Origin of the sequence: Porphyrobacter sp. AAP82, assembly GCF_000331285.1 — a bacterium.
Taxonomy (GTDB): domain Bacteria; phylum Pseudomonadota; class Alphaproteobacteria; order Sphingomonadales; family Sphingomonadaceae; genus Erythrobacter.
Genome location: NZ_ANFX01000022.1, coordinates 1 through 56,109, shown reverse-complemented (window position 1 = coordinate 56,109; position 56,109 = coordinate 1). Strand labels below are relative to the sequence as shown.

General features: G+C 68.8%; 52 protein-coding genes, 2 tRNA genes and 1 pseudogene (1 of these 55 only partly in view). 32 read left to right on the top strand and 23 right to left on the bottom strand.

The window, feature by feature from the left end:
- Both D620_RS0107140 and D620_RS0107135 read left to right on the top strand, forming a co-directional pair.
- Positions 1–871: the 3' portion of an FAD-dependent oxidoreductase gene (locus D620_RS0107140; RefSeq protein ID WP_017665113.1), read on the top strand. 752 nt of this gene lie to the left of the window's left edge; 871 of the gene's 1,623 nt are visible here — the last part of the coding sequence; the start codon falls outside the window, past its left edge; its stop codon occupies positions 869–871.
- A gap of 101 nt (positions 872–972) precedes the next feature.
- Positions 973–2,541 carry a hypothetical protein gene (locus D620_RS0107135; protein WP_017665112.1) on the top strand — a complete coding sequence of 523 codons (1,569 nt, stop codon included), beginning with the start codon at positions 973–975 and terminating at the stop codon, positions 2,539–2,541.
- Between the two features lie 131 nt (positions 2,542–2,672).
- Here the strand turns inward: D620_RS0107135 and D620_RS0107130 are convergent, their stop codons facing one another.
- On the bottom strand, positions 2,673–3,002 hold the full coding sequence (locus D620_RS0107130) for a hypothetical protein (protein WP_017665111.1): 330 nt from the start codon (positions 3,000–3,002) through the stop codon (positions 2,673–2,675).
- A gap of 123 nt (positions 3,003–3,125) precedes the next feature.
- Positions 3,126–4,745 carry a phosphoenolpyruvate carboxykinase gene (locus D620_RS0107125; RefSeq protein ID WP_017665110.1) on the bottom strand — a complete coding sequence of 540 codons (1,620 nt, stop codon included), beginning with the start codon at positions 4,743–4,745 and terminating at the stop codon, positions 3,126–3,128.
- 288 nt (positions 4,746–5,033) lie between these two features.
- Here D620_RS0107125 and D620_RS0107120 point away from each other — a divergent pair, with 288 nt between their 5' ends.
- The 7 genes from D620_RS0107120 (at position 5,034) to D620_RS0107090 (ending at position 10,463) form a co-directional block, all read left to right on the top strand.
- Positions 5,034–5,843 carry a response regulator transcription factor gene (locus D620_RS0107120; RefSeq protein WP_233992016.1) on the top strand — a complete coding sequence of 270 codons (810 nt, stop codon included), beginning with the start codon at positions 5,034–5,036 and terminating at the stop codon, positions 5,841–5,843.
- Complete coding sequence (locus D620_RS0107115; RefSeq protein ID WP_017665108.1) at positions 5,836–7,407, top strand: sensor histidine kinase; 1,572 nt, start codon at positions 5,836–5,838, stop codon at positions 7,405–7,407. The genes D620_RS0107120 and D620_RS0107115 overlap by 8 nt, the downstream gene beginning before the upstream one ends.
- Positions 7,404–7,892 carry a serine kinase gene (locus D620_RS15760; protein ID WP_324603062.1) on the top strand — a complete coding sequence of 163 codons (489 nt, stop codon included), beginning with the start codon at positions 7,404–7,406 and terminating at the stop codon, positions 7,890–7,892. The genes D620_RS0107115 and D620_RS15760 overlap by 4 nt, the downstream gene beginning before the upstream one ends.
- The gene (gene rapZ / locus D620_RS0107105; protein WP_017665106.1) at positions 7,889–8,818 is read left to right on the top strand and encodes an RNase adapter RapZ; all 930 of its coding nucleotides are present in this window, start codon (positions 7,889–7,891) and stop codon (positions 8,816–8,818) included. Before D620_RS15760 ends, rapZ begins: the two co-directional genes overlap by 4 nt.
- Positions 8,819–8,924: 106 nt before the next feature.
- Positions 8,925–9,353, top strand: coding sequence for a PTS sugar transporter subunit IIA (locus D620_RS0107100; RefSeq protein ID WP_017665105.1), 429 nt, complete (start codon positions 8,925–8,927; stop codon positions 9,351–9,353).
- 12 nt (positions 9,354–9,365) lie between these two features.
- Positions 9,366–9,644: an HPr family phosphocarrier protein gene (locus D620_RS0107095; RefSeq protein WP_017665104.1), complete on the top strand. Its 279-nt coding sequence runs from the start codon at positions 9,366–9,368 to the stop codon at positions 9,642–9,644.
- 21 nt (positions 9,645–9,665) lie between these two features.
- The gene (locus tag D620_RS0107090) at positions 9,666–10,463 is read left to right on the top strand and encodes a TrmH family RNA methyltransferase (protein ID WP_017665103.1); all 798 of its coding nucleotides are present in this window, start codon (positions 9,666–9,668) and stop codon (positions 10,461–10,463) included.
- On the opposite strand, the gene rmuC is transcribed toward D620_RS0107090, so the two are convergent.
- The 4 genes from rmuC to recR form a co-directional block, all read right to left on the bottom strand.
- Positions 10,464–11,891 carry a DNA recombination protein RmuC gene (rmuC, locus tag D620_RS0107085; RefSeq protein ID WP_017665102.1) on the bottom strand — a complete coding sequence of 476 codons (1,428 nt, stop codon included), beginning with the start codon at positions 11,889–11,891 and terminating at the stop codon, positions 10,464–10,466. It abuts the gene before it with no gap.
- Positions 11,892–12,116: 225 nt separating this feature from the next.
- Positions 12,117–12,689 carry a peptide deformylase gene (locus D620_RS0107080; protein WP_017665101.1) on the bottom strand — a complete coding sequence of 191 codons (573 nt, stop codon included), beginning with the start codon at positions 12,687–12,689 and terminating at the stop codon, positions 12,117–12,119.
- Between the two features lie 53 nt (positions 12,690–12,742).
- A complete protein-coding gene (locus tag D620_RS0107075; protein ID WP_017665100.1) occupies positions 12,743–12,958 on the bottom strand; it encodes a hypothetical protein in 216 nt (71 codons plus the stop codon).
- Positions 12,959–12,986: 28 nt separating this feature from the next.
- A complete protein-coding gene (gene recR / locus D620_RS0107070) occupies positions 12,987–13,583 on the bottom strand; it encodes a recombination mediator RecR (protein ID WP_017665099.1) in 597 nt (198 codons plus the stop codon).
- 53 nt (positions 13,584–13,636) lie between these two features.
- Here recR and fmt point away from each other — a divergent pair, with 53 nt between their 5' ends.
- The 3 genes from fmt to D620_RS0107055 all read left to right on the top strand — a co-directional run bounded on the left by fmt (position 13,637) and on the right by D620_RS0107055 (position 16,547).
- Positions 13,637–14,542 carry a methionyl-tRNA formyltransferase gene (gene fmt, locus D620_RS0107065; RefSeq protein ID WP_017665098.1) on the top strand — a complete coding sequence of 302 codons (906 nt, stop codon included), beginning with the start codon at positions 13,637–13,639 and terminating at the stop codon, positions 14,540–14,542.
- Positions 14,539–15,279, top strand: a complete 741-nt coding sequence (gene truA, locus D620_RS0107060; protein ID WP_017665097.1) for a tRNA pseudouridine(38-40) synthase TruA — start codon at positions 14,539–14,541, stop codon at positions 15,277–15,279. The genes fmt and truA overlap by 4 nt, the downstream gene beginning before the upstream one ends.
- A gap of 155 nt (positions 15,280–15,434) precedes the next feature.
- Positions 15,435–16,547, top strand: coding sequence for a zinc-binding dehydrogenase (locus tag D620_RS0107055; RefSeq protein ID WP_017665096.1), 1,113 nt, complete (start codon positions 15,435–15,437; stop codon positions 16,545–16,547).
- Between the two features lie 201 nt (positions 16,548–16,748).
- Here D620_RS0107055 and D620_RS0107050 read toward each other — a convergent pair whose 3' ends face one another.
- Both D620_RS0107050 and D620_RS14890 read right to left on the bottom strand, forming a co-directional pair.
- Complete coding sequence (locus tag D620_RS0107050; protein WP_017665095.1) at positions 16,749–17,738, bottom strand: asparaginase; 990 nt, start codon at positions 17,736–17,738, stop codon at positions 16,749–16,751.
- A gap of 83 nt (positions 17,739–17,821) precedes the next feature.
- Positions 17,822–18,412, bottom strand: a complete 591-nt coding sequence (locus tag D620_RS14890) for a GNAT family N-acetyltransferase (protein WP_081596546.1) — start codon at positions 18,410–18,412, stop codon at positions 17,822–17,824.
- Between the two features lie 97 nt (positions 18,413–18,509).
- Between D620_RS14890 and D620_RS0107040 the strand changes: the two genes are divergently transcribed.
- From D620_RS0107040 to asd, 3 genes are all read left to right on the top strand, one after another.
- Positions 18,510–18,582 (top strand) — tRNA-Val (locus tag D620_RS0107040).
- 44 nt (positions 18,583–18,626) lie between these two features.
- Entirely contained in the window at positions 18,627–19,379 is a 753-nt protein-coding gene (locus D620_RS0107035; RefSeq protein WP_017665093.1) for an SDR family oxidoreductase, read from the top strand.
- Between the two features lie 45 nt (positions 19,380–19,424).
- A complete protein-coding gene (gene asd / locus D620_RS0107030; protein ID WP_017665092.1) occupies positions 19,425–20,270 on the top strand; it encodes an archaetidylserine decarboxylase in 846 nt (281 codons plus the stop codon).
- A 2-nt stretch (positions 20,271–20,272) separates the two neighbouring features.
- Here the strand turns inward: asd and D620_RS0107025 are convergent, their stop codons facing one another.
- Entirely contained in the window at positions 20,273–20,842 is a 570-nt protein-coding gene (locus D620_RS0107025) for a TlpA family protein disulfide reductase (RefSeq protein ID WP_026092017.1), read from the bottom strand.
- Positions 20,843–20,876: 34 nt separating this feature from the next.
- On the opposite strand from D620_RS0107025, the gene argH reads away from it, so the two are divergent.
- The 4 genes from argH to D620_RS0107005 are packed head-to-tail and all read left to right on the top strand — an operon-like array spanning position 20,877 to position 24,614.
- Positions 20,877–22,253 (top strand): argininosuccinate lyase, encoded by a 1,377-nt coding sequence (gene argH / locus D620_RS0107020; RefSeq protein WP_051020562.1) that lies wholly within the window; start codon positions 20,877–20,879, stop codon positions 22,251–22,253.
- Positions 22,250–22,501: a hypothetical protein gene (locus D620_RS0107015; RefSeq protein ID WP_017665089.1), complete on the top strand. Its 252-nt coding sequence runs from the start codon at positions 22,250–22,252 to the stop codon at positions 22,499–22,501. Before argH ends, D620_RS0107015 begins: the two co-directional genes overlap by 4 nt.
- A gap of 7 nt (positions 22,502–22,508) precedes the next feature.
- Positions 22,509–23,768, top strand: coding sequence for a diaminopimelate decarboxylase (gene lysA / locus D620_RS0107010; RefSeq protein WP_017665088.1), 1,260 nt, complete (start codon positions 22,509–22,511; stop codon positions 23,766–23,768).
- Positions 23,769–23,798: 30 nt separating this feature from the next.
- Positions 23,799–24,614, top strand: a complete 816-nt coding sequence (locus D620_RS0107005) for a precorrin-2 dehydrogenase/sirohydrochlorin ferrochelatase family protein (protein WP_017665087.1) — start codon at positions 23,799–23,801, stop codon at positions 24,612–24,614.
- Positions 24,615–24,685: 71 nt separating this feature from the next.
- Here D620_RS0107005 and D620_RS0107000 read toward each other — a convergent pair whose 3' ends face one another.
- From D620_RS0107000 to D620_RS0106990, 3 genes are all read right to left on the bottom strand, one after another.
- Positions 24,686–25,708, bottom strand: a complete 1,023-nt coding sequence (locus D620_RS0107000) for a MarR family transcriptional regulator (protein ID WP_017665086.1) — start codon at positions 25,706–25,708, stop codon at positions 24,686–24,688.
- A gap of 136 nt (positions 25,709–25,844) precedes the next feature.
- Positions 25,845–26,399 carry a L,D-transpeptidase family protein gene (locus D620_RS0106995; protein ID WP_017665085.1) on the bottom strand — a complete coding sequence of 185 codons (555 nt, stop codon included), beginning with the start codon at positions 26,397–26,399 and terminating at the stop codon, positions 25,845–25,847.
- A gap of 65 nt (positions 26,400–26,464) precedes the next feature.
- Positions 26,465–27,754, bottom strand: a complete 1,290-nt coding sequence (locus D620_RS0106990) for an adenylosuccinate synthase (RefSeq protein ID WP_017665084.1) — start codon at positions 27,752–27,754, stop codon at positions 26,465–26,467.
- Between the two features lie 349 nt (positions 27,755–28,103).
- On the opposite strand from D620_RS0106990, the gene D620_RS14885 reads away from it, so the two are divergent.
- Positions 28,104–29,174, top strand: coding sequence for an alpha/beta hydrolase (locus tag D620_RS14885; protein ID WP_017665083.1), 1,071 nt, complete (start codon positions 28,104–28,106; stop codon positions 29,172–29,174).
- Between the two features lie 34 nt (positions 29,175–29,208).
- Here D620_RS14885 and D620_RS0106980 read toward each other — a convergent pair whose 3' ends face one another.
- The 4 genes from D620_RS0106980 to D620_RS0106965 all read right to left on the bottom strand — a co-directional run bounded on the left by D620_RS0106980 (position 29,209) and on the right by D620_RS0106965 (position 33,792).
- The gene (locus D620_RS0106980; RefSeq protein WP_017665082.1) at positions 29,209–29,598 is read right to left on the bottom strand and encodes a RidA family protein; all 390 of its coding nucleotides are present in this window, start codon (positions 29,596–29,598) and stop codon (positions 29,209–29,211) included.
- Positions 29,595–30,734, bottom strand: a complete 1,140-nt coding sequence (locus tag D620_RS0106975; RefSeq protein ID WP_033376395.1) for an ATP phosphoribosyltransferase regulatory subunit — start codon at positions 30,732–30,734, stop codon at positions 29,595–29,597. Before D620_RS0106975 ends, D620_RS0106980 begins: the two co-directional genes overlap by 4 nt.
- 175 nt (positions 30,735–30,909) lie before the next feature.
- Complete coding sequence (gene serA / locus D620_RS0106970; RefSeq protein WP_017665080.1) at positions 30,910–32,496, bottom strand: phosphoglycerate dehydrogenase; 1,587 nt, start codon at positions 32,494–32,496, stop codon at positions 30,910–30,912.
- 117 nt (positions 32,497–32,613) lie between these two features.
- Entirely contained in the window at positions 32,614–33,792 is a 1,179-nt protein-coding gene (locus tag D620_RS0106965) for a phosphoserine transaminase (protein ID WP_017665079.1), read from the bottom strand.
- Positions 33,793–33,991: 199 nt separating this feature from the next.
- Here D620_RS0106965 and D620_RS0106960 point away from each other — a divergent pair, with 199 nt between their 5' ends.
- Complete coding sequence (locus tag D620_RS0106960; RefSeq protein WP_017665078.1) at positions 33,992–35,164, top strand: glycosyltransferase family 4 protein; 1,173 nt, start codon at positions 33,992–33,994, stop codon at positions 35,162–35,164.
- A 150-nt stretch (positions 35,165–35,314) separates the two neighbouring features.
- Here the strand turns inward: D620_RS0106960 and D620_RS0106955 are convergent, their stop codons facing one another.
- Positions 35,315–35,749 (bottom strand): hypothetical protein, encoded by a 435-nt coding sequence (locus D620_RS0106955; protein WP_026092014.1) that lies wholly within the window; start codon positions 35,747–35,749, stop codon positions 35,315–35,317.
- 87 nt (positions 35,750–35,836) lie between these two features.
- Positions 35,837–36,511 carry a PadR family transcriptional regulator gene (locus D620_RS0106950; protein WP_017665076.1) on the bottom strand — a complete coding sequence of 225 codons (675 nt, stop codon included), beginning with the start codon at positions 36,509–36,511 and terminating at the stop codon, positions 35,837–35,839.
- A 118-nt stretch (positions 36,512–36,629) separates the two neighbouring features.
- Here D620_RS0106950 and D620_RS0106945 point away from each other — a divergent pair, with 118 nt between their 5' ends.
- The 8 genes from D620_RS0106945 to D620_RS0106910 all read left to right on the top strand — a co-directional run bounded on the left by D620_RS0106945 (position 36,630) and on the right by D620_RS0106910 (position 42,672).
- Complete coding sequence (locus D620_RS0106945) at positions 36,630–37,937, top strand: replication-associated recombination protein A (protein ID WP_017665075.1); 1,308 nt, start codon at positions 36,630–36,632, stop codon at positions 37,935–37,937.
- Positions 37,934–38,248 carry a hypothetical protein gene (locus D620_RS0106940; protein ID WP_017665074.1) on the top strand — a complete coding sequence of 105 codons (315 nt, stop codon included), beginning with the start codon at positions 37,934–37,936 and terminating at the stop codon, positions 38,246–38,248. Before D620_RS0106945 ends, D620_RS0106940 begins: the two co-directional genes overlap by 4 nt.
- Positions 38,248–39,018, top strand: coding sequence for a hypothetical protein (locus D620_RS0106935; RefSeq protein WP_017665073.1), 771 nt, complete (start codon positions 38,248–38,250; stop codon positions 39,016–39,018). The genes D620_RS0106940 and D620_RS0106935 overlap by 1 nt, the downstream gene beginning before the upstream one ends.
- Positions 39,015–39,902 carry a hypothetical protein gene (locus D620_RS0106930; RefSeq protein ID WP_017665072.1) on the top strand — a complete coding sequence of 296 codons (888 nt, stop codon included), beginning with the start codon at positions 39,015–39,017 and terminating at the stop codon, positions 39,900–39,902. Before D620_RS0106935 ends, D620_RS0106930 begins: the two co-directional genes overlap by 4 nt.
- 28 nt (positions 39,903–39,930) lie before the next feature.
- A tRNA-Thr gene (locus tag D620_RS0106925) sits at positions 39,931–40,006 on the top strand.
- A 161-nt stretch (positions 40,007–40,167) separates the two neighbouring features.
- Entirely contained in the window at positions 40,168–40,716 is a 549-nt protein-coding gene (locus D620_RS0106920) for a pseudouridine synthase (protein WP_017665071.1), read from the top strand.
- Positions 40,713–41,582: a 23S rRNA (adenine(2030)-N(6))-methyltransferase RlmJ gene (locus D620_RS0106915; RefSeq protein ID WP_017665070.1), complete on the top strand. Its 870-nt coding sequence runs from the start codon at positions 40,713–40,715 to the stop codon at positions 41,580–41,582. Before D620_RS0106920 ends, D620_RS0106915 begins: the two co-directional genes overlap by 4 nt.
- Positions 41,583–41,586: 4 nt before the next feature.
- Positions 41,587–42,672, top strand: coding sequence for an MBL fold metallo-hydrolase (locus D620_RS0106910; RefSeq protein WP_017665069.1), 1,086 nt, complete (start codon positions 41,587–41,589; stop codon positions 42,670–42,672).
- A 3-nt stretch (positions 42,673–42,675) separates the two neighbouring features.
- Here the strand turns inward: D620_RS0106910 and D620_RS0106905 are convergent, their stop codons facing one another.
- The 4 genes from D620_RS0106905 to D620_RS16365 all read right to left on the bottom strand — a co-directional run bounded on the left by D620_RS0106905 (position 42,676) and on the right by D620_RS16365 (position 53,622).
- Entirely contained in the window at positions 42,676–43,602 is a 927-nt protein-coding gene (locus D620_RS0106905; protein ID WP_017665068.1) for an acetyl-CoA carboxylase carboxyltransferase subunit alpha, read from the bottom strand.
- Between the two features lie 16 nt (positions 43,603–43,618).
- Positions 43,619–47,317 carry an SDR family NAD(P)-dependent oxidoreductase gene (locus D620_RS0106900; protein ID WP_017665067.1) on the bottom strand — a complete coding sequence of 1,233 codons (3,699 nt, stop codon included), beginning with the start codon at positions 47,315–47,317 and terminating at the stop codon, positions 43,619–43,621.
- A gap of 105 nt (positions 47,318–47,422) precedes the next feature.
- The gene (locus tag D620_RS0106895; RefSeq protein ID WP_324603061.1) at positions 47,423–52,987 is read right to left on the bottom strand and encodes an AMP-binding protein; all 5,565 of its coding nucleotides are present in this window, start codon (positions 52,985–52,987) and stop codon (positions 47,423–47,425) included.
- 233 nt (positions 52,988–53,220) lie between these two features.
- A complete protein-coding gene (locus tag D620_RS16365) occupies positions 53,221–53,622 on the bottom strand; it encodes a hypothetical protein (RefSeq protein WP_017665065.1) in 402 nt (133 codons plus the stop codon).
- On the opposite strand from D620_RS16365, the gene D620_RS16360 reads away from it, so the two are divergent.
- Positions 53,603–54,499 (top strand): putative bifunctional diguanylate cyclase/phosphodiesterase, encoded by an 897-nt coding sequence (locus tag D620_RS16360; protein ID WP_155800063.1) that lies wholly within the window; start codon positions 53,603–53,605, stop codon positions 54,497–54,499. The two genes, D620_RS16365 and D620_RS16360, sit on opposite strands and share 20 nt — an antisense overlap.
- Positions 54,500–54,540: 41 nt before the next feature.
- Positions 54,541–55,200, top strand: a complete 660-nt coding sequence (locus tag D620_RS16355; RefSeq protein WP_026092009.1) for an EAL domain-containing protein — start codon at positions 54,541–54,543, stop codon at positions 55,198–55,200.
- Positions 55,201–55,209: 9 nt separating this feature from the next.
- On the opposite strand, the gene queF is transcribed toward D620_RS16355, so the two are convergent.
- Positions 55,210–55,677: a preQ(1) synthase gene (gene queF, locus D620_RS0106875; RefSeq protein WP_017665064.1), complete on the bottom strand. Its 468-nt coding sequence runs from the start codon at positions 55,675–55,677 to the stop codon at positions 55,210–55,212.
- A 163-nt stretch (positions 55,678–55,840) separates the two neighbouring features.
- Here queF and D620_RS0106870 point away from each other — a divergent pair.
- Positions 55,841–56,109, top strand: a pseudogene (locus D620_RS0106870) (hypothetical protein); the annotation flags it as partial.

The window sequence follows — 56,109 nt, the reverse complement described above, 5'->3', positions numbered from 1 at the left end:
GGTCGTGGAGGACACCGCCGTTGGCGGACAGGCGGGCACGTCGAGCCGGATCGAGAACTACATGGGTTTCCCGACCGGCATCAGCGGCACCGACCTTACCTGGCGCGGTCAGGTGCAGGCGATGAAATTCGGCACCCGTTTCGTCATGCCGCGCCGCATCGAAGCGATGAGCCGGCGCGCGGACGGGGCCTATTGCCTCACCCTCGACGATGAGGATGAACTGTGCGCCCGCGCGGTGCTGGTGGCCACCGGCGTGCAATACCGCCGCCTGCCGCTCGCCAAGCTCGAGGCGCTGGAGGGCGCAGGGGTGTTCTATTCGGCGACCGAGATGGAAGCGCGCTTCTGTGCGAACACCGAGGCGGTGGTGATCGGCGGGGGCAATTCGGCAGGGCAGGCCGCGATGTTCCTCTCCCGCGCGGCGAGCCACGTGCATCTGGTGGTCCGGTCGGACAGCCTTGCCGCCTCGATGTCGAGCTATCTTACGCAGCGGCTGGAGGCCGATCCGCGCGTCACCATCCACTACCATTCCGAAGTCACCGCCTTGCACGGCGAGACCTGGCTCGAAGGCCTTGCCCTCAAGACCGGCGAGGCCGAGCGCCGGATCGATACCCGCGCGCTCTTCATCATGATCGGCGCCGCGCCCAACACCGGCTGGCTTTCGGGCCTTGCCAGCACCGACGCCAAGGGCTTTGTCCTGACCGGCGCGGCGGCGGGACAGAGCGATGACTACGCGACCACCGCGCCCGGCATCTTCGCGGTCGGCGATGTGCGCGCCGGATCGGTCAAGCGCGTGGCGAGCGCGGTCGGCGAAGGCTCGGTGGTGGTCAGCCGCATCTGGCAATATCTCGAGGATACGCGGCCTGCGGGCTGACCGAAAAGCCCGAACAACCCTCTGGCATCGCGCCAAAATGCCGATATGCTGCGGCCTGGCCCGCTGCCATCGCAAGGCCGCTGCCGGGGGATGCCTGACCGATGATTTCCGTGCTGTTCCGTCATGTCCTGGCCGCTCTGGCCCTGACCGCTCTCGCCGCGCCTGCCGCGGCCGCATGGTACGAGGCCTCGTCCGAGCACTTCGTCATCTACGCCGAGGACAAGCCCGCCGACATCCGCACCTTTGCCCAGAACCTCGAGCGCTACCACAGCGCGATGGTGTTCGTGACCGGCCGCAAGTCCGAAGTCCCCAGCCCTTCCAACCGCGTGGTCATCTATGTCGTGGGCGGCGAGCGGGCGATGCGCTCGCTTTCGGGCAGCAAGACCATCGCCGGCTTCTACGTGCCGCGCGCCGGCGGCAGCCGCGCCTTCGTGCAGGACATCCGCAACCAGGCGAGCGGCTATCCCGATTTCACCACCATCGTGCTGCTCCACGAATATGCCCACCACTTCCTCCTGTCCTCCTCGCGCTTTGCCAAGCCGCGCTGGTTCGACGAGGGGTCGGCCGAGTTCTTCGCGGCGGCCAGTTTCGAGCGCGACGGGAGCATGTGGATCGGCCGTCCCGCGCAGCACCGCGCGGGCGACCTCGCCTTTGCCGATCCGGTGCATGTGCGCGAACTGCTCGACCCGGCGCTCTACGAGCAGAAGAAGGTCAAGGGTTTCGACGCGTTCTACGCCAAGAGCTGGCTGCTCTATCACTACCTGTTCTTCAGCGAGACGCGCCGCGGGCAATCCAACGCCTATCTCGCCAACCTTGCCAAGGGCATGGACCAGAAGGCCGCGGGCGAGGCGGCGTTCGGCGATCTCGACAAGCTGGAACGCGAGCTGAAATCCTATGTGCGCCAGTCGAGCGCGCCGGCATTGAAGCTGCCGCCCGACAAGCTGGCGATCGGCCCCGTCACCCTGCGCCAGCTGACCGCAGGCGAGGCGGCGATGATGCCGCTCCAGATCCGCTCGCAGTGCGGCGTGACCTCGCAGGAGGCCGCGACACTGCTCGCCGAGGCGCGGCTGGTGGCGGCGAAATATCCCGAAGACCCGGGCGTGCTGACCGCGCTGGCCGAGGCCGAGTTCGATGCCGGGCATGATGCCGAGGCGATCACCGCGGCCGATGCCGCGATCGCCCGCGATCCCGCGCGCGCCAATGCCTATGTGCAGAAAGGCTACGCGCTGTTCCGCCAGGCGGAGAATGCCGAGGGGGACAGGCGCAAGGCCGCCTATGGTGCGGCGATCAGGCCGTTCGCCGCGCTCAACGCGCTGGAGAACGATCACCCCCTGCCGCTGATCTATTTCTACCGTGCGCAGATCGGACAGGGCAAGGCGCCCAACGAGAACGCGCGCGCCGCGCTGGAGCGGGCGGCGATCCTCGCGCCCTTCGACCACGGCTTGCAAATCAATGCCGGGATCATGCTGGTCGGCGAAGGCAAGATCGCCTTTGCCCGCACGCTGCTTGCGCCGGTCGCGGCCAATCCCCACGGCGGCTGGGCTGCCGAGCGCGCGAGGCAACTGCTCGCCGTGATCGCTGAAGCCCCGGAAGGCACCCTGCTTGAACTCGGCAATCTTCCCGAGCCGGTCGAGGTGCCCGAGGTCGAGGTGCCCGGCCGCGACGGTTGAAGCCCGGCTTCGGGCCCACCCCCAACCCCGATACCCGCCCCGGGCTTGACCCCGGGGGCAAGCGGGAGGGGAGTATCAGCGCCAACCAGTCCCCCTCCCGCTTGCGGGAGGGGTTAGGGGTGGGAAACGGCTCAGCTCTTGCCGCCGCCCAGCAGGCCCGAGGCCATGCCCATGATGTCGTCGAGCGGGTTGCCGTCCTTGTCCATGTCGAGCATCGAGGCAAAATGGGTGAGCGAGCCCTCGCCGCCGATCGCGGCGACGACCTGACCCAGGATCTCGGGCGAAAGGCCGGTCTTCTCGGCCGCCAGCGCGACCGTGTCGCCATCGAGCTGGTGGGTCTTGCCGAGCGCGGCAATCGCGGTCTCGACCATCGCCGGATCGATCCCGATCTGCTTGGCGAGGTTCACCACATCATCCGGCGCGCCGCCGATGTTCTTCAGAATGCCGTCGAGAATGCTCATGGGATCCCTCCTTCGATTCGAACGAGCGGGAATGTGGAGCAGGCTTGCGGCAATTCAAAGTAAAAGGCCCCGCTACCGGTCTAGCGCCGGGCGGGGCCCCCCTCTCCAACTTGTGAGCGCGCCTCAGGCGGCGACGCTGGCCGGCGCGGGCGCGGCGTTCTTGACGCCTTCATCGACGTGCGCCTCGAACTGGGCGAAGTTGTCGATGAACAGCTGCACCAGCTTCTTGGCGGTGGCGTCATACTCGGCACTGTCGGCCCAGGTGCTGCGCGGATCGAGGATCGTCTGGTCGATCCCCGCCTCGGCCAGCACCGGCACGAAGACCGGCACGTCAAAGCCGAAATTGGGGTCCTTGCGGAACTCGACCGTGTCCATCTTGCCATCGAGCACCGCATTGAGCAGCGCGCGGGTCGCCTTGATCGGCATGCGGTGGCCGGTGCCATACTTGCCGCCGGTCCAGCCGGTGTTGACCAGCCAGCATTCCGCCCCGCCCTTGGCGATGCGCTCCTTCAGAAGGTTGCCGTAGACGCTGGGGTGGCGCGGCATGAAGGCGGCGCCGAAGCAGGTGCTGAAGGTCGCCTCGGGCTCGGTCACGCCGATTTCGGTGCCCGCGACCTTGGCGGTGTAGCCGCTGAGGAAATAGTACATCGCCTGATCGGCGGTCAGCCGCGCGATCGGGGGCAGCACGCCGAAAGCGTCGGCGGTGAGCATGATGACGTTCGACGGCGCGGGGCCGAGGTTCTTTTCCGAGGTGTTGGGGATGAATTCGATCGGATAGGCGCCGCGGGTGTTTTCCGTCTTGCTGCCATCGGTGAAATCGAGCTCGCGGCTCGCCTCGTCCATGGTGACATTCTCGAGGATCGTCCCGAACATCTGCGTGGTCGCGTAGATCTCGGGCTCGCCCTCGGCCGAAAGGTTGATCATCTTGGCATAGCAGCCGCCTTCGAAGTTGAAGACCGCGGTGTCCGACCAGCCGTGCTCGTCATCGCCGATGAGGGTGCGGCTGGCGTCGGCGCTGAGCGTGGTCTTGCCGGTGCCCGACAGGCCGAAGAAGATCGCCGACTTGCCGTCCGCGCCGATATTTGCCGAACAGTGCATCGGCATCACGCCCTGCGCAGGCAGGAGGTAATTGAGCAGGCCGAACACGCCCTTCTTCATCTCGCCCGAATATTCGGTGTTGCCGATCAGGATCAGCTTTTCGGTGAAGCTCACCGCGATCACCGTGTCGCTGCGGCAGCCGTGGCGTTCCGGATCGGCCTTGAAGCTGGGCAGGTTGATGATCGTGTATTCGGGGACGAAGCCGGCAAGCTCTTCCGCCGTCGGGCGCACCAGCAGGGTGCGGATGAACAGGTTGTGCCACGCCATCTGGTTGATGACGCGCACGTTCACACGGTATTCGGGCTGCGATCCGCCGAACAGGTCGGCGACGTAAAGTTCGCCCTGGCCTTCCAGTTCCTTGAGGAAATCGGCCTTGAGCGCAGCGAAATGCGCCTCGCTCATCGGCTGGTTGATCGTGCCCCAGTTGATCGTGCCCTCGGTCCCGGCATCGCGCACGATATACTTGTCCTTGACGCTGCGGCCGGTGAAACGGCCGGTATCGACCAGCAGCGCGCCATGCTTCGTCAGCCGGCCCTCGCCCTTACTGAGCGCATGTTCGACCAGCGCCGAGGTGCCGAGATTGGGGTGGATCACCGCAGTGGTGGCAAGGTTCTGGGCGGCCAGCGGGGTTGCAAGGGGGGTCAACTTACGTCTCCTGGGCGAAGGCAGATCGGGCTATTGTGCGAGAGGGCGGCCCGGCCGGTGCCAGCGAATCCCCCGCGCTCACGTCACATCCCGTAGCACTTGCGCATACGTATGCAACACCGGCCGAGGAACCGCTCCACCATCCTGTCCGATCCCTGGGCCCCGCCTTAAATCGCGCCCGCCCGCCCGTCAAAGGGGCTGCGGCATAGCAATTGTGACAAGCGGCCAAGCGCGGCTTGGGCACGCCCGGGCCCCGGGCGTTGCAGCAGGCCCGCGATGGCGCTACCCATGCGCCATGGACACGCGGGCGGAGCAATCCTGATGGCGAGCGAGGGCAGCACCGCCCCCACCGATATTCCCGCCGAAAGCGGCACGGGCAATGCGCGGGGGCTCCAGATCGCGCTGGTCGATGATGATCGCAACATCCTCACCACGGTCTCGATCGCGCTCCAGGCCGAAGGGTTTGCCACCCGCCTCTATTCCGATGGCGAGACCGCGCTGAAGGCGCTGCTCGACAACCCGCCCGACCTTGCCGTGTTCGACATCAAGATGCCCAAGATGGACGGGATGGAGCTGCTGCGCCGGCTGCGCGAGAATTCCGCGCTCCCCGTCATCTTCCTCACCAGCAAGGATGACGAGAGCGACGAGGAGGCGGGCCTTGAACTGGGCGCGGATGATTACATCGCCAAGCCCTTCTCCCTGCGCCTGCTGATCGCCCGCATCCGCGCGATCCTGCGCCGTGCCGAGCCGCCGGGCGCCGACACCGCGCCCGCCGCCTCGCCCGAGCCCGCGCCCGCCACCCTCACCCGCGGCCGCCTGTTCATGGACCCGGCGCGCCATCAGGTGACCTGGCAGGGCGAGGCGGTCAGCCTCACCGTCACCGAATTCCTGATCCTCGAAGCGCTCGCGATCCGCCCCGGCGTGATCAAGAGCCGCAACCAGCTGATGGACGCCGCCTACCCCGACGATGTGTTCGTCGATGATCGCACGGTGGACAGCCACATCAAGCGCATGCGCCGCAAGTTCAAGCTGGTCGATCAGGGTTTCGATGCCATCGATACGCTCTATGGCGCGGGCTACAGCTTCACTGATGGCTGATCCCAAACGCAGCGGCGCGGGCGCGGGCGAGCAGATGAGCGCAACCGGCCGCTTTGCGCTGACGGGGCGCATCCTGGCGGTCAACATCCTGCCGCTGCTGGTGCTTGGCGGGGGGCTGTTCTACCTCGACAGCTACCGCACGCAGCTGATCAACGAACGCTTCAAGCTCGCCCGCATCGAGGCCCAGATCACCGCCGAGGCGCTGGCCGGTGCCACCCGCGAGCGGCAGGAGGCGCTGCTCGTCCAGATCGGCAAGGAGCAGCGCATGCGGCTGCGCATGTTCGACGCCAAGGGCCAGCTCACCGCCGACAGCTTCGCGCTTGCCGAACCCGCGTTCCGCTTCAACGACGTCTCCGATGATGACTGGGAGCAACGCTTTTCGGTGTGGCTGGATCGCACGGTCGACACCATCGTTTCGGCAGAGCCGGTGCAGGACTATGTCGAGCCCGACGCGCAGGAGGCCAATGCCTGGCCCGAACTCGCCCGCGCGCGCGAATTGGGCCTCAGCCAAGTGCGGCTCTACGATTGGCAGGACGGCACCCCCGTCATCACCGCCGCCGTGCCCGTGGGCCTGCAAGGCGCGACCCTGCTGACCGTGCGCAACGCGGTCGACATCACCGAAAGCGTGCGCGCGGCGCGCACCACGCTGTTCCTCGCGATGCTGCTGGTGATGGCGGCTTCGGCGACGCTTTCGCTGTTCCTCGCGCGCACCATCGTCACGCCCCTGCGCTTGCTGGCGCGCGCCGCCGTGCGGGTGAAGCAGGGCCGCGACCGCGAGGTCGAAGTGCCGCGCCTGCCCCAGCGCAGCGACGAGATCGGTCTCCTCGCCCGCGCGGTCTCGGACATGACGGCGGCCCTGCGCGGCCGGATCGACGCGGTCGACAGCTTTGCGGCCGATGTCGCGCACGAGATCAAGAACCCGCTCGCCAGTTTGCGCAACGCCATCGACACGCTCCCGCGCGTAGAAGACCCGGCCTTGCGCGCCGAACTCGCCCAGATCGCCGCCCACGATGTGCGCCGCATCGACCGGCTGGTGACCGAAATCTCCGCCGCCAGCCGCGTCGATGCCGAGATCAGCCGCGCGACACTGGAGCGCGTGGACCTCGCCGAACTCTTCGCCAACCTCATCGCCAGCCGCGAGAACCGGGGGATGAACGGCGGGCGGCGGCTCGATCTGGACACGCGCGCGCCGCCGGGCGCGCGCCTGAGGGTCATGGGCGTGCCGACCCAGCTCGAACGCGTCGCCGAAAACCTGATCGACAACGCGGTCTCCTTCTCGCCCGAAGGCGGGACAGTGCGCGTGACCCTGCGCCCGGCGGGCCGCATGGTCGTTACCGAAGTCACCGACGAGGGCCCGGGCATCCCCGCCGAGGCGCGCGAGGCGGTGTTCCGGCGCTTCCATTCCGACCGGCCCGAGGGCGAAAGCTTCGGCAACCATTCCGGCCTCGGCCTCGCGATCGGCCGCGCCATCGCCGAGGCGCATGACGGCAGCCTGGTCGCCGATGCCCGCGCCGACGGGACCAGCGGCGCGTGCCTGCGCCTCACTCTCCCCGCCGCGCCGTGAGCGGGCCGGATACCGGCCTTGTGATGCAGGCGGGCGCGGTCGCGATCGGGGGCCGCGCGCTCTTGATCGAAGGCCCGCCGGGCAGCGGCAAATCGAGCCTCGCGCTCGCGCTGATCGCAGCGGGCGCGGGGCTGATCGGCGATGATGCGGTGCGCCTGACGGCGCGCGAAGGCCGCCTGATCGCCAGCCCCCCGCCCAACATCGCCGGCTTGCTGGAAGTGCACGGGGCGGGCCTCGCGCGCTTCCCCCTCGCCCCGCCGGCGCCTGCCGCGCTGCTGCTGACGCTGGGCGGCCCGCCGCCCCCGCGCCTGCCCGAAACCCCGCTGCCGCAGCGCATGATCGCCGGGGTGGCGGTGCCGGTCCTCGCCTTCGATCCGGGCACCATCGCCCCCGCACCCCGCGCGCAGCAGGCCCTCGCGCTGCACGGCCTCGTATTCGAACCATCTTCCCTTTGCGCGCGCACCGCGCCAGATGAAGCGCGATGACCGCCTCCGCCACCGCCTCGCCCCTGCCCTCGCCCGAAAAGCGCCAGCTGCTGCTCGTCACGGGCCTTGCGGGCGCGGGCAAATCGACCGCGCTCGACGTGCTCGAAGACCTCGGGTGGGAGACCATCGACAACTTCCCGGTGCGGATGCTCAAGCGCCTCGTCACCATGCCCGACGACGCGCGCGGGCCGCTCGCCATCGGCGTCGATTCGCGCACCCGCGGCTTCGTCCCGGCCGATATCATCGCGCTGGTCAAGGACCTCGCCGAGCGTCCCGACCTCGCGCTCACCTCGCTGTTCCTCGATTGCGCGGGCGGCGAGCTGGAACGCCGCTTCAACGAGACCCGCCGCCGCCACCCGATGGCCGATGGCCGCCCGGTGCAGGAAGGCATCGCCGCCGAACGCGAGCTGCTCGAACCCCTGCGCCGCTGGGCCGAGGTGCTGATCGACACCTCGGCAATGACCAGCAACGACCTGCAAGGCCGGATCCGCGAGCTGTTCGCCCCGCCCGAGTCCGGAGCCGCGCTGACGCTCACCATCTCGAGCTTCGGCTTCGCGCGCGGGATGCCGCCGCTCGCCGACCTCGTCTTCGACATGCGCTTTCTCGACAATCCGCACTGGGTGCCGGGGCTGAAGGAGCAGACCGGGCAGGACGCGGCCGTGGGGGCGCATATCGCGAGAGACCCCGCCTTTGCCGAGGCCTTCGCGCGGATCCGCGACCTCCTGCTGCTGCTGCTGCCGCGCTACGCCGCACAGGGCAAGCCCTATGTCCACGTCGCCTTCGGCTGCACCGGCGGGCGGCACCGTTCGGTCTACACCGCCGAGACCATGGCCGGGGCCTTGCGCGCCGCGGGATTTTCGCCCACTGTCCGGCATCGCAACCTGGGTTCGCGCGCGGCCGACGCCATCGAAGGCGACCGGCCTTAGAGGTTGCCCCGGAAATGCACGCCGCGATGTCTCGCACATTGCCGGTTAACGTAGAAACGCGTAAGGCCCTGCGACGAGCGGGCAGTTAACGGACCCATTTTCACACATGATCGGCTTGATCCTGGTAACCCACGGCCGCCTCGCGGACCAATTCGTCGAGGCGATGGAGCATGTCGTCGGCCCGCAGGACGCGATCGAGACGGTCTGCATCGGTCCCTCTGACGACATGGAACAGCGCCGCACCGACATCGCCGATGCGATTCTCGCGGTCGACAGCGGCAAGGGCGTGATCATCCTCACCGACCTGTTCGGCGGCACGCCGTCGAACCTTGCGATCTCGCTGCTGGATGCGGGCCATATCGAGGTGATCGCGGGCATCAACCTGCCGATGCTGATCCGCCTTGCAGGGGCGAGGAAGGCGATGGACGTGACCGCCGCGGTCCATGCCGCGCAGACCGCCGGGCGCAACTACATCACCATCGCCAGCGAATTGCTCGGGGCCGACACCGCCCCGCCGGCGCGGGCCAAGGCCTGAGGGCTCGGCGCCGTGGGGGAGGCAAGGCAGAGCGTCACCATCGTCAACCGCCGTGGCCTCCACGCCCGGGCGAGCGCGAAGTTCGTCGGCGCGGTCGCGGCCCTGCCCGACGGGGTGAAAGTGACCGTCAGCAAGGCCCCGCACAGCGCGGCGGGCGGCTCGATCCTCGGGCTGATGATGCTCGGCGCGGCCAAGGGCGACACGGTGGAGGTTGCGGTCGAGGGTGACGGGGCGCAAGGCGTGCTCGCCGATCTGGTCGCACTGATCGCCGACGGCTTCGGCGAGGACTAGGGGCGCACGGCCCTGACGCTCATGCGCAAGCACATCACCGGCTTTTCCAATCCCACGGTCAAATACCTGCGAAGCCTGCGCGACAAGAAGCACAGGAAGCGCGCCGGCCAGTTCCTCGTCGAGGGCCTGCGCCTGCTCGAGGACGCGCGCGCTTGCGGACGCATCCCGCAAACGCTGGTGATGGCCGAGGGACGCGAACACCCGCTGCTCGAACGGCTCGAGGCCGAGGTCATGGCAGCGGGCGGCGAAGTGATCGCGACCACGCCCGACATCCTCTCCAAGATCACCGGCAAGGAGAACGCCCAGGTGGTCGCCGGGGTGTTCGACGAGTGGGAGACGCGGCTGGCGGCGCTCGACCGGGGCGCCGCACCGATCTGGCTCGCAGCGCAGGCTTTGCGCGATCCGGGCAACCTCGGCACGATGCTGCGCACCTGCGACGCGGTGGGCGCAGGCGGCCTCATCCTGATCGACGACTGCGCCGACCCCTTCAGCGCCGAAGCCGTGCGCGCCAGCATGGGAGCGGTGTTCACCGTGGGCCTCGCGCAGGCGCGGTGGGACGAATTCCTGCCGTGGCTGCGGGCGGGAGAGGGCCAGCTGGTCGCGGCCTCGCTGCGCGATGCGGTGCCCTATCGCGGCGCGCCCTATCAGGCGCCGTGTTTCCTTCTGGTGGGCAACGAATCGCAAGGATTGCCCGATGACTACGAGCTGGTCTGCGACCTGCGCGTCACCATGCCGATGAAGGGCCGCGCGGATTCCTTGAACGCTGCCGTCGCGGGCGCGGTGCTGGCTTACGAGGTGCTGGCGGCGCTCGGCGGCTAGCTATTCGGCGGCGTCCTTGCGTTCTGCGAGCGCGGGATATTCAGCCTCAACCGCCTTGCCATCCTCGGCATTGTAGCGCGGGGCGCTCTCCACCAGCGGCACCTCGTCGATGGCGCGCTTGCCGATCTCGACGCCCTTTTCTGCCAGCCGCCGCCCGGAGGACAGCACGTTGCGCTCGAAGGAACCGACGAACTTGTTGTAATTGTTGACCGCGCTTTCGAGCCCGCCGCCGACGCGCTTCAAGTGCTCGGCGGCGGTGGCAAGGCGGTCATACAATTCGGCGCCCATCCGGCCGATTTCCTGCGCTTCCTTGGCCAGCCCGTCCTGCCGCCACACCTGCGCCACCGTGCGCGCGATCGCCACAAGATTGGTCGGCGTCGCCAGCAGCACGCGCTTGTCGAAGGCGAAGTTCCAGAGGTCGGGATCGGCTTCGAGCGCTGCGGCGACGAAGTGTTCGCCGGGGACGAACATCACCACGTAATCGGGCGCATCGGCGAACTGCGACTGGTAGGACTTGGCCCCCAGCGTCTGCACGTGACCCCGCATCGAGCGCACGTGATCGGCGAGCGCGCGGGCGCGGGCTTCGTCATCGGTTGCCTCGAAGGCCGCCTGATAGGCGTTCAAGGACACCTTGGAATCGATCACCAGCACCTTCCCGCCCGGAATGCGCACGATCGCGTCGGGGCGCAGGCGGCCGTCCTCGGTATCGACCGAATGTTCCATCACGAAATCGGTGTGCTGCGCGAGCCCGCATTGTTCGAGCAGGTTCTGGAGCGCCCGCTCCCCCCAGCGGCCGCGCGCCTTGGGGGCGTTGGTGAGCGAATTGCCGAGCCGCTGCGCCTCGCGCCGGACCTGTTCCTGGCCTTCCTTCATCGACTGGATCAGCCCCGCAAGCTGCCCAAAGGCATCGGTGCGCTTGGCTTCCAGATCGGCGACCTGCTTTTCGTAACTCGCCAGCTTTTCGCCCACCGGGGAAAGCAGCGCCTTCAGTTTCTCCTCGCTTGCCTTCTCGGAATGACCGAGGCGTTCCTCGGCGCGCTTGAGGAAGGCTTCCTGCGCGCGGTCCAGCACCGCCGCGCCGGTGTTTTCGAATTCCTTGAGGAGGTTCCTCCGGGATTCTTCGAGCAGGCGCTTCTGTTCTTCAAAGGCGGCGCGTTCGGCGCGGAAGCGGGCGTTCTCTTCGCGCGCGGCATCGAGTTGCTGTGCCAGAGCGTCAGCCCGTGCGGCGCGTTCACCCAGCGCTGCAACCTCGATGCGCGCCTCGCCCAGTTCGGCGATGGCGCGGGCGAATTTCGCCTCGCCCTCGGCCCCCGCAGCCTCGGCCGCCGCGAGCCGCGCGCGCAGATCGGCAGCCACGCGCGAGGCGATAAACCAGCCGAGCGCGGCGCCGGCCAAGAGGGCAATGATCGAGAGAATCGCAGGGTCCATGCGCCGGTCCTACACGGAACGAATGGAGAACGCTAGACCCGGGATGCGCTTTCCAACAGGAAAGCGGGGCCCCGGATCAAGTCCGGGGTAACGAGAGCGGCGATGTAAGCGCAAGCATCGGCGCGGCACGCGCCGCAAGGCCGAACGGCCGCCCGCAGCGGGTCCGTAGCGAAGCGGAGGACGTCAAGCGAGGACGCTCGTCCGGAGGGGCGAGCGAAAAACAAATTACGCCGCCCGCCGGATCTTCTCGAGCTTCTTCAGCACCATCGCGCGCTTCAGGCGCGAGAGGTGGTCGATGAACAGGATGCCTTCCAGGTGGTCCATCTCGTGCTGGAGGCAGGTGGCGAGCAGGCCTTCGAGCGCTTCCTCGTGGGTATTGCCTTCGAGGTCCTGATAGCGGACCGTGCAGGTCGCGGGGCGATCGACATCGGCGTAGATCTCGGGGACCGAGAGGCAGCCTTCCTGATAGGTCGACAGCTCCTTGGCCGGATCGAGGATCACGGGATTGATGAAGACGCGCGGTTCCTTTTTCGTGGCCGGGTGCGTGTGCCTGTGGCCGTCATGCGCGCATTCGACCGGCGGCGCGTCAGGGTCGTCGGGCTGGAGATCGATCACCAGCACGCGCTTGGGCACGCCGACCTGGATCGCGGCCAGACCGATGCCGGGGGCATCGTACATCGTCTCGAACATGTCTTCGACGAGTTGGTTCAGCTCAGGGCCGAACTCGTGGGGTTCGACCGGGGTCGAGACGGTCTTGAGCCGGGGGTCCGGCACTTCGAGGATTTCGCGGATAGCCATAATGCGCTGCAAGATAGGGGCCGCGCCGCTTTCCGGCAAGCGCGATGCTCCAATCAGGGTGATCGGCGCAGCCACCGCTTGCCGCTTTGGCCGCAGGCGGGGCAACGGCCGATGCGGGACGTCTCGCCGCTCGCCTTGTAGCGGATACCGCCCATGTCCCACACGCTTTCGCGGTGGTCGCAATGGCCGCACTGGTATTGCCACTCGCGCGATTCGCGTTCGACCCCGGGGCCGAGGAGCCATCGGAAGAAGCGTTGCGTGCGGTTCACCCCACCGGCCGCCGCGCGCGCAGGGACGTCATTGTACGGGCCGCCTTGCGCGCAAGGCTTGGGCCAGCGTGCCCTCGTCGAGATAGTCGAGTTCCCCGCCGACCGGCAGGCCGTGGGCGAGCTGGGTGACGCGCAGGGGGAAGGCCTCGAGCCGCTCGGCAAGGTAGTGCGCGGTGGTCTGGCCCTCCAGCGTCGCGTTCATGGCGAGCACCACCTCGTCGATGCCGCCGGCTTCCACGCGGGCAAGGAGGCTGGCGATGCCGAGGTCTTCGGGCCCCACGCCGTCCAAGGCCGAGAGCCTGCCGCCGAGCACATGGTAGCGCCCCGGGAACAGCCGCGCGCGGTCCAGCGCCCAGACGTCGGAGACCTCCTCGACCACGCACAGCGCGCGCGCGTCGCGGCGCGGATCGGCGCAGATGGCGCAAGGATCGCGGGTGTCGACATTGCCGCAAGCTGCGCATTCGACCAGCGTCTCGGCGACACCCGCGAGCGCTTCGAGCAGGGCGGGCAGCGCGGATTCGCGGTGCTTGACCAGCCACAGCACCGCGCGGCGCGCGCTGCGGGGGCCGAGCCCCGGCAGGCGGGCGAGCGCGGCGCTCAATGCCTCGATCTCTTGCGATGCCATGGAGGGGGAGATAGGGGCTGCGGCTCGCTTCACAAAGGCCGCCGAGCATCCTTATGCGCATCATCTTCATGGGAACGCCGGAATTCGCGGTTCCGGCCCTGCGCGCACTTCACGCGGCGGGGCATGAGGTGGCGTGCGTCTACACCCAGCCGCCGCGCCCGGCGGGGCGGGGGAAGAAGCTCAGCCCCTCGCCGGTGCAGGTCGAAGCCGAACGGCTGGGGGTGCCGGTGCGTGTCCCCGTATCGCTGCGGGGGGCGGAGGCGCAGGCCGAGTTTGCGGCTTTGGATGCCGATGTCGCGGTGGTCGCGGCCTACGGCCTGATCCTGCCGCAGCCGGTGCTCGATGCGCCGCGTCATGGCTGTCTCAACATCCACGCCTCGCTGCTGCCGCGCTGGCGTGGGGCCGCGCCGATCCACCGCGCGGTGATGGCAGGCGACGCCGAAACGGGCGTGACCATCATGCAGATGGAAGCGGGGCTCGATACCGGGCCGACGCTCCACAAGTTCGCCGTGCCGGTGGGGTGCAAGACGACGGGAGAGCTGTTCGCCGAGCTGGGCGAGCTGGGCGCGGCGGCGATGGTCGAGGTGCTGGCCGAGCTCGCCGCTTTCCCTGCGCAGGTGCAGGACGATGGCGCAGCGATCTATGCGCCCAAGATCGACAAGGGCGAAGCGAAGATCGACTGGACGCAGGGCGCCGGCGCGATCGAGCGGCTGGTGCGCGGCCTTGCCCCCTTCCCCGGCGCGTGGTTCGAGCTGGAGGGAGAGCGGGTGAAGCTGCTGCTTGCCGAGATGGCGGAGGGTAGCGGTGCGCCCGGAACGGTGCTGGACGATGATTTCACCATCGCCTGCGGGACGGGCGCGATCCGGCCCCTGAAGCTCCAGCGCGCGGGCAAGCCGGTGCTCGAACGCGCGGAATTCCTGCGCGGACGGGCGGTGGCGGTGGGGACGCGCCTCGCTTGACCCGCTTCGCGCTCACCCTCGAATTCGACGGCACGCCGTTCTTCGGGCTGCAACGCCAGAGCCACGGGCCGAGCGTGCAGCAATCGGTCGAGGATGCGCTTCACCGGATCACCGGCGAGACGGTGACGCTCCATTCCGCCGGGCGCACCGATGCGGGGGTGCATGCGCTGGCGATGCGCAGCCATGTCGACGTGGAAAAGCCCTTCGATCCCTTCCGCCTGATGGAAGCGCTGAATGCGCAGTTGCGGCCCGATCCGATTGCGGTGACGGCCTGCGACGTCGTGCCCGAAGACTGGCATGCGCGCTTTTCCTGCACCGGGCGGCGCTACCTGTATCGTATTGCCAACCGCCGCGCGCCGCTCACCCTGCTGAGGGACAAGGCGTGGCACGTGCCCCGGCCCCTGGATGCAGACGCGATGCAACGGGCGGCGCAAGGCTTGGTCGGGCGGCATGACTTCACCACCTTCCGTTCGGTCCATTGCCAGGCGGCCGATCCGGTGAAGACATTGGACGAGCTGCGGGTCGAGAAAGTGGGCGAGGAAATCCACATCCACGCCGCCGCGCGCAGCTTCCTCCACCATCAGGTGAGGAGCATGGTCGGCTGCCTCAAGCTGGTCGGCGCGGGGACCTGGCCCGAGAGCCGCATCGCCGCGGCGCTGGCGGCGCGGGACCGCGGGGCGCTGGGGCTGAATGCGCCGCCGCACGGGCTCTATTTCGTCGCAGCGACCTATCCCTGACAGGCCCACCCCCGCCCCTCCCGCAAGCGGGAGGGGAGCATCAGCGGCAACCCGTCACCCTCCCGCCTGAGGGAGAGCTTAGGGGTGGGCGCTCGCCAATGGTTGCGAAGCGCAACCAGAATGCCTAGGCCCGCCAGCAACAAAGGGAGACGATCATGACCACCGGAAAGCAGCTCTTCACCACCCTTACTGCCGATGGCAAGCTGACGCTGGAAGTCGCCGAGAGCCAGTTCCCCGCGCCGACCGGCAATCAGGTGCTGGTCAGGATGGAAGCCGCGCCCATCAACCCGAGCGATCTTGCGATCCTCACCAGCGCCGCCGATTTCGAGAGCGCCGAATACGCCCCCGGCAAGGTCGTCGCGACCATGCCCGAGCCCTTCCTCACCGGCAACAAGGCGCGTCACGGCCAGCGCCTGCCGGCGGGCAACGAGGGCGCGGGCACGGTGATCGCGGCGGGCGAGAGCGAGATGGCGCAGGCCCTTGTCGGCCAGCGCGTCGCCTGCGTGCCGGGCCATGCCTTCAGCCAATATGCCATCGCCGATGCCATGATGTGCCTGCCCCTCGGCGAACATTCGAGCGAGGTCGGCGCTTCGAGCTTCGTCAACCCGATGACCGCGCTGGGCTTTGTCGAGACCGCCAAGATGGAAGGCCATTCCGCCATCGTCCACCTCGCGGCGGCGTCCAACCTCGGCCAGATGCTCAACCGCATCTGCATCGAGGACGGGATGAAGCTGGTCAACATCGTGCGCAAGCCGGAACATGTCGCGATGCTCAAGGCACAGGGCGCGACTTACGTGGTGGACTCCTCGGCCCCCACCTACATGGCCGACCTGCGCGCCGCGATCGCCGAGACCGGCGCCTTCCTCGGCTTCGACCCGATCGGCGGCGGACAGGCCTCGGACGGCGTGCTCAAGGCGATGGAGCAGGTCGCGGTCAGCCAGATGACCGAGTTCTCGCGCTACGGCTCGAACCAGCAGAAGAAGATGTACATCTACGGGCGGCTCGATCTCCAGAACCCGACGATCCTGACGCCCTCCTACGGCCTCCAGTGGAGCATCGCCGGCTGGCTGCTGACGCCCTTCCTCGCCCGCGCGGGGATGGAGACCGTGGTGCGGATGCGCCAGCGGGTTCAGGCGGGCCTCACCACCACCTTCGCGAGCGCCTACAAGGCGAAGGTGACGCTGGAGGGGATGCTGGAGAAGCCCGCGATCACCGACTACCGCCAGATGAAGACCGGCGAGAAGTACCTGGTCACGCCCTGGGGGTGAGGGGCGCTTCGGGGGGTGAGGGCCTGCGGATTGCGAAGCGGCGAGGTGTTCGACACGCGCGGCGGCGGATCGGCCGCAAAAGCGCGGTCGGCCGCTTCGATGGCGGCTGTCTGTTGCGCCTCGGGATTGCTCATGTCGCTGATTTGGCTGCCATGGCGTAGTCTGCAATCCAATTGCCTTTGCTGAGGGACGCCGCCCCCCTCACCCGTCAAACGCCGCCTGCACCGCCTTAGCGTCCGTGACCCCGTTCGCGACCAGCACCATCAGCAGCACCCGCGCCTTGGCCGGGCCGAGCGCCCTTGCCGCCACCAGCCCGAGGGCATCGTCCTCCACCTCGACATTGCGGTCGACCAGCCCCTCGTCGACCCGCGAGGCACGCACCACCGGGACCCCCGAAGCCGCGCAAGCGGCGAGGGCCTCCAGCACCACGCGCGGCGCATTGCCCTGCCCCATCCCCGCGAGCACGATCCCCCGCGCGCCGATGCCGAGCAGCGCTTCGACCGGCTTTGCATCCATCCCCGCCCCCGCGGTGAGGATCGCCACGCGCGGCAACTCCGCCGGGAAGGGATAGCGCGCGGCCTCGCCGACGCGGTGCGCGGGGCCGAACCAGTCGAGGCTCGAGGGGGTCACGCGCGCCAGCGGCCCTCTCGGGAAGGTGCGGAACGCGTCGATGGCGCTGGTCGCGGATTTCCTCGCGTCGCGCACCGCGAGCACCGCGTCGCCCATCACCAGCATCACGCCGCGCCCCGCCGCTGCCGGATCGCTCGCCACCTTCACCGCATTGGCGAAGTTGCGCATCCCGTCCGCCCCTACCGCGTCCGCCGGGCGCATCGCGCCCACCAGGATCACGGGCTTGGCCGTGGGCAGCGTCAGGTCGAGCAGGAAGCCGGTCTCCTCCGCGGTATCGGTGCCGTGGGTGACGATCACCGCGTCCACCGAAGGATCGTCCATCGCCCCCATGCAGGCCGCATGGAGCGCCTGCCACTCGGCGAAACCGATGTCCTGCGAGCCGATCCGCGCGATTTCCTGCGGGTGCAGTTCCGCCGCCAGCCCAAGCGCCGCAAGGTGCCCGACGAGCACCTCCAACGACAAGCCGCCCGGGCGATAGCCCGCTCCCGTCCCGCCGCTCCCCGCGCCCGCGATCGTGCCGCCGGTGCCCAGGACGAGGATGCGGGGTGCGCGGGTGCTCATGCCTGCGCCCCTAACCCTGGCACGCGCCCTCGCCAAGTTGAGCCGTGATTTCCGAGCCGTGAAATGTTCCATTTCACTCGAAATCACTCCTGCGGTTCGTTGCCGAACTGCGCGAACACCGCCGCCAGCCCCGGCACGTCCGGCTCGCCGCGCAGGGCGGCGAGCGCGTCCTCGATGTCAATCGCCAGCTCGGTCACCCCGCCCTCGTGCCCCACGCCCTTCGCGCCCAGCAAGCGCGCCAGCGCCAGCGCCGGGCGGTTTTCGGGGAGCACATGGACGGTGAAATGCTCATACCCCTCGCGCGCGCAATCGAGCAGCAGCACCGCCGTCAGCAGCCGCGCAAGGCCCCGCCCGTGATAGGCATCGATCACCGCGACGGAGAACTCGGCGGCTTCCGGATCATCCTTGTCGCGGAAGGCATGGACCACGCCCAGGGCCGGCGTGTCGGCCAGGTCGCTCCGCAGCGCGCCCCAGGCGAGGTGGTTGTGCCCGTCGGCGCTCACCAGCGCGCGCAGCACCTGCGGCGGGGCCTCGCGCATGCCGGAGAAGAACCGCAGGTAGCGCGATTGCGGCGAGAGCTGCGCGATGCCCTCCTTCAGCCGCGCCTCGTCCGCGCGGGCGACCCGGCGGATGCACACCGGCGTTCCGTCATTGAGAGCCGTGTGAATGGTCATCGCCTGCCTCGCGCTCTGCTTGCCCGCGCCTGTATACCCTACCTGCTTGACCCCCGCACCAACACAGCTAAACCGCGCTCCGGCCCATGGCGCCGTGGGGCGGTTAGCTCAGTTGGTAGAGCATCTCGTTTACACCGAGAGGGTCGGCGGTTCGAGCCCGTCACCGCCCACGGCGCCCAAGTCTGTTTCAACCGGGCTTTCGGGAGGCGATGCGATGGATCTGGGACTCGACGGCAAGACCGCGCTGGTGCTCGGCGCAAGCAAGGGCCTTGGCCGCGCGATTGCCGAGGCGCTGGCGGCCGAGGGCGCGGGGGTGATCACCGTGGCGCGTTCAGGCGCGGGGCTGCCCGGGCGGCTCCACATCCACGCCGATCTCGACGAACCGCAAGCCCCGCAGGCGATCATCGAGCGGGTGCGCGCAGGCGGGGCCTCGCCCGATATTCTCGTGCTCAACGCGGGCGGCCCGCCGATGGGCGGGGCGGCCACCACCGGCCCGGCCGATTTCGCCGCGGTGCTGCCGCGGATGTTCAATGCCCAGCTTGCCATCGCGCAGGAGTTCCTGCCCGACATGCGTGCGCGCGGCTTCGGGCGCCTCCTCGCGGTCGCCTCGACCAGCATGGTGACGCCGATTGCCGGCCTGGTGCTGTCCAACGCGGTGCGCGCGATGCTTGCCTCGTGGTGCAAGACCCTGGCGAGCGAAGTCGCAGCGGACGGGGTGACGGTCAACCTGCTGCTCCCCGGCCAGATCGCGACCGACCGCCTTGCCAGCCTCCATGCCGGGATGGCCGCCGCGCAGGGGCTCGAGGCCGAGCAGGTCACCGCCCGCTCGGTCGCGGCGATCCCTGCCGGACGATTGGGGCAACCGCAAGAATTCGGCGACATCGCCGCCTTTCTCGCTTCCCCGCGCGCAGGGTTCATCACCGGCAGCGCGATCAAGGTCGACGGCGGCCAGACCCCGACACTCTAACCCCTGCGCTTGCGCGCGGCCCCGCGCGCCGGTAGCGCCGCGCCCATGTCCGATCTGTTCATCGCGCTCCAGCATCTCGTCCCGCAGCACGCGCTCTCGCGCCTTGCCGGAGGGCTGGCATCGAGCCAGACCCCGTGGCTGCGCGACCTGCTGATCCGGCGGTTCGTGGCGGCCTACGGCGTCGACATGGCGCAAGCCGCGCGCGGGATCGGCGAATTTGCGAGCTTCAACGACTTCTTCACGCGCGAATTGAAACCCGGCGCGCGGCCGCTGGCGGACGCACAGACATTCATCCTCTCGCCCGCAGACGGCGCGGTGAGCCAGCTTGGGTCCATCAGCGGCGGGCGGATCATCCAGGCCAAGGGGCGCGATTACTCGGTCGCAGAAATCCTCGGCTGCGCAGCCGGAGAGGCCGCGCGCTTCGAAGGCGGGCGCTTCATCACCATCTACCTCAGCCCCAGCGACTACCACCGCGTCCACATGCCTGCCGCCGGCACGCTGGCGAAGACCAGCTACATCCCGGGCGACCTCTTCTCGGTAAACACCGCCACCGCCGCCGGGGTCGACCGGCTGTTTGCGCGCAACGAGCGCCTGTCGTGCCGCTTCGACGGGCCCGACGGGCACTTTGCCAGCATCATGGTCGGCGCGATGATCGTTGCGGGGATCGACACCGTCTGGCCAAACCGCTTCCGCACCCATGCGCGCACGCCGGTGCACGAGGACTTCGCGGGCCAAAGCCGGACATTGGCGGCGGGCGACGAGATGGGCCGCTTCCACCTCGGCTCGACAGTGGTCCTGCTGTTCGAACCGGGCCGCGTGGCATGGCGCGATGATCTCACGCCCGGCGATCCCTTGCGCATGGGCGAGCCGATCGCCGCGCGGCTCGCCTAGGCCTATTTCGCCGCGAGGCTGTTCCTCACCAGCGCCGCCGCTTCGGGCGAGCCCCAGTCATACCCCCCCGTCACCCGCAGCACTTCCGTGCCGCTCGCGTCGAACAGGATCGTCAGCGGCAGCACGCCTTCGGGGGTGAACTGCGCGGCCAGCCGGGTGTCGGGATCGAGCCACGGCTCCAGCCGCTTGAGGCCGGTGCGCGCGAAGAACGGCGTCACCACCTCGGGCCCGCGCATATCCTGGCTGACGGTGATGACCCGCACCTCGCCCTCGAGCGTGCCTGCCAGAGCATCGAGCTGCGGCATTTCCTTGACGCAAGGGGCGCACCATGTCGCCCACAGGTTGAGCAGCACCGGCCCGTCCTGCGCGCCCAGATCGAGGCTCTTGCCGGCGGGATCTGCGAATTGCAGATCGGGGAGCGGCGTTCCGGCAAACTTGCGGTCCACCGCCCCCGCCGCAGCCGCCGCATCGGTCGCTGCCGCTTCAACCGGTTGCGCCGGGGCCTCGGCGGCCCTATCGCATCCCGCCAGCATGAGGAGCGATACGGCAAGGATGAGCGGCGAACGGGACATGACGGGCTCCGGTGAGGGGACGGCGACCAACGCCATGTGGGGCGGCCGCTTCGCTGACGGCCCTAGCGCGATCATGCGGGAAATCAACGCCTCGATCCCCTTCGACAAGGCGCTGTGGCGGCAGGACATCACCGCCAGCAAGGCGCATGTGGCAATGCTCGGCGCGTGCGGCATCATCGCGGCCGAGGATGCGGCCGCAATCAGCGCCGGCCTCGATCAGGTCGCCGCCGAATACGCGGCGAACGGCGTGCCCGAGGATTGGGACCGCGAGGATATTCACATGACCACCGAAGCCCGGCTCGCCGAGCTGATCGGGCCGGTCGCAGGTAGGCTCCACACCGCGCGCAGCCGCAACGATCAGGTCGCGACCGATTTCCGCCTGTGGGTGCGCGATGCCTTTGCCCAGATGGACGAGGGGCTCGCAGCCCTCCAGCGCGCGCTGGTGACCCGCGCGGGCGAGCACGCCGCCAGCATCATGCCCGGCTTCACCCACTTGCAGACCGCGCAGCCGGTGACGCTCGGCCACCACCTGATGGCCTATTACGAGATGTTCCGGCGTGACCGTGCGCGGATTGCCGATGCGAAGGCGCGCATGAACGAATGCCCGCTCGGCAGCGCGGCGCTGGCGGGCACCGGGTTTCCCATCGACCGCGATGCGACCGCCGCTGCATTGGGCTTCGACCGGCCGACCGCCAATTCATTGGACGCCGTCTCCGACCGCGATTTCGCGCTCGATTTCCTGTGGTCCTGCTCGGCCAGCGCGCTGCACCTGTCGCGCCTTGCCGAAGAGCTGATCCTGTGGGCGAGCCAGCCCTTCGGCTTCATCCGCCTGCCCGACAGCCTCTCGACCGGCTCCTCGATCATGCCGCAGAAGAAGAACCCCGACGCCGCCGAACTGGTGCGCGGCCATTCGGGGCGGGTGATCGGCGCGCTCACCAGCCTGATGATCACCATGAAGGGCCTCCCGCTCGCCTATTCCAAGGACATGCAGGACGACAAGCCGCCGGTGTTCGAGGCGGCTTCGCTGATCGCCCTTTCCATCGCGGCGATGACCGGGATGATCGCGGGCGCCACCTTCAACATGGACCGGATGCGCGCGGCGGCCGAACTCGGCTATGCCACCGCAACCGATCTGGCCGACTGGCTGGTGCGCAAGGCCGGCATCCCGTTCCGCGAGGCGCATCACATCACGGGGGCCGCGGTCAAGCTGGCGGAGAGCCGGGGGATCGCGCTCGACCAGCTGCCGCTCGCCGATTTGCAGGCGATCGATGCGCGGATCGACGAAACCGTCTATGCTGCGCTTTCGGTCGATGCCTCGGTCGCGGCGCGCGCCTCCTACGGGGGAACCGCGCCCGGGCAGGTCGCGCAGCAGGTCGCCGCCGCGCGGGCCGCCCTGGGAATGGAGGAATGATGCGCAAAACCATCGCCTTGGGCCTTGCCGCCGCGCCCGCCCTGGCGCTTGCCGCTTGCGGCACGGTCGCCCCGCTGACGCCGCCCGAAGGCGCCAAGGCCCCCGATGCGCCCTATGGCGCCGCGGCCACGCCTTCGGCCGAGGAACTTCTGCGCCGCGAGGCGCTCGCCGCCCCCGAACGCTCCGTCGAACTGCGCCGCCGCTCGGAAGAGCGTCAGGACGATCCCTTCGACCTGCCCCCCGAATAGAGACCCGATGGACCATTTTGCCTATCAGAACGGTGTGATGCACGCCGAAGACGTGCCGCTGCCGGTGATCGCCGAGGCCGTCGGCACGCCGGTCTATGTCTATTCGCGGGCCACGCTGGAACGCCATGCGCGGGTGTTCCGCGAGGCGCTGGCGGGGGTGCCCGACAAGCTGATCGCCTTTGCCGTCAAGTCCAACCCCAACCTTGCGGTCCTGCGCGTGTTGCAGCAGCAGGGCATGGGCGCGGACGTGGTTTCGGTGGGCGAGATGCGCCGCGCGCTGGCGGCCGGGATCGCGCCCGGGCTGATCCTCTTTTCGGGCGTGGGCAAGACCGCCGCGGAAATGGCCGCCGCGCTCGATGCCGGGATCGGCCAGTTCAACATCGAAAGCGAGGAAGAGGGGATCGAACTCGCCGCGATCGCCGCCGCCAAGGGGATGACCGCGCAGTGCACGTTGCGCATCAACCCCGATGTCGATGCGGGCACCCACGACAAGATCTCGACCGGCAAGGCGGACAACAAGTTCGGCGTGCCGATCAGCGAGGCGGGGCAGATTTTCGGAGCGCTGGCGCGGCTCCCGGGGATCAACCTCAGGGGCGTTGCCGTGCATATCGGCAGCCAGCTCGCTGACCTTGCGCCGCTCGAGGCCGCCTTCGTGAAGCTCGGCCAGCTGGTCGCCAGCCTGCGCAGCGCAGGCCACACCGTCACCCATGTCGACCTCGGCGGCGGGCTCGGCGTGCCCTACCGGATGGGCGAGGTGCTCCCCGCGCCTGCCGAATATGGCGCGATGGTCGCGCGCGTCACGAAGGACTGGGGCGTCAAGCTGATCTTCGAGCCCGGCCGCGTGATCGCCGGGAATGCCGGCGTGCTGCTGACCCGCGTGGTGCGGGTGAAGCGCGGGATCAAGGACCCCTTCGTGATCGTCGATGCGGCGATGAACGATCTGGCGCGCCCGGCGCTCTACGGCGCCTACCACCACTTCGAGGCGGTCGCGCCCCGCGGCGGGCGGATGACCGCGAACATCGTCGGCCCGATCTGCGAGACCGGCGATACCTTCGCGATGGGCCGCGAATGCGATGCGCTGGCGGCGGGCGATTTGGCCGTGTTCCGCACCGCCGGGGCTTACGGCGCGACCATGGCCTCCTCGTACAATTCGCGCGGCTTCGTTGCCGAGGTGCTGGTTGGCGGGGACAAGTTCGCCGTCGTCGCCGACCGGATCGAGGCGGGCGCGATCATGGCTGCCGAACGCGTGCCCGAATGGCTCGCCTGACGGCCCGGGGATCAGGGCGGTGAGCCGGCCATGAGCAACATCGCCAGCCTGCCGCTGTTCCACCAGATTGCCGGGCAAGCGGTGCTGGTGCTGGGCGATGGCCCGGCCGCCGAACCCAAGCGGCGGCTGGTCGAGCGCGCCGGCGGCGTGATCGTCGACGACCTGCCCCGCGCGATCGACGAAGGCGTGCGGCTCGCCTTCATCGCCTATGAAGACGCCAAGGCCTGCGAGGTTGCCGCGATCAATGCGCGCTGTGCGGGGATGCTGGTCAATGTCGTCGACCGGCCAGAACTGTGCGATTTCACCACGCCTTCGATCCTCGATCGCGATCCGCTGCTGGTGGCGATCGGCACGGGGGGCGCCTCGGCAGGGCTCGCCAAGCATGTGCGGCTGCGATTGGAGCGGGTGCTGCCCGGAACGCTGGGCGCCCTCGCCCGCGCGCTGGAGGCTGCGCGGCCGGTGCTGCGGGCGCGGCTTGCCGATGGCGCCGACCGGCGGCGGGCGGTCGATGCGGCGCTGCGCGAGGGCGGGGTGCTCGATCCGCTCGATCCGGCGGCGCATGAGCGCGTGGCCCGTTGGGCCGAGGGGGCCGAGGGGGCCGAGGCGCCGGGTGCAGGCGCGGTGGCCGAGATCGTGCTGCGCTCCGACGATCCCGAAGACCTGACCTTGCGCGAGGCGCGGCTGCTCGGGATCGCCGACACCTTGCTGGTGGCCGAGGGGGTTCCCGCCGCAATCCTCGCCCGCGCCCGCGCCGATGCGCGGCGGCTGCCGCTGGCGCGCTCTGGCGAGGCGAGCGGAATGACGCTTGCGATCCGGCGCGACGGGGCCGAGACTGCGGCGGACTGAGATCTTCGAAAGGGGCGCTGCGCCATGCTCGTGTCTTGCCTGCTGACCCGGCGGACGCAGCGGTGCGCCGCTCAGGCCGCCTGCAACACCGGCATCCTCAGGCTCGCGAAGTAGCCCGACATCGCGTGAAGCGCCGTGTCGCTCAGCGCGATGAAGGCGCGGCGGCGGTCGGCAGGATCGGGCACCCGCACGAAGATCCCGCTTTCGACCATCTGCGTCAGCCAGCGCAGCGCGGTGGTCGCCGGAACGCCCGCCGCGATGCACAGCGAGGTCACCGAGACGCGTGCACCTTCGCCATGCGCGGCGGTGAGATCGAGCAACATGTCCCACGCCGGATCGCCGAACAGTTCGGAATCGAAAAAGCGGCAGCGCGCCTGGCGGTTGGCGATCATCTGCCGCACCAGATGAGGATCGGGAAGCGGGGGGCCTGCGAGCGCGGCGACGGCCGAAGCGTCAGGAACAGCGCCGAAGCCGGCGAAGGCCGAGGCCTCGGGCGCGGCGTAACCGCGCTTCAATTCGCCCAGATTGCCCGCAGGCCCGCCTGTATAGCCGAGCCGGTCGAGCGAGTGGGCGATCGCTTCGACCTGCTGCGAGAGGCGCAGCAGCGCCACGCGGTCTTCCTCGCCCATTTCGCGCAGGCGCGCGGCCCCCGCCTCTCCCATCACGCGGCCGACCGCGATCACGCGTTCGGCGCGGCTGGGGCTTACGAGGATCTGCGGATTGGACTGGTCGAGCACCGCGAAGACATCGTCGAGACCTTCAAGGTTGGTCGCCACGATCAGCTTGGCACCCGAACGCGCCACCCGCATATCGAGCCGCGCGAGGCCGGCGAGCATCATCGCATCGCTGCCGCGCGCACCCGTGACCGCGCAATCGACCACCACCACATCGCCGAGCAGGGCAATCGGCCCTTCGAGCAGCGCCCGCAGCGATCCCCCGTCAATCGCGCGGAACCCGGCCCCGCCAAGATCGGCGGCGATCTGGCGGCGCAAGCCTTCCTCCGCCCCGAAGATCGCGACCCGCGCAGGCAAGCCCGCGCCGTCATCGGCAAGGTCATAGGCAAAATCGGCTTGGGCAGAGGTGTGGGTCAGCATCGACTCGACTCCGGCTGTGGTAGAACGATTATGGAACAAAACGCGATCAAGTCAAGTAGATGTACCGAGATCGCCTCCATAACGGAGCTTTCGGGATGACCTCCCTTGCCCTTCCTCCGGGCGCGACCGGAGAGGATTACGGCCTGATCTCGATTTGTGTCCCGTCGGGCACGATGCGCCACAATTCCTCGATTTCGGCGTTCGACAGGGCGATGCAGCCGTCGGTCCAGTCGCCCGGAACGCGGCCGAAGGGGAGCGAATTGGGCTGGCCGTGGAGGAAGATATCGCCCCCCGGCGAGCGGCCCTGCGCTGCGGCAAAGGCGCGGTCGGCGGCGTTGGGGTAGGAGACCTTGAGGCTGAGGTGATAGGCGCTCCCCGGATTGCGGCCCTCGATCACATAGCGTCCCTCGGGCGTGCGCTCGTCGCCCTCGAAGCGCTTGTGGCCCTGCGGCTGGTCGCCGAATTGCTGGCCCCGCCAGGCCTTGACCGGCTGGCCTTGCGCATAGGCGACCATCAGGCGTTCGGACTTGTCGACGATCAGATAGTCGACGCCGGCGACACGCCGTTCGGGAATGATCCGGGCGGCATCGCGCGAGAGCGGGGGCTGCGAGGAGGGGCCCTGCGCCTTGTCCGCCGGAGGCGCGGCGCAGGCGGCGACAAGCACCAGGGAAAGGAGTACCGCGCGCTTCATCCCCGCCATTCTAAGGCGCTGATTTGCGGCCGGCAATCATGGTGATGGCCTTGCGCTTTCGCCGCTCAATCCACGAAGGGATCGCGCATCAGGATCGTGTCGTCGCGTTCCGGCGAGGTCGAGACCAGCGCGACGGGGCATTCGATCAATTCCTGGATGCGCTGGATATACTTGATCGCATTGGCCGGAAGATCGGCATAGGAGCGCGCGCCCGCGGTGCTCTCGTGCCAGCCGGGCATGTCCTCGTAGATCGGCTCGCACCCTGCCTGGTCGGCGGCATGGCTGGGGAGGTAGTCATAGACCTTGCCGCGCAGGCGATAGCCGGTGCAGATGCTCACCCGGTCAAGCCCGTCGAGCACGTCGATCTTGGTGAGCGCGATGCCGGTGACGCCGGAAATCGCGCAGGACTGGCGCACCAGCACCGCATCGAACCAGCCGACCCGGCGCTTGCGCCCGGTGACGGTGCCGAATTCATGCCCCCGCTCGCCGAGCCTTTGGCCAATCTCGTCCTCCAGTTCGGTGGGGAACGGGCCGCTGCCGACACGGGTGGTATAGGCCTTGACGATGCCGAGCACAAAGCCGGTCGAATTGGGGCCGAGGCCGCTGCCCGAGGCGGCGGTGCCGCTCACCGTGTTGGACGAGGTGACAAAGGGATAGGTGCCGTGGTCGACATCGAGCAGCACGCCCTGCGCGCCTTCGAACAGGATTTTTGCCCCCGCACGCCGCACCTTCTTGAGGCGCTTCCACACCGGCTGGGCAAAGCGCAGCACGAAGGGGGCGATCTCGCGCAGTTCCGCGAGCAGCGCGGCGCGGTCCACCGGAGGCTGGCCGAAACCGGCGCGCAGCGCATCGTGGTGGGCGCACAGGCGATCAAGCTGCGGCTCCAATGTGTCGAGATGCGCAAGGTCGCACACCCGGATCGCCCGCCGGCCGACCTTGTCCTCGTAGGCCGGCCCGATCCCGCGCCCGGTGGTGCCGATCTTGCCCTTGCCCGCCGCCGTTTCGCGCAAGCCGTCAAGATCGCGGTGGAGCGGCAGGATCAGCGGGCAGTTGTCGGCAATGGCGAGGTTCTCGTCGGTGATCGACACCCCCTGCCCTTCGACCTTGGCGACCTCGTCGCGCAGCGCCCACGGATCGAGCACCACGCCGTTGCCGATCACCGACAGCGTGCCGGAAACGATGCCCGAAGGCAGCAGCGAGAGCTTGTAGGTCTTGCCGCCCACCACCAGCGTGTGGCCGGCATTGTGCCCGCCCTGGAAGCGCACGACCGCATCGGCGCGGCTCGCCAGCCAGTCGACGATCTTGCCCTTGCCCTCATCGCCCCACTGGGCGCCGATCACGGTGACGTTGGCCATTGCTATCCTTTGCGGGTGGCGGGAGAAATGCGCGGGCGGGGGCCTAGGCGCTTGGGCCTTGCGAGGCAAGCGCGGGCCTCGCGCGATTTGGCGCTTTCCTACAGATCGCAAGGCGTGGCAGGCTTGCTCCCATGCCCGCCGATCGCCTCCGCTCCCCCGCCTGCACCGGACCTTGCGGGCGGTGCGACGCAATGTGCGGGCCGCGGCCGGGATTTCGCTCCAGGACAGTGTCTCATGTGTCTCCTACACGCGCGCTGGCAGGCGGCAGGCTGGCCGCAGACCGTGCGCGAAGGGTTGGCGGGCATCGTGCGTTGAAGGGGGCGAATCGCCCTCTGCAAGGAACCGCCCGATGAACACCCCTGCCAAGCTCGTCCTCGCTGCCGGAGCCCTCGCCGCGCTCGCCACGCCGATCCTCGCCCAGCAGCGCGCCGGGGGAATGGGCGGCGGCGAGCGCCTGTCGAGGGAGTGCCGCGCCGAGATCGTCACGCTGTGCGGCACCGACCGCAGCCAGCTGCGCACCTGCCTGATCGAGAAGGCCAGCCAACTCTCCGAGACCTGCCGCAGCCAGCTGCGCGCACGGATCGAGCAGCGCGCCGGGCAGCGTGCGGGCCGCGGAGCGCGCGGCGATGCCGCGAAGGTGCCGCCGCCGCAGACGCTCTACTACGGCGATGACAGCCTCCAGGCGATCGACCTGTGGGTGCCCGGGGGCGCCGGCAAGGCCCCGCTGGTGCTGTTCGTCCATGGCGGCGGTTGGAAGCGCGGCAGCAAGAACAACGCGATGGGGCGCGCCATGCCCGCGCACATGCTTCGGCAGGGCTACGCCTTCGCCTCGATCGACTACCGGCTGGTGCCGCGCAACACCGTCGAGGAGCAGGCCGGCGATGTCGCCGCCGCGCTCGCCCACCTGCTGGAGCGCGCCGATGCGCTCGGGATCGACCGGTCGCGCGTGGTGCTGACCGGGCACTCGGCAGGCGCGCATCTGGTGGCACTGGTGGGGACCGACGAGCGCTATCTGAAGCAGGCCGGCCTCAGCTTTGCCGACATCGACGGGGTGATGCCCAATGACGGCGCGGCCTATGACGTGGCGAGCCAGTTCACCCTGGCCGGGCCGCGGATGACGGCGACCTACGAGCAGGCCTTCGGCACCGATCCCGCGCGCCAGCAGGCGCTCTCGCCGATGCGGCAGGCCGCGAGCCCCAATGCGCCGGCCTTCCTGCTGCTGCATGTCGAGCGGCGCGATGCGGTCGACCAGTCGAAGCGGCTGGCCGCAGCGCTCAAGGCGGGCGGCACCGCGGTCGAGATCGCGGGCTTCCCGGGCAGGGGCCTGCGCGGTCACATGGAGATCAACAGGAAGCTCGGCGAGGCCGACTACGCCGCGACCGTGGTGATGGACAACTGGCTGAGGAAGGTGCTGGGGTGAACCGGCGCAACCCTCCGGCTGCGGCCCAGCCCCCCTACACGGCGGCGATCACGTCGATCTCGACCATCAGGTCGGCCAGCGCGAGGCCCTTGACCTCGACCGTGGTGTCGGCGGGGTATGGCGGGGTGAACCAGCGCTGCCTCGCTTCGAGAATGGCGGGGAAGTGCGCCATGTCGGTGAGGTAGATGGTGACCTTGACCACCTTGCTGAGGTCGCTGCCGCCCGCCGCCAGCACGCGCTCGATATTGGCGAAGGTCTGGGCGAGCTGCGCGTCGAAATCGCCGATGCCGACGATGCTGCCGTCCGCGCCGATGCTCGCCTGGCCGGAGAGGAACAGCAGGTCGCCCACCCGCCAGGCGGGCGCGATCAGGTATGGGGCGAGCGGGTCGTCGGGGAGGGCGATCGGGGTCGGTACGGATGTCATCGGGCGTGCTCCAGGGCGATCGGCGCGGTGCCTTCAAGGATGTAGCCGCACCCGAGGCTGGCCGGGTCCTCGCCTTCGGCGAGCTGCGCGATGGTGCGCCAGCCTTCGAAGCGCAAGCGGGCCGCTGCCGCGCGGTCATGGCCCAGCGGCAGGTAGCAGGTGCGCACCGCCCCGGGCTGCGGGGCGATGTCGGCGAGGCGGTCAAGGTAGAGCGTGAAGCCGGTCGCGGCCTCCTCGCTCCCGGCGATGCGGTAGGTGCCGCCCCGCCCCGCCGCGCGGCGCAGGCCTTCTGCATAGAGGGTGAAGCCGAACCACGACTGGTACTCGAAGCCGTGGCGCTCGGTCGGGTCGAGGGTGATGGTGGCGGCATCGCCGATGGCGGCGGCGATCGCCGCGAGCCCGTCGAGCCGGGACTTGAGGGCGCCGCCGGCATCGACCGCGCGCAGCCCGGCCAGCGCGCTCTCGATGGGGCCGGTGGCGTAGAGCAGCGGCAGGTAGGCGCCGCCCCCTGCGGCCTTGAGCCCGCCTGCGTCCTTGGTGTCGAGCTCGCGGCGCACCGCCTCGTGGGCCTCGGGGGCAAGCGGGAATGGCCCGCGACCATCGGCTCCGGCGAGGGTGTCGACGAGATCGGGCAGCGTGAAATCGACCGAGATGCCGGTCAGGCCGGCGGCCTTCAATGCCTCGACCGCGAGCATCACCACCTCGCCCGCGGCCGCGACACTGTCGGCGCCGATCAGCTCGGCACCCAGTTGCAGGCGCTCGCGCGCGGGATCGAGCTGGCTCGCCTTGATGAGCACGGTGTCGCCGCAATAGGCGAGCCGCAGCGGGCGCGGGGCGGCGGCAAGGCTGGTCGCGGCGATGCGCCCGACCTGCGGGGTGATGTCCGAGCGCAGCGCGAGGGTGCGCAAACTGGCCGGATCGACGAAGCGGAACAGCGTGCTGCGCTCGCCCACCGTCACCCCCGCCATGCGCCCGGCGAGCGAGGCCTCGAACTCGAGCAGCGGCGGGCGCACCCGGTCATAGCCGTGCGCGTCCAGCACATCGAGACAGGCGCGCATCATGGCGGTGATCCGCGCGGCCTCGGGCGGCAGGCGGTCCTCGAGGCCTTCGGGCAGGAGATCGTTGGGCTTGGTCATGTGCAACCGCGCTTAGCGGGGTATGGGCGCGGGGTGAAGGGGCAAGCGCGGAAGGCTACCCTCCCGCAGAAGCGCTGATCCGGCCCGCTTGTACGGGCCGCAAGCGCAACCGCGTGCCGGCCGGCAGGCCGCCCCCTCGGCAGGGAGGCTGGCAGCGCCAGCCTCCCGCGAGAGATCAAAACGACAGCGCCTTGACCAGCTTCACGCCTTCGACCTTTTCGGCCTCGGCGATGACTTCGGGGGTCAGGGCTTCATCGAGGCTGAGGAGCAGCACCGCTTCCCCGCCCGCTTCGCGGCGGCCGAGGTTGAAGGTGCCGATGTTGATGCCGCGCGCGCCCAGCAGCGTCCCGATGCGGCCGATGAAGCCCGGCTTGTCGTCATTGACGATGTAGAGCATGTGACCCGACAGTTCCGCCTCGATGCCGATGCCGAAGATCTCGACCAGACGCGGCGCCTCGGTGCCGAACAGCGTGCCCGCCACCGAACGCGGCCCCTGCGCGGTCTCGACCGTCACGCGCACCAGCGTGTTGAACGCCCCGTCGCGGTCATGGCGCACTTCGCTCACCGCCAGCCCGCGCTCCTTGGCGAGGAACGGCGCGTTGACCATGTTCACCGTATCCGAATAGCGGCGCATGAAGCCGGCGAGCACGGCCGCGGTGATCGGCTTGCCGTTCAATTGCGCCGCCGCCCCTTCGCGCTCGATCCCGATTTGCGTCAGGTTGCCATGCGCGAGCTGGCCCACGAGGCTGCCGAGCTTTTCGGCCAACGCCATGTAGGGCTTCAATTTCGGGGCTTCCTCGGCGCTCAGCGAGGGCACGTTGAGTGCGTTGGTGACGCCGCCGTTGACGAGGTAGTCGGCCATCTGCTCGGCGACTTGCAGCGCGACGTTGACCTGCGCTTCAGTCGTGCTCGCGCCCAAGTGCGGGGTGCAGATGAAGTTCGGCGCGCCGAACAGCGGGTGATCGGCGGCCGGCGGCTCGGTCTCGAACACGTCGAGCGCGGCGCCTGCAACCTGCCCGCTTTCGAGGCACTCCTTCAGCGCCGCCTCGTCGATCAGGCCCCCGCGCGCGCAGTTGATGATGCGGATGCCCTTCTTGGCATTCTCGAGCCGCTCGCGGCTCAGGATGTTGCGGGTTTCCTCGGTCAGGGGCGTGTGGAGCGTGACGAAGTCGGCACGGCCCAGCAGCGTATCGAGATCGACCTTCTCGATCCCGAGCTCGATCGCGCGGTCTTCGGTGAGGAAGGGATCATAGGCGATCACCTTCATCTTGAGGCCGAGCGCGCGCGACGCGACGATCGAACCGATGTTGCCCGCACCGATCAGGCCGAGGGTCTTGCCGGTCACCTCGACCCCCATGAACCCGCTCTTGGGCCATTGGCCCGCCTGGGTCTGGGCGTTCGCCTCGGGCAGCTGGCGGGCAAGCGCGAACATCAGCGCGATGGCGTGTTCGGCAGTCGTGATCGAGTTGCCGAACGGCGTGTTCATCACCACCACGCCCTTGCCGCTGGCATAGGGAATGTCGACATTGTCGACGCCGATGCCGGCGCGGCCGATCACCTTGAGGTTGGTGGCGGCATCGAGGATCGCCTTGGTGACCTTGGTCGAGGAACGGATCGCGAGGCCATCATATTCGCCGATGCGGGCGATGAGCTGCTCGGGCGTTTCGCCGGTGATGACATCGACATCGCAGCCGCGCTCCTCGAAGATGCGCGCGGCGTTGGGATCCATCTTGTCGCTGATAAGAACTTTGGGCTTGGTCATGGGAAATACCTTCCACTCTTCATCCCGGAACCGGTCCGGGATCGCGCGCAAACCGCGCTGGGGCATTGGGGAGAGCGGCCCCGGATCCCGTCCGGGGCGACGCCAATTGCGACGGCCTCAGCCGTTCTTGACCTTCTCGTAGGCCCATTCGATCCACGGCAGGAGGCGCTTCAGATCCTCCTGCTCGACGGTCGAGCCGCACCAGATGCGCAAGGACGGCGGCGCATCGCGGTAGCCGTTGAAGTCGAAGCCGACGTTGCGTTCCTCGAGCAGCTTGACGATCTTCTTGGGAACGGCGGCCTTGTCTTCGTCGGACAGGGTCTCGTACCAGTCGCCCTGGAAGACCATGCACACGCCGGTGTTGGTCTGGAGCGCGGGGTCGGCGGCCATGTTGCGCAGCCACGGCGTCGCCTCGATCCAGTCCTTGACCAACTGCGCGTTGGCATCGGCCCGCGCGATCAGCGCCTTGCGGCCGCCGATCGACTTGGCCCATTCGAGCGCGGCGATGTAATCTTCGGTCGCCAGCATCGAAGGCGTGTTGATCGTCTCGCCCTCGAAGATGCCGCGATTGAGCTTTGCGCCCTTCTTCATGCGGAACAGTTTGGGCAGCGGCCAGGCGGGATCATAGCTCTCGATCCGCTCGATCGCCTTGGGGGAGAGGATCAGCATTCCGTGCTGCGCTTCCGAGCCCAGCACCTTCTGCCACGAATAGGTGGTGGCATCGAGCTTGGGCCAGTCCATCTCCATCGCGAAGATCGCGCTGGTGGCATCGTTGATGGTCACGCCCTCGCGCCCGGCTTCGAGCCAGTCGGTGTTCGGGATCTTGGCGCCGCTCGTCGTGCCGTTCCAGGTGAACACCACGTCATTCCTTTGCGGGATGGTGGTGAGATCGGGGATCTGGCCGTAGTCGGCGGTCAGGACCTGGAGGTTGGGCAGCTTCAATTGCTTGACCGCATCCTGGATCCAGACGTTGCCGAAGCTCTCCCACGCCGCGACCGTGACGGGGCGCGCGGGATCGAGCATCGCCCACATCGCAGCCTCGATCGCGCCGGTATCCGAGGCGGGCATGATGCCGATCAGGTAATCGTCGGGAATGCCGAGCAGTTCGCGGCTGAGATCGAGCGCATATTTCAGCCGCGCCTTGCCGAGGCTCGAACGGTGCGAGCGGCCAAGCGATTCGGTCTTGAGCTTGTCGAGCGACCAGCCGGGGAATTTTGCCGTGGGGCCCGAGGAAAAGAAGGGGCGCTCAGGCTTCAGCGACGGCTCATGCGCGAGCCCGCGAACATATTCAGTCATGTATTCTCTCCTTGCAGAGAGCACGCGCGGCGTTGGGACCGCGTGGCCCGTGAGCGGCTTTAGAGGCAGGCCGTGACAAGTCAATGAAGAAAGGGGCTGCGACCGCGCTTGAGCCCACGTCCCACGGCAAGCACGGCGAGCGACCGGCGCCACACTCCCTCTCGCAATATCGCGCGGCCTCGCCTAATGGGGCGGCGCCATGGACATTTCCGATCTGCGCATTGCCCTGTTCAGCGGCAACTACAACTACACCCGCGACGGGGCCAACCAGGCGTTGAACCGCCTCGTCGGCTCGCTGCTCGCCAAGGGCGCCAAGGTGCGGGTCTATTCGCCCAAGGTCGCCAACCCCGATTTCGCCCCGACCGGCGATCTCGTCGGCCTGCCCAATGTGCCGATGCCGGTGCGGGGCCGCGGCGAATACCGCTTGCCGACCGGGCTCGGCGCCGCAGTGCGGCGCGATCTGGAGGCCTTCGCGCCCGATATCGTCCACCTCTCCTCGCCCGATCCGGCCGCCCATGCCGCGCTGCGCTGGGCGCGGGCGCGCGGCCTGCCGGTGCTCGCCAGCGTCCACACCCGCTTCGAGACCTATCCGCGCTACTACAACATGGCGTTCCTCGAACCGCTGATCGTCAAGGGGCTGAAGCGCTTCTACAACCGCTGCGATGCGCTGGTCGCGCCCTCGCAGTCGATGATCGACGAGCTTGCCGCGATGGGAATGCACACCCGCATCGGGCTGTGGAGCCGGGGGGTGGACCGCACGATCTTCTCGAGCGCGCGCCGCGATCCCGAATGGCGCCGCAGCCTCGGCCTTGGCGATGATGACGTCGCGATCGTGTTCCTCGGCCGGCTGGTGATGGAAAAGGGCCTCGATGTCTTTGCCGAAACCGCCGCGCGGCTGCGCGAGGCGGGCGCGGCCCACAAGGTGCTGGTGATCGGCGATGGCCCTGCGCGCGGCTGGTTCGAGACCAACCTGCCCGGCGGCATCTTCGCCGGCTTCAAGACCGGCGAGGCCTTGGGCCAGGCGCTCGCGAGCGGGGATGTGTTCTTCAACCCGAGCGTGACCGAGACTTTCGGCAACGTCACTCTCGAGGCGATGGCGAGCGGGCTGCCGGTGGTCGCCGCCGGCGCAACCGGCAGCGCGAGCCTCGTGGCTGACGGGGTGACGGGCCGGCTGGTCGCGCCCTCGGACAGCAAGACCGCCGATGCGGCAGCATTCGCCGCGGCGCTCGCGCCCTATTGCAGCGACCGCTCCCTGCGCGCCGCGCACGGCAGCGCGGGCGAGACGCGGGCCTGCGAATATTCGTGGGAAGCGATCAACGCCGTGGTCGCCGAGACCTATGTCCGGCTGGTCGAGGAACGGCGAAAGGCGTAGTTTGTCGCCCTACCGCTCCGCTCCTTGAGGGCGTGTTTGTCGCCCTACCGCTCCGCTCCTTGAGGGCGTGTTTTTCGCCCTACCGCTCCGCTACTTGAGGGCGTGTTTGTCGCCCTACCGCTCCGCTACTTGAGGGCGGCGCGCGCCTGATTATCGCAGCACGCCCTTGCCCGCCATCGCGCGGGCATAGAACAGCAGGAACAGCGTCACCGCCCAGATCGCGATATCGAGCGCGGGGGCCTGCATTGCGGCGGGCACATCGAGCACGACGTAATTGCCCAGCGTCGTCCCGATCAGCCCGACCAGCGCCACGCCCATCGCCCCCGCCGCCCATTGCGAGCGCGCCAGCAGCAGCACCGATCCGGCAAAGGCACCCCACACGCCCAGCGCCCAGAAGGCGCCGATCCATGCCGGATAGCTCTCCATGAAGGCGATCTGTTCGGGGGTGAGACCCATCTGCTCGAGCATCCCGAGCTTGGTCGTCAGATAGCTGACGATGCCCATCGCGTTGAACAGCAGGGTCACCACCCCCACCACCCACAGATGCCACGGCGTGGCGATGCGGCTTGCAGAAACATCAGTCACGGGCTTCCCCTCCCCCATCCGCTGCGACCCGGACGGGGAAGAGAATATGCCTTGATTGCATGCGCTGCAACAGCGCATCCCGTCAGGTCACAGGCGCTCGATGCGCTTGGCCATCTCGTCGATCATGTCGACGATCTCGTTGATGGTGCGCTCGTCGAGCTTGCCTGCCCGCGCGCGGTTCTTGAGCACGCTGCCGAGGTTGCCCATCGCGCGGAACACATCGTGCGAGCGCACGGTGGTGGTGCGTTCGCCGTGGCGGCCGAGGCGGCGCATCAGGCTCTCGACCTCGTCCTTGCGGTTGTCGAGCTCGGCGTGGCCCTCGGCCGTCGCGGCGAAGGGCTTTTTCGCACCCTCGGCCTCGGCTTCCTCGATCGCGCCTTCGTCTTCGAGAAGCTGGAGCGTCGGGTAGACCGCGCCCGGGCTCGGGGCGTAATCGCCGCCGGTCATTTCCTCGATCGCCTTGATCAGTTCATAACCGTGCGAGGGGTTCTCGGCGATCAGCGCGAGCAGTGCGAGGCGCAGTTCGCCCTGCGCAAACATCCGCCCGCGGCGGCCGCGGCGGCCACGGTAGCCCTCCGGCCCGCCGTCTTCGCCTTCAGCCTCGCGGCCGCGCGGAAAATCCTCGTCGAAGCGCGCGCGCATCTTGAAGCCGGGGCCGCCAAAACCGGTGTTTCCGTTCATTGCCCCGTTCATGGCCATCGTCGCCATTGCTTCGGCGAGTTTTTCCCAGCCGCCACCGCGGCCATACCGGTTCCAGGTCATATCATTCCTCCTCGCCTCTATCAGCGATACGTTTAAGATATATCTTAGACCTATCTTTACAAGAGCCGCGCAGGCGGGTGGTTTCCTTTTCCGCCCGGCAGCCTATCACGTCCGACCAATGGCTGACCTGTTCGGACAAGACGCCCCCGAGGCCCCGCGCGACATTGCGAGCGACGACGCGCCGCTCGCCGACCGGCTGCGCCCGCAGACCCTGGCCGAAGTGGTCGGGCAGGAGCACCTCACCGGCGGCGCGATCGGACGGATGGTGGCGGCGGGCCGCCTGTCGAGCATGATCCTGTGGGGCCCGCCCGGCACCGGCAAGACCTCGATCGCGCGCCTGCTCGCAGATAGCGTGGGGATGCGCTATGCCGCGATCAGCGCGGTCTTCTCGGGCGTTGCCGACTTGAAGCAGGCCTTCGCCGAGGCCGAGAAGATGGCCAGGGCCGGCCGCAAGACGCTGCTGTTCGTGGACGAGATCCACCGCTTCAACCGCGCGCAGCAGGACGGCTTCCTCCCCTATGTCGAGCGCGGCGTGGTGACGCTGGTGGGGGCGACCACAGAAAATCCGAGCTTTGCCCTCAACGCGGCGCTCCTCAGCCGTGCGCAGGTGCTGGTGCTGAACCGGCTGGACGAGAGCGCGCTGGCCGCCCTGCTGGCCAAGGCCGAAGACCTCGAAGGCCCCCTCCCCCTCGACCCCGAAGCGCGCGCCGCGCTGATCGCGCAAGCCGATGGCGACGGGCGCTTCCTGCTGGGACAGGCCGAGACCCTGTATGCGGCCGGGCTCGCGGCGCCGCTCGATCCACCCGCGCTCGGCCAGTTCCTCCAGCGCCGTGTCGCTGTCTACGACAAGGACCGCGACGGGCACTACAACCTTATCTCGGCGCTCCACAAATCGGTGCGCGGCAGCGATCCTCAGGCGGCGCTCTACTGGCTGGCGCGGATGCTGGTGGCGGGCGAGGAGCCGCTGTTCCTCGCGCGGCGGCTGGTGCGCATGGCGGTGGAGGATATCGGCATGGCCGATCCGCAGGCCCTGCCCCAATGCATGGCGGCGATGGAGGCCTACCGCTTCCTCGGCAGCCCCGAGGGGGAACTGGCGCTGGTGCAGGCCTGCCTCTATCTTGCCACCGCCCCCAAGTCGAACGCCGCCTATCTGGCGCAGAAGGCCGCATGGAAGGCGGCGAAGGAAACCGGCAGCCTGATGCCGCCGATGAACATCGTGAACCCGGCAACCGGCCTCATGGAGAGCCTCGGCTACGGCAAGGGCTACACCTACGACCACGACACGCCTGAGGGCTTTTCGGGCGACAATTACTGGCCCGAAGGCATGGCGCCGGAAACCTTTTACGCGCCCGTCGAGCGCGGCTTCGAACGCGAGGTGAGGAAGCGCCTCGATTACTGGGACAAGCTGCGGGGCGAGCGCGGATGAGCGGCGCGCTGGACAGCAGGGAGGCGGCGCGCGATTTCGCGCTCACCCTGCCGGGGACCGTGCTGGCAAAAAGCTACGGCAAGCCCGCGGTGAAGGGGGCGGCCTCCTTCGTGCTCCACATCGACATCGCCGCCGCCGAGATGCTGATGGCGACCGGCCCTGCGACCTTCTGGCAGACCCCGCATTACGAGAGCTACGGCGCGGTGCTGGTGCGCTTTGCCAGCCCCGATCCCGAGCGGGTGCAGGACACGATCCGGCAGGCCCACGCGCCGGCATCGACATTGCCGGCGGTGCCGAGGTGCAAGCGGTGATGAAGCGGTTTGCCCCGGTCCTCGCCCTCGCGGTGCTGGGCCTGTCCGGATGCAAGGAAGAGCCAGCCGCGCCTCCGGTCAATGCGGCAGCAGCCCCGCCCGCACGAAGCGCCGCCGCCGGACCCGATATCGCCCGCTGTGATGCGCAACATGTGCATCATCCCAATGCGCCGCTGTCTGCCGACCCGGTTGCCATCCCCAAGGCTTTCCGCGGCATCGTAAAGGCCAGCGCGCTCGAACTCGCGCTGCTCACTCAGGCGGGCACGACCATCTGCGAAAACCACGTCGGAACCTACGCCGTCACCGACATGGCATGGCTGCGCGAGGATCGCCTGCTTGGCTGGGCGTGGGAGGCTTACGAGGCAACCGGCTACTCGATCTTCGATCGCGCCGGCGAGGGCACGGCGATCGAAACGGGGGTCAGGCCGGTGTTCTCGCCGGGCGGGACGCGCCTTGCCGCCGTCGAATTCCCGGACTTCGGGGCGCTCGGCGGCTTCGCCGTGTGGGAAGTGCGCGCCGAGGGCACTGTGCAAATCGGCGGTGGGACAACCCAGCGCCAAGGAGTAGGCGAGGATGTCGTCTTTGTCGAGCCTGCCGTCTTCACGGACCGGATCGGTGACTGGTCAGTCGTCGGCTGGAAGGGCGAATCCTGCGTCACCATCGCCTTCGACGGTCAGGAACTGAGCCCGGAGGCCTTCGCGTCCGGCCAGAGCACCTTCCACGCCGCGGAAAGCGCAAGCTGGCGGATCGCGCCCGGCCCCTGCCCGTGACACCCCGCTTCGCGCAGTTCCTCGCGGTCGACTGGTCGGGTGCCAAGGGGCCTCGCCAGAAGGGGATCGCCGTGGCGGTGGCCAATGTCGAGGGAGGCCCTCCGGCCTTGCTCGCCCCGCCCGATCCGCGCGGCTGGGCGAGAGCCGAGGTGTTGGCGCTGCTCGCGGGGCTGAAGGTGCCGACCCTCATCGGCCTCGATCTCGGGATCTCGCTGCCTCACGCGGACGCAGATGCCTTTTTCCCCGGCTGGGACGCCTCGCCCGCCGACGCGCGCGCGCTGTGGGCGCTGATCGACGCGCTGTGCGCGGATGACCCGCACCTCGAGGCCGGCGGGTTCCTCGCCCATCCCGAGGCCGCGCGCTATTTCCGCCACGGCGCGGGGGCGACCGGCGACCGCTTCCTCCTGCCTGGCGCGGCCACCCGCGAGGGCCGCTTCCGTATCGCCGAACACGCCCAGCGCCAGCAGGGCGTGCGGCCGGTGAGCAATTTCAACCTCGTGGGCGCAGCGCAGGTCGGCAAGTCGAGCCTCACGGGGATGCGCATGCTCCACCGCCTCGGGCCGCGTCTGCCGGTCTGGCCGGTCGATCCGCTTCCGCAAGAAGGCTCGGTGGTGACCGAGATCTACACCTCGATGGCCGCCCGCCTCGGCGGGGTGACAGGGACGGCAACCAAGGTGCGAAGCTACGCGGCGCTGGGCGATGCGCTCGGCGCGCTGGGATCGCCCCCCGTCGCCGGCACGGGCGCGATCGACGACCATTCCTCCGACGCGCTCCTCACCGCGGCGTGGCTGCGCCGGGTGCACACCATCGGCGAACTGTGGCACCCCAAGGCCCTCACCCCGCAGATCGCCTGCACCGAAGGGTGGACTTTCGGCGCGCTCTAGGATTAAGGCCTGCCCCCTGACGCCATGTGCCGGCTTAGCTCAGTTGGTAGAGCAGTTGATTTGTAATCATCAGGTCGTTGGTTCGATTCCGACAGCCGGCACCATCGTTTGTGTGCAGGATACCGCAGAAGCTCAGGAAAGCGTGGATTTTCTGCGCGCCGCTCTGGGGGCTTCGAGAGACGCTAAATATTCTGAAAACCTGACATTTCCGTCTTCAGTCTCGCGACATTTAGACATCGCCGCGATCCGCGGTTATGGGCGCGCGATGGCCCGGCTGCTCCTGTTCAACAAACCCTTCGGCGTGCTCTCGCAATTCACCGACCGCAACGCGCCCGCCGGGCGCGCGACGCTGTCGGACTTCATCGCGGTGCCCGGCGTCTATCCGGCCGGGCGGCTTGACCGGGATAGCGAGGGGCTGCTGCTGCTGACCGACGATGGCAGGCTACAGGCACGCATCGCCGAACCGCGCTTCAAGCTGCCCAAGACCTATCTCGTGCAGGTCGAGGGCGATCCCCAGGACGCCGCGCTCGAGCCGCTGCGCAAGGGGGTGCGGCTGAAGGACGGCATGACCCTTCCCGCCGGTGTCGCCCGCATCGATCCGCCGGACCTGTGGCCGCGCGATCCGCCGATCCGCGTGCGCAAGTCCGTGCCCGACAGCTGGCTGCGGATCACGATCCGCGAAGGGCGCAACCGGCAGGTGCGGCGCATGACCGCAGCGGTCGGCCTGCCGACCTTGCGGCTGGTGCGCTGGTCGGTGGGCGACTGGACGCTCGCCGGGATCATGCCGGGGGCCTTCGCGCAAATCGCGGCATGAACTACCGCCACTCCTTCCATGCCGGCAACAGCGCGGACGTGGTCAAGCACGCCCTGCTGATCGCGCTGGTCCGCGCGCTCCAGCTCAAGGACAGCGCGCTGACGCTGATCGATACCCACGCGGGCTGCGGGCTCTACGATCTCGCGGGCGAGGAGGCCGGGCGCACCGGCGAGGCGGCCGGCGGCGTGCTGCGCGCCTGTGCCGCTGCCGACCCGCTGCTCGATGACTACCGCGCCGCCGTGCGCGCCGTGAACGAGGGCGCCGAACCGCGGTTCTATCCCGGCAGTCCGCGCTTCCTCGCCGGGCTCCTGCGCCCGCAGGACAGCCTGATCCTCAACGAGAAGCACCCCGAGGACGCCGGCGCCTTGCGCGCCGCGATGCGCGGGACGCCCGCCGCCATTCACCAGCGCGATGCCTACGAGCTGTGGCTGGCGATGCTTCCGACCCGCACCCCGCGCGGGCTGGTGGTGGTCGATCCGCCCTACGAGCAGACCGACGAGCGCGCCCGCATCACCGCCACCCTCGCTGCCGCACAGCGCAAGTGGGCGCACGGCGTGACGGTGATATGGTATCCGCTCAAGGACCGCGCCGCCCATGCGCGCTGGAAGGACAAGCTCGGCCGGATCGGGGCGCCCAAGCTCCTCAATGTCGAGCACTGGCTTTACGATGACGACCAGCCGGGCATCTACAACGGCGCGGGGCTGTTCATCGTCAATCCGCCCTATGCCTTCACGCAAGGCCTGCCGCCGCTGCTCGAGGCGCTGCGCGCAAGCCTTGCGCCAGAGGGCCATAAAGGCAAGATCACGGCCGACTGGCTGGACACCGCGGCAAGCGCGCCGCGCACGGCCCGGCCCCGGGGGAGATGACATCATGCGCCGCAAAGCCCACATCCTGCTTGCCGTTCTCGGCCTCGCCGCAATCGGCGCCGGGGTCTTCAAGCTCTTCGAGCGGCCGATCGCGATGCATCTCGCCGGGCGGGTGATCGATGCCAATGTCGGCACCGATCCCAGCGCCGCCCTCCCCGACGGCCTCCACGCCTATCTGTGCGGCACAGGCTCGCCGATGGCCGATGCGCGCCGCGCGGGCGCCTGCATCGCGGTGATCGCGGGCGAGACGAAGCTGATCTTCGATGTGGGGTCGGGGAGCATGCGGGTGCTCGGGCGGATGGGCTTTCCGGTGGGCAAGACCGAGCGCCTGTTCCTCACCCACCTCCATTCCGACCACTTCGATGGCCTCGGCGAGCTGATGGTGCAGAGCTGGGTGCAGGGCGCGCGGCACACGCCGCTGCCGGTCTCGGGACCGCCGGGGACCATCGGTGTCGCGGATGGCTTCAACCGCGCCTATGCGCTCGACGCGAGCTACCGCACCGCGCACCACGGCCGCGACATCGCCGATCTGGCCGGCGCAGGGCTGGCCCCGCAGGAAATCGTCATTCCGCCCGGCACCGATAGCGTGGTGGTGCTGAGGAAGGGCGCGCTCACTGTCACCGCGATCCGCGTCAGCCACGATCCGGCCAAGGACGCCTATGGCTACCGCATCGACTACAAGGGACGCGCAATCGCGATCAGCGGCGATACCGCCTTCGACCCGCGCCTTGCCCGCGCCGCCAAGGGCGTCGATGTGCTGTTCCACGAGGCGCTCGACCGCAAGCTGGTCGGCCGGATGCGCGAGGCGGCGCAGCGCAACGGTTCCGCGCCGATCGCCAAGGTGATGGCCGATATCCCGGGCTATCACGCCAGCCCCGTCGAAGCTGCCAAAGTCGCCAGGATGGCGGATGCGCGGATGCTGGTCTTCTACCACACCATCCCGCCGATCCCCTTCGCGATGGTGGAGAGCGTGTTCCTCGAGGGCACCGGAGAGGAATATGGCGGCCAGATCCGCATCAGCCGCGATGGCGACCGGATCAGCCTGCCCGCCGGGGGGACCGCGATCGATTACGCGAACGTGCTGTTCTGAGGCTCAGGCGAGCCTGAGGAAAAACTCCTCGCGCTCGCGGCGCAGCTCTGCGGGCGTCAGCGCGGCCAGCGTATCGAGCTCCGAGCGCAGCGCCAGCGTCAGGCGCTTCACCGTCTCGCCATGATCGCGGTGCGCGCCGCCGCGCGGTTCGTAGACAATGCGGTGGATCACCCCCAGTTTGAGCAGATCGCCCGCCGTCACCCGCATCGCCTCGGCAGCGGTCGCCGCCTGGGCGCTGCTGCGCCACAGGATCGAGGCGCAGCCTTCGGGCGAGATCACCGAATAGACCGCATGTTCGAACATCAGCACGCGGTTGGCCGCCGCGAGCGCCACTGCCCCGCCCGATCCGCCCTCGCCGATGATGACCGCGACCAGCGGCACGCCCAGGGCAAGGCAGGCTTCGGTCGAACGGGCGATGGCCTCGGCCTGTCCGCGCGCCTCGGCGTCGACCCCGGGGAAGGCCCCGGGGGTATCGACCAGCGTCACCACGGGCAGGCCGAAACGATCGGCCAGTTCCATCAGCCGGATCGCCTTGCGGTAGCCCTCGGGCCGGGCCATGCCGAAATTGTGCTTGAGGCGCCCCGGCGTGTCCTCGCCCTTGACGTGGCCGATCACCATCACCTTGCGGCCTTCAAAGCGCGCAAAGCCGCCGATGATCGCCTGATCGTCCCCGAAGGTGCGATCCCCCGCGATGGAGAGGAACGCGCTGAACAGCCCGGCCACCAGCTTCTCGAAACGCGGCCGCTGCGGATGCCGGGCCACCAGCGTGCGCTCCCACGGGGAGAGGCGCGCATAGGTATCGGCGAGCAGCTTGTCCGCCCGCTCGCGCAGCATCCGCGCCTCCTCGGTGCCCTCGGCATGGGCGGAAAGCTCCGCCACATGCCGGTCGAGCGCCTCGATCGGCTTTTCGAAGGGCAGGTACTGGATCATCCCCCCGATGCTCGGCTCAGACCGTCATCGACATGCCGCGGTAGATCCGCGCACGGTAGCGCGAATCCTCGGCATCGGGCAGCGGCGCGCCGACCAGCAGCACCGCGCGGGCGAACCGGCGGACCTCTTCGAGATGCTCATCGAGATCGCGCGGCTCTTCCGATTGCACGCGGCGCGTGAGGTTGATCTGGTTGACCGGCACATCATGCACCAGCCGCTCGTTCTCCACGGCGAGCGTGGCGGTGAAGGCGTGGAGCGTGGTCTTGATGAAATTCGCGAGCGCGAAGGCCGGGGACTTGTCGCCCATCGCCACGTCGGGGCTGGTCAGCACCAGTTGGCAATCATCATACAGAGACGCGCGGCGCGAGACGCGGAAGTGGTGGGTGAGGTTGTCGGCCACCACGGTGCGGAACTCCTCCGGCGTCAGCGGATCGTCCGCGCCGAACAGCTTGCCGGGCAGCGCCGACATCGGGGTCGAAAGGATCGTCGTCGGCTTGCCCCACAAGGTCAGCGCCTCGTCCATCGCGGCTTCGATGTCGGCGGACTTGACCAGCGAGGTCAGCGCCTCGGCGGTCTCGGGTTCGAGCTGCGCCTTGACCGCCTCGAAGGCTTCGGTGCTGCGGGTGACCAGCACGACATTGGCGACATGGCAATCCTCGATGAAGGCGCGCGCGGTTTCGGCGAGGTAATCGGCCAAGTGCTCGCCGATGATCCACACCGTTTTCCCGCGCATCTGGTCGAGCCGTTCCTGCTTGGGGCTGCCGAACAGCTCGCGCTCGGTGGTCGAGCGTTCGACCGAGAGCCCGCCCGAGGGCATGAAGGTCTCGCCCGAGACGGCGCGGTCGGCAAGGAAGAACACCGTCGCCTGCGCCACGTCATGCTCGGTCGGCATCTTGCCGAGGTAGAGCTTCGAGAGGACCCCAGTGCCGACCTTGCCCGCCTCCACCGCGATCTTGTCGGCGGGGAGGAAGGGCGCATCCTCGGGCGGTACGCGCAGCAGCCAGTCGGCATCGCTTTCGGGCGTGGCGGGCCGCTCGGACCATTCGGGCGCATCGAGGAACAGACCCGCCTGGCGCAGGCGGCCGATCAGTGCCGCCGCGATGGCGGGGGTGAGCAGATACTGGTCCCAGGAGCAGGCGCCATCGCCCTCGCGCGCGCAGGCCAGCGCCAGTTCGCGCAGCTCGTGCGGGTTGTTGGTGTCATGGCTCATCTTGACGGTGTCATTGCGCGCGAGCCGCGCCAGCACCGCCTCGACCCGCACCCCGCGCCGGATCGCCTTGATCGCCGCGGCGTGGACGGCGTTGAGGCGCTTGTTTTCGAGGATCAGCTTGCCGCGCCGCTCGAACAGCCCGGGCTTGCCGCCGGTGCCCGACAGGCGATCACCATCCACGGGGCCCGGCGCGATCGCGTTGAACTGCACCTCGGGTCCCAGATAGCGCGCCATGCTCTCGACCATCGCGCGCTGCCCGGCTTTGGACACGGCATAGTCAGCGCGGTTGGGATAGGCGACCGCGAGATATTTCTCCCCGCCGAAATAGGACGAGACGTTGAGGATGTAACCCGATCCTTGCGCCTTCATCAGCGGGGCGACGTGGTGCATCAGGAAGTAGTTCGACACGAGGTTGGCATCGAGCGTGTAGTTCCAGGCGTCGACCCCCATGTCGACGACCATGTCCTCAGCGCCGGCAACGCCTGCGTTGTTGATGAGGTAATCGATCCGTCCGAAGGCCTTGAGGGTGGCGTCGACCGCGCCCTTCAGGCTCTCGAAATTGCTGACATCGACATTGGCGAGGGTCTGCACCCGCCGCTCGACCCCGGCGAAACCGATGTCCTCCAGTTCGGAGACGATCCTGGCGCGCGCGACCGCAAGCTCACTCTCGCGCCGGGCGACCATCATCACCTTGCCGCCCGCCAATGCGAGCAAACGCGCGACCTGACCGCCGATCCCGGCCGAACCGCCGGTGATCAGCGCGACCTTGCCCAGATGCAGCCCGGTGATATTCTCGGAGAAGCCCGGCATGGCCTTGCGCGCCCCCGTCGCCTCGCCGATATTGGCGGGGACATAGAGCGTGATCTCGCCGAGCTTGCTTTCCTTCAGCAGAATGCGCGCGGCGTGGCCGGCGGTGAAGCGGATGTTCTCGCCTTCGGTGTTGGTGAAGCGGACGATCTGGTTGCCCCACTCGGCCTGCCGGCGGCGGCCATGGGCGGTGTCGATCTCGCTCTCGTCGCGCCAGATGCGGATCAGCTGTTCGGTCGCGGCGCGCAGGATGTGGCCGTAGATGTCGCCCTTGCCGTCGCTCTTGTGGCTGACGAAGACGAAGCGCGGCGGCTGGAGCAGGTTGTCGTGGCGCTTCCAGTAGCGGCTCATGGTGCGCGCGAGCGCCAGGTTGCCGGCGAGTTCGGCATCCATCAGCGCCTCGACGACCGAGTCGTCGGCAGCAGTGATCGCGCCCGACAACTCGCCCGCACCCAGCGCCGGCAGGAACAGTGCGCCGCTGACGGGCGTCCCGCGCGCGGTGTAATCCTCGAGCGCGGCTTCCATCGCTGCGGGATCCTTGCGGCTGAACCGGATGATCGCGAGCTTGTCGGAGAGGCCGAGCGCGGCGCAGCGCTTCTCGGCGATGGCCACATCGGCCGCGCGCGGCAGGCCGAGCACGACCTCGGCCCCGCAGGCCAGCTGCACCTGCGCGATTTCGAGCGCCTCCTCCCAGTCGTCCCCCGCCGCGACCAGCACGGCAAGGCCGGTGCCGTCCATCGAGCGCATCGTCGGGCGCGCAAGGTAGGTCGAGCGCTGTTCCTTGCGCACGCTCATCCCGTGGGTGACCTCGAAATCGTGCCCATTATAGGCCGCGCTCTCGTCCGAGCCGAGAAAGACGCAGGTGGTGGCGATGTCGGTCGGCGTCGGGAAGGTCTTGGCCTTGTCGTTGCCGCCCGTGGCCCGTTCGAGGCTCATCATGTCGAAAAACTGCGTCGCGGTGGTGCCCGCCTCATCGCCGCGTGCCTTGTCCATGGCGGCAAAGACGTTGCGGATGCGCTCGCTCTCGATCGGGCCGGGATAGACGAGGTTGACGCGGATGCCCTTCGGCCCGAGTTCCAGCGAGAGTTCGCGGCTCCACGCGTTCATCGCCGCCTTGGGGACGACATAGGCGGCGCGAGCGTAATAGGGCGTGCGGCTGAAGATGGTCGAAACGTTGATGATCGAGCCGCCCTCGGGGATGTGCTCGGCTGCGACCCGCGCGACGTTCCAGGCGACGCCGAAGATGTTGCGCAGCGCGTCGCCCACGGTCTCGCTGTCGGTGCTGCCGGTCTTCTGGAGCGCGGCGAGTTCCTCGGCCGAAAGCGGCAGGTTCTCGATCGGTTGCTTCGGCCCGGCGCTCCCGGCGTTGTTTACCAGAATGTCGATCCGCCCGAACTGCCCCACCACCTCGGCAATCGCGGCGCGCACCGATGCGATATCGCCGCCATCAAGCGCCACCGTGGCGAGCCGCGCGGGATCGGCCCCGGTCACCTTGAGGAGCGCCTCGGCCGCTGCCCCGGTGCGATCGGGGGTGCGCCCCGTCATCACCACGGTTGCGCCTTCGGCAAGGTAGTGGGTGACGATATGTCCGCCCAGATTGCCGGCAGCACCGGTGACGACGGCAATCTTGCCTGCCAGACGGCCCGGAACATCGCCCTGCAAGGCGGGCGCAGCGGCGGCGGCTTTCGATTTGGCCATAAGCTCTCTCCTCACAGAATTACCGCGAAGCCGCGCTTCGCTTTGCGTTTCGTTCATTCTCTGGGGAGGAGAGGGAAGAACGTTTCAAGAAATGCAATGCGTGAGCTAGCTGCCCGGTTCCCCGGCGGATTGTGCAGCAGCCCACGCCTCCAGCAGCGCGTCGCGGCTTCTGAGGCCCAGTTCGGGCAGCGCGTGGTTGACGACATAGGTCGATCCGGTGTGCCGGTTGTCCCACATCGCCTGATGCGCTTGCGGCAGGCCGTCCCACGGCACCACCTCGGGCTCGGTCACTTCGAGCAGGCCCGCCGCGATCATGTCGTTCATCCGCGCGACCTCGTAGGCGTTGCACAGGTGCGTGCCGAAGAGCTGCGCGGTGGGCATGTAGATGCGGCGCTGGCGGGTCCAGACCTGCGGGGCATAGAAGGTGAACCGGCACCCCGAGAGATCCTCGGCGAAGATCACGCGGCCGGTGAAGGGCTTGACCAGCGAGGTCGAGATGCCGAGCGTGTCCTGCCCGGCCCGCTCGAACACCAGGTCGGGGCTGCCGCGCGGGTTGTCGGGCGATCGCAGGATCTTGCCCACCGCCGAGCCGAAGGGCTTCATCACCCGGTCCTGATAGTCGCGCACCGCCGCCTTGAAGACCTCGATATCGGCCTTGGCATCGGGCAGGCGCGGCATGGTCTCGGGCCAGTGGAAATTCGCGCCTTCGCGCCGGCGGATGGATTCGAGGCTCACGATCCCCTCGATCGCATCCTCCAGCCCCAGCGATTGCAGGAATTCGCGCTGGCCATCGGTGGTGGTGGCAATCACCGAGCGGGCGTTGAAGCGCCGCGCGGCCTCGATCATTTCGAGCCCGGTCTCATCGAGCAGCTCGGAGGAACCGGGACCGTAGAAGATCAGCACCGCCTCGCCGCCCCTCAGAGCCGCGCGCCGCAGCATTTCTTCGGGGCTGGCCGTGCCCGGCTTGCCCATGAAGCTGAAGTGGTAGCCGGAGGAAGCGCCATAGAAGGCGAGCGTGCCCCCTTCGGCGAGCAGCTGGAAGCTGCGCGGGAAGGCGGTCTCGCCCGCATGGCTGACGACGTAATCGGCAAGCTTGCCGCCATTCAGCGCCTTGTATGCCTCGATCAGCGGCGCGCCTGCCGCTTCCCACGCCTGTGCCTCGCCCTTGTCTTCGGGCACCACGGTGTAGAGGTCGGCCAGCGCCGCATCCTTGCGGTTGATCGCCCCCACCGCGCCCTGCACCTGCGTGATGAAGGCGGCGCGTTCCCCGGAGGATACCAGCCCCGTCACCTGCAAGCCGGTCCGCACCGACGAGCGCAGGGCATCAAGCCCCGTCCCCGTCGCCGCGCCCTCGACAAACAGCGTCCGGCCCGGTGCGATCTGCAAGGTCGTGAACAGGCAGCGCGCAATCGTGCCGAGGTTCAGCACATAGCTCCCCGCCTGCTCCAGCGTGAGGTCGGGCGGAACCTTGTGCATCTGCGGGGCCTGCACGGTCAGGAACTGCGCGTGGCTGCCGGTTTCCGTCTCGTAGCCCTGGATCGAGAAATCCGCATACATCGGGTCATTGCCGACCAACGGGCTGAGCAGGTCATTGGTGCCCGAATAGACCGTCACCAGATCGCCGACCTTGATCCGCGCCTGCGCGCGCGTCTCCGAGCCCAGCGCCGCAACCAGCGCGATGCCGCCCGATCCGGTGATCTGCACGTCTTCCTCGTGCGCATCGAAGGGCGAGACGGGGATGCCGGTCAGCGCCCAGATGTCGTTGAAGTTGACCTCGCTGGTCAACATGTAGAGCAGCGCCTCGTTGGGCGCGGGTTCGGGCGTCTTGACGATCAGCTCCTTCTCATGGCTCGCGGGCGGGCCGAAGCGGGGCTGGCCGGTGTCGGGATCGCGGGCGATGCCGAAGGCATATTGGTGACGCGGGATCGGGGTCACGCCGGGATAGAACGGCGCTCCTACGGGAAGCAGCTCGCCTGCCGCTTCCAACGCCCGGGCACGCATCTCGTGCTCTGCGTCGATCCACACGCCATCGCGCCGCACGGGAAGCGGGGGCGCGACCTTGTCCATGAACTGGCGGATGCCGGTCTTGCCCCCTTCAGGGTCGACGATGGCTTCGGAGAACAGCCGCGCCTCGCGCTGCGTCCCTTGCGTGATGCCATGTTCAAGGCCGGTGCGCACAGCGTCGAGCGCCCGCGCGCCCGCGACATCGCGGCCCGCCCAGGCAAGCTGCCTCAGGATGCGCTGGAGGAAATCGTCCTCCAGCACCGCATCGAGGCTGACATCGGACGCAGCTTCCCAGCGCACGGTTGCCGCCTGCCGCTCGGCGAAGGCGAAGCCCAATGCGCTGCCCGGGCCGTACTTCACGAAGTCCCGCACGGCCGCATGGGCGGCCGAAAGCGCATCCTCGGCGCCGTCGACCAGCTGATCGACCACGCCGATCGCGGCAGCCTGTTCTGCCGTGATGCTCCGCCCGCCGAGGATCAGATCGAGCGCATCGCGCAGGCCCTCTTCCCCGCGCCGGTCGGCGAGCAGGCGCGGCAGGCGCTGCGTGCCGCCATAGCCGGGCAGCAGGCGCAGGCGGATTTCGGGCTGGCCGAAGCGTGCCACGGGTTCGGCGATGCGGTAATGGCAGGCGAGCGCGAACTCCATGCCGCCGCCCAGCGCCACGCCCTGCACCGCCGCGACGCAGGGCTTGTTCATGCTCTCGATGGTGCGGAACGCGAGGTGCGCGTTGTTGGGGAGCACCATCGCTTCTTCGGCCGTGTGGATTTCCTCGAGCATCTGGCGGATGTCCGCCCCCGCGACGAAGGACGATGTCCCCTCTCCGGTGAACACCACCGCGACGACGCTGTCATCGCGCGCGAGGGTGGAGGTGACCAGCACCAGCTCGTCGATCGCGCGCTCATTGAGAGCGTTGACCGGCGGGTTGGTGACGGTGACCGTCGCGACCTGCTTGCCGGGGGCCACCATATTGTATTGCACGAGGAAATAGCGGTGCCGGTCGAACAGTGCCTGCTCGTCGCTCATGCGCTGCTTGCGCTGCCAATCGGCGATGACGGTGCTGAGCTCGTCCAGCGCCTCGGGGTTGCGCAGGGTCGTGACGTCGCCCACGTCCTCGCCCACCACCAGCGCGCGGACCATGCGGCGCATGTATTTGCCGCTGCGGGTTTCGGGAAACTGGCTGACCTCGATGAAGTCCGCCGGCACCGCCACCGCACCTTTCTCGGTGCGCACGAGGTCGAACAGGCGGCGCTTGTCCTCATGGGTCAGCTTGCGGCCTGCGACGGGCACGACGAAGGCGAGCGGGGTCAGCCCCTTCTCGCGGTGCGGGGCGCCGACCACCAGCACGTTGCCGACCGGCGAATCGGGGGCCAGCGCCTTGTCGCGCAGCACCGCGCCTTCGATTTCCTCGGTGCCCATGCGGTGGCCCGAGACGTTGATGACATCGTCAGAGCGGCCGTGGAGCGAGAATGAGCCATCGGCATGCCGGATCGCGAAATCGCCCTGGGTATAGGCCCATGCGCCCTTCCAGCGCCGCCAGTAGCCCTCCTCCCAGCGCGCCGCATCGCCGCGCCAGGCGGGATCGACGCGGCCATCTTCGACCGTGAAGCCCGCGATATCGCCCCAGATGGTGCGCGCGAGGTAGGGATAGGGCGCGGCGATGACGATTTCGCCCTTTTCGCCCACATCGGCCTTGCGCCACGGCACGCCGCCATCATCGGCGCGCGCGAAGGGGGCAGGTGCGCCGGCGCCCGCCTCGTCCTCGACCCACACATCACCCGCAATCCACGGCAGCGGATAGGCGTGGGCATCGGGGCGCAGGGGGAAATCGTCATTGGCGAACATGTGCGTCCACGCGATCCCGCCGTGTTCGGTCGCCCAGTAGGAATTGATGTAGCGCGGCGTGACATGCTCCATCCCGAAGGCCTGCACGCTGGGGCTGACCGGTTCGGCGCAGAAGGTCGCCACGCGCAGCCCGCTCATGTCGTAGCGTTCCACCTCGGCAAGGTTGGCCGGGTCGGACATGATCGCCTTCAAGAAGGTCACCCCGGCCTTGAAGATGCGCACATCGTGCCGCTCGATCATCGAGGCGAAGCGGCCCGCATGGGGGAACACCGGCGAGCCTTCGGAGACAAGGCTCGTCACCCGCGTCATCAAGGGCGCGCAAATGAGATAGCTCTGGCCGGTGATCCAGCCCGGATCGGCGACCACGAACAGCGTATCGCCGGGCCGCGCATCGAAGCTTGCCGCCATCGTCTCGGCAACGCCAGCGGCATAGCCGTGCGAATGGACGATCCCCTTGGGCTTGCCGGTCGAGCCCGAGGTGTAGATGAAGAACATCGGATAGTCGGCATCGACGGGCACGGGCTTCGACGAGGCCCAGATCGCCCGGACGAAATCGGCGCCCTCAAGCGCCAGCAGATCGCCCTCCGACTGCACGGCAAAGCCCGCCGCGCGGGCCTTCTCCAGCACCGTTGCCAAGGCGGCGTCGGTCAGTTCGTGGCTCCAGCGGTCACGCTCCTCGCGCCAGATCATGTCGGGCTGGTGCGTGTGGCGGCACACGATCACCGCTTCCACGCGCGGCGGCAGGGTGACAAGGCTCGAGGCGATCGCGATCCGCACCCGCGCGGCATCGGCGCTGGTGATGCGCCCGTCCGCGCCGAGGTTGATGAGCGCCCGGCCCACGCCGCGCATCACGTCCGAACGGTCAACCGTGATCTCTCCGGCAAGCGCCTCGCGCACGGTTTCGAGGATCGTTTCATGCCCGCCGTCCGGCAGGCCCAGATCGAGCCCGCCGAGGATCGCCAGCGCGGTCGTGACCGGCACGAAATTGTCGAGCGCAGGATCGGTATAGGCGTTCTTGAAGGCGGCGACCTGGGCGTTGCGGTAGCTGCCGTCGGAGGTGACGATCACCCGCGCGCCGGTATCGGCGATGCGGTCCGACAGGGTCTTGTCGGAAAAACCGCCGAACACCGCCGTATAGACCACACCCATGCGCTTGGCGGCCTCGGTCCAGGTGATCTGCGGCACGATGCTCGGCATGTTCAGCGCCATGCGGTCGCCCGGCTTGAGGCCGAGCGCTTCCAGCGCGACGGCGCACTTGGCGACTTCCAGCAGCAATTGCTTGCGGGTGACGGTGAAGCAGTCGATCGGCGCGCCCTTGCCGCCGTTCGCGCTCATGTCCCAGCGATCGCCCTCGAACACCAGTGCGGTTTCATCGCCGTGGCCGGCGAGCACATGGCGGTCAAGCTCGGAGAAGGCGGCATTGGTGCGCCCGCCCACGAACCAGCGCCAGTGGGGCGGGTTGGAGCCGTCGAAACCGGTGTGCCAGGGGGTGAAGCCCGAAGGCAGCGCAGGCGAGACCGGCGCACCGCTCGCCGCGTCCCAGCCGTGCCAGCCACCATCGGTCCCGCGCGCGAGCCACGCTCCCGCCGGCCCGCCGGCTTCGGCCACGAACCAGTGCATGTTGCGACCCGCGATCTCGCCATGGAAGGCGCCCGGATCGGCGAGCGCGGCGGCGCGCATCGTCTCCCAGTCAGCGCGGGTACGAACGGGATTGGTCAGCGCCTCGGGCGGGCTTGCCAGCAGAGTATCGACGGAAATGACACCACCCCCTTGCCATGCACAATACTGGCGGCGCGATCCCGAACGCCGGCGGTCATGCAGCAAAATTACACAGTGCAGCGCGCTGCGCGAAACTTTATGCCGCGCGCGCCTCACCAGCCGACAACGGTCTTTCAGGTAAAGGGTTCCGCGCCCTTTACCGCTGCGCTGCCTCGGTCTGGCGCGCTCCGCAGGGGGCCGCGCGGGGGGGGGGTAACGCTTTCTCAATCTCGACCGGCTTAAGGTAGGTAACGGTTGCCTAACCATGAATGACGCCACAGCAAGGACGAGGTATGCCGCTAGGCTTTCGCAAGACCCTGCGCGAATCCAGAAACGCCGCGCCCGCGAAGCGCGCGGCGAAGGGCGGCATCGCGCCCAATCGTACCGTGGTGCTGGGTGAGGTCGAGGAACTCGGCATCGGCATGTTCTGGGCGACCGACGCCGAGGACAACCTCACCTTCCTCTCGCAGCGCGCGCTCGCCGATCTTGGCGCGGGGGCCGGGGACCTGATCGGCAAGCCCCTCGTGCGCGTCTTCAACGATATCGAGGAGGAGGCCGGTGCCCCCACCCAGCGCAGCCTCGCCTTCAAGCTCAAGGCGCGCTCCAAGCTCGACGAGCAGATCGTCGCCGTGCCCGACGCGCGCGGCAGCACCCGCTGGTGGCGCCTGAACGGTCGCCCCCCTGCTCGATGGGCAAGGCAATTTCCAGGGCTATCGCGGCAGCGCGGTCGATATCTCGGCGCAATATGCCTACGAAACGCAGGTCGCGCGGCAATCGCAGGTCGACGAACTGACCGGGCTCGCCAACCGCCGCAAGCTGGGCGAGCGGCTCTCGGCGATGCTCGCCGCGTTCCGCGTCAGCCAGCGCTCCTGCGCGCTGATGATGCTCGATCTCGACCGCTTCAAACAGGTCAACGACACGATGGGCCACCCGGCGGGCGACGAGCTGCTCAAGCAGGTCGCCCGGCGCCTCACTTCGATCGTCGGCAACCATGGCGAGGTCGGACGCCTGGGCGGCGACGAATTCCAGGTGCTGCTGCCCGACCTGGACGACCGCGGCACGCTGGGCGAGCTGGCCAACCGCATCGTGCAATCGGTCAGTCAGCCCTACCAGATCAACGGGCGGCGTGCGATCATCGGCACTTCGGTGGGCGTCGCGGTCGCGCCTTATGACGGGGTGGAGGCCGACGAGCTGACCCGCTCGGCCGACATGGCGCTCTATTCCGCCAAGGAGACCCGCGGCGGCACCTTCTGCTTTTTCACCAGCGAACTGCGCGATGCGGCCTCGAAGACCGCGATGCTCGGCGACCGCCTGCGCGATGCGGTCGACAAGGGCGAGCTGATGCTGGCCTACCAGCCGCTGGTCGATCCGGTCTCCAACGAGGTCAAGTGCTTCGAGGCGCTGCTGCGCTGGCACGACAGCGAAGAGGGCGACATCAGCCCGGCGCAGTTCATTCCCGTCGCCGAGAACGACGACCTCATCGTGCGCATCGGCGAGGCTGCGCTGAAGCAGGCCTGCATCGACGCGCTGGCCTGGCCCGAGACGATCCGCGTCGCGGTCAACGTCTCGGCCATCTGAAGCACGGGCACTTCGACAAGATCAAGATCGACCAGAGCTTCGTGCGCGGCTGCACCGAGAACGGCGACATCAACCCCGCGATCATCGCCGCCATCGTCGCGCTCGCCAAGGCGCTGGGGATGGAGACGGTCGCCGAGGGCGTCGAGGCGATGGACGAGCTGGCGCTGGTCAAGGAGCGCGGCGCGGACCTCGTGCAGGGCTTCATCTACTCCAAGCCGATCACCCAGGGCGAGGTGCTCGCCCAGTTCGCCGAGGGCTCGGGCGTGTTCCGCCCCAGCGGCCCGCCGCGCCACCGTGCCGAGCGCATCACCATCTTCCGCAAGGTCGGGCTGATCCACGAGGACCACTACTACGACGTGATCCTCAGGAACCTCTCCAAGACCGGCGCGCGCATCAACGGGCTTGCCGGCGTGCCGGTCGGGACCGACGTGGTGCTTGATCTGGGCCACGGGCAGCTGGTGGTCAGCAAGGTCGTCAACGCCACCGAGAACAGCCAGGGTCTGAAGTTCGAGACGTCGCTGATCTCGGACGGGAGCGGCGGGTTCATGACCCGCCACCGCATCTCGCCCTACTCGCTGGCCGAGGCCGGCATCCCGCTGGCGGCGCTGGGTGCAGGCGCCTTCCCACTCGCCAAGTGGCGTGAGGCCAACAAGTCGATCCCCAAGTTCGTCCAGCTCGAACTGAGCGCGCCCGGGCTCTAGCGCTCCGCTCTAGCCGCGTCCGCGGTAGGAGGGCACGCCCTGATCGGGCAGCCACAGGCCCTCGGGCGGCGCGCCGGACTGCCAGAACACGTCGATCGGGATCCCGCCGCGCGGATACCAGTAGCCGCCGATGCGCAGCCATTGCGGGCGCATCTCCTCGAACAGGCGCACCCCGATCCCCACCGTCACATCCTCGTGGAAGCCGTTGTGGTTGCGGAACGAGCCGAGGAACAGCTTGAGGCTCTTGCTCTCGACGATGGTCTCGCCCGGCACGTAGTCGATCACCAGATGCGCGAAGTCGGGCTGGTCCGTCACCGGGCACAGCGAGGTGAACTCGGGCGAGACGAACCGCACCAGATAGGTCAGCCCCGCGCGCGGGTTGGGGACGTAGTCGAGCACCGCCTCCTCCGGCGAGGCGGGCAGCGGCGTGTCGCGGCCGAGGAACCGGGGAGCCGCAGAGGGGGGTGTGCTTTCCATGCCGCGCTGTTGCCCCGTTCCGTCCGGCCGTGCAAGGCCGGAACTGGACGAGCGCCTCGCAGCCTGCCTAAGGAGAGACAGCGCGGGTTCACCGGAGCCCGCGCATGGCTTGCCCCCCGCACTGCCCCGCCCGCTCAACCGCTCCGCCAAAGCCCGCCGCGCCATGACCCGTCCGCCCTTCTGTCCTGCCCACGCCCGCGCCGCTGCCGCGTCGCTGCTGGCCGTGTTCCTGACGCTGGCCGCCGCGCCCTCGGCAGCGCAGCAGACCTTCAGCCTGCCGCCCGCGCGCCCCTCGCCGACCCCGGCACCGGCCGGCCCTGCCGACGAGCGCGCCGGCATCGCCATCCCGCCCCGCGCCGTTCCCGCAGCGCGCCCCACCCCCGCGCCGAGCGGCGCACCGAGCCCGGCTCCGGTCCGGCCACTCGCGCTGCC

Excerpts from the sequence above, each read along its gene's own strand:
- asd (WP_017665092.1), top strand. The coding sequence starts at position 19,425 with ATGTCCGATCTGTTCATCGCGCTCCAGCATCTCGTCCCGCAGCACGCG.
- D620_RS0107135 (WP_017665112.1), top strand. The coding sequence starts at position 973 with ATGATTTCCGTGCTGTTCCGTCATGTCCTGGCCGCTCTGGCCCTGACC.
- D620_RS0107025 (WP_026092017.1), bottom strand. The coding sequence starts at position 20,842 with ATGTCCCGTTCGCCGCTCATCCTTGCCGTATCGCTCCTCATGCTGGCG.
- D620_RS0106945 (WP_017665075.1), top strand. The coding sequence starts at position 36,630 with ATGGCTGACCTGTTCGGACAAGACGCCCCCGAGGCCCCGCGCGACATT.
- rmuC (WP_017665102.1), bottom strand. The coding sequence starts at position 11,891 with ATGGACCCTGCGATTCTCTCGATCATTGCCCTCTTGGCCGGCGCCGCG.
- D620_RS0106960 (WP_017665078.1), top strand. The coding sequence starts at position 33,992 with ATGGACATTTCCGATCTGCGCATTGCCCTGTTCAGCGGCAACTACAAC.
- serA (WP_017665080.1), bottom strand. The coding sequence starts at position 32,496 with ATGACCAAGCCCAAAGTTCTTATCAGCGACAAGATGGATCCCAACGCC.
- D620_RS0106995 (WP_017665085.1), bottom strand. The coding sequence starts at position 26,399 with ATGAAGCGCGCGGTACTCCTTTCCCTGGTGCTTGTCGCCGCCTGCGCC.
- D620_RS0106965 (WP_017665079.1), bottom strand. The coding sequence starts at position 33,792 with ATGACTGAATATGTTCGCGGGCTCGCGCATGAGCCGTCGCTGAAGCCT.
- lysA (WP_017665088.1), top strand. The coding sequence starts at position 22,509 with ATGGACCATTTTGCCTATCAGAACGGTGTGATGCACGCCGAAGACGTG.
- D620_RS0107115 (WP_017665108.1), top strand. The coding sequence starts at position 5,836 with ATGGCTGATCCCAAACGCAGCGGCGCGGGCGCGGGCGAGCAGATGAGC.
- D620_RS0107090 (WP_017665103.1), top strand. The coding sequence starts at position 9,666 with ATGCGCAAGCACATCACCGGCTTTTCCAATCCCACGGTCAAATACCTG.
- D620_RS0107035 (WP_017665093.1), top strand. The coding sequence starts at position 18,627 with ATGGATCTGGGACTCGACGGCAAGACCGCGCTGGTGCTCGGCGCAAGC.
- D620_RS0106950 (WP_017665076.1), bottom strand. The coding sequence starts at position 36,511 with ATGACCTGGAACCGGTATGGCCGCGGTGGCGGCTGGGAAAAACTCGCC.
- fmt (WP_017665098.1), top strand. The coding sequence starts at position 13,637 with ATGCGCATCATCTTCATGGGAACGCCGGAATTCGCGGTTCCGGCCCTG.
- D620_RS0106920 (WP_017665071.1), top strand. The coding sequence starts at position 40,168 with ATGGCCCGGCTGCTCCTGTTCAACAAACCCTTCGGCGTGCTCTCGCAA.
- D620_RS14885 (WP_017665083.1), top strand. The coding sequence starts at position 28,104 with ATGAACACCCCTGCCAAGCTCGTCCTCGCTGCCGGAGCCCTCGCCGCG.
- D620_RS0106975 (WP_033376395.1), bottom strand. The coding sequence starts at position 30,734 with ATGACCAAGCCCAACGATCTCCTGCCCGAAGGCCTCGAGGACCGCCTG.
- D620_RS0107015 (WP_017665089.1), top strand. The coding sequence starts at position 22,250 with ATGATGCGCAAAACCATCGCCTTGGGCCTTGCCGCCGCGCCCGCCCTG.
- queF (WP_017665064.1), bottom strand. The coding sequence starts at position 55,677 with ATGGAAAGCACACCCCCCTCTGCGGCTCCCCGGTTCCTCGGCCGCGAC.
- D620_RS0107120 (WP_233992016.1), top strand. The coding sequence starts at position 5,034 with ATGCGCCATGGACACGCGGGCGGAGCAATCCTGATGGCGAGCGAGGGC.
- D620_RS0106915 (WP_017665070.1), top strand. The coding sequence starts at position 40,713 with ATGAACTACCGCCACTCCTTCCATGCCGGCAACAGCGCGGACGTGGTC.
- D620_RS0106910 (WP_017665069.1), top strand. The coding sequence starts at position 41,587 with ATGCGCCGCAAAGCCCACATCCTGCTTGCCGTTCTCGGCCTCGCCGCA.
- D620_RS0107055 (WP_017665096.1), top strand. The coding sequence starts at position 15,435 with ATGACCACCGGAAAGCAGCTCTTCACCACCCTTACTGCCGATGGCAAG.
- D620_RS0106935 (WP_017665073.1), top strand. The coding sequence starts at position 38,248 with ATGAAGCGGTTTGCCCCGGTCCTCGCCCTCGCGGTGCTGGGCCTGTCC.
- argH (WP_051020562.1), top strand. The coding sequence starts at position 20,877 with ATGTGGGGCGGCCGCTTCGCTGACGGCCCTAGCGCGATCATGCGGGAA.
- D620_RS0107005 (WP_017665087.1), top strand. The coding sequence starts at position 23,799 with ATGAGCAACATCGCCAGCCTGCCGCTGTTCCACCAGATTGCCGGGCAA.
- D620_RS0107080 (WP_017665101.1), bottom strand. The coding sequence starts at position 12,689 with ATGGCTATCCGCGAAATCCTCGAAGTGCCGGACCCCCGGCTCAAGACC.
- D620_RS0106940 (WP_017665074.1), top strand. The coding sequence starts at position 37,934 with ATGAGCGGCGCGCTGGACAGCAGGGAGGCGGCGCGCGATTTCGCGCTC.
- recR (WP_017665099.1), bottom strand. The coding sequence starts at position 13,583 with ATGGCATCGCAAGAGATCGAGGCATTGAGCGCCGCGCTCGCCCGCCTG.
- rapZ (WP_017665106.1), top strand. The coding sequence starts at position 7,889 with ATGACCGCCTCCGCCACCGCCTCGCCCCTGCCCTCGCCCGAAAAGCGC.
- D620_RS0106905 (WP_017665068.1), bottom strand. The coding sequence starts at position 43,602 with ATGATCCAGTACCTGCCCTTCGAAAAGCCGATCGAGGCGCTCGACCGG.
- D620_RS0107050 (WP_017665095.1), bottom strand. The coding sequence starts at position 17,738 with ATGAGCACCCGCGCACCCCGCATCCTCGTCCTGGGCACCGGCGGCACG.
- D620_RS0106980 (WP_017665082.1), bottom strand. The coding sequence starts at position 29,598 with ATGACATCCGTACCGACCCCGATCGCCCTCCCCGACGACCCGCTCGCC.
- D620_RS0107100 (WP_017665105.1), top strand. The coding sequence starts at position 8,925 with ATGATCGGCTTGATCCTGGTAACCCACGGCCGCCTCGCGGACCAATTC.
- D620_RS0106990 (WP_017665084.1), bottom strand. The coding sequence starts at position 27,754 with ATGGCCAACGTCACCGTGATCGGCGCCCAGTGGGGCGATGAGGGCAAG.
- D620_RS0107130 (WP_017665111.1), bottom strand. The coding sequence starts at position 3,002 with ATGAGCATTCTCGACGGCATTCTGAAGAACATCGGCGGCGCGCCGGAT.
- D620_RS14890 (WP_081596546.1), bottom strand. The coding sequence starts at position 18,412 with ATGACCATTCACACGGCTCTCAATGACGGAACGCCGGTGTGCATCCGC.
- D620_RS0107000 (WP_017665086.1), bottom strand. The coding sequence starts at position 25,708 with ATGCTGACCCACACCTCTGCCCAAGCCGATTTTGCCTATGACCTTGCC.
- D620_RS0106900 (WP_017665067.1), bottom strand. The coding sequence starts at position 47,317 with ATGGCCAAATCGAAAGCCGCCGCCGCTGCGCCCGCCTTGCAGGGCGAT.